51 protein-coding genes and 1 riboswitch (2 of these 52 only partly in view) are annotated in these 57,006 nt (G+C 71.3%); of the genes, 25 read left to right on the top strand and 26 right to left on the bottom strand.

Annotation, left to right across the window (positions count from 1 at the left end; genetic code table 11):
• Both Pph01_RS16960 and Pph01_RS16955 read right to left on the bottom strand, forming a co-directional pair.
• Positions 1–1,895, bottom strand: the 5' portion of a protein-coding gene (locus Pph01_RS16960) for a hydantoinase/oxoprolinase family protein (protein ID WP_204074038.1). Its footprint begins 148 nt before the window's first position; the window shows 1,895 of its 2,043 coding nt (coding positions 1–1,895); it begins with the start codon at positions 1,893–1,895; the stop codon falls past the left edge of the window.
• 96 nt (positions 1,896–1,991) lie between these two features.
• A complete protein-coding gene (locus Pph01_RS16955) occupies positions 1,992–2,645 on the bottom strand; it encodes an SRPBCC family protein (protein ID WP_204074037.1) in 654 nt (217 codons plus the stop codon).
• 348 nt (positions 2,646–2,993) lie between these two features.
• Here Pph01_RS16955 and Pph01_RS16950 point away from each other — a divergent pair, with 348 nt between their 5' ends.
• Both Pph01_RS16950 and cydB read left to right on the top strand, forming a co-directional pair.
• Positions 2,994–4,373, top strand: a complete 1,380-nt coding sequence (locus Pph01_RS16950) for a cytochrome ubiquinol oxidase subunit I (RefSeq protein WP_204074036.1) — start codon at positions 2,994–2,996, stop codon at positions 4,371–4,373.
• A gap of 11 nt (positions 4,374–4,384) precedes the next feature.
• Positions 4,385–5,329, top strand: a complete 945-nt coding sequence (cydB, locus tag Pph01_RS16945; protein WP_204074035.1) for a cytochrome d ubiquinol oxidase subunit II — start codon at positions 4,385–4,387, stop codon at positions 5,327–5,329.
• On the opposite strand, the gene cutA is transcribed toward cydB, so the two are convergent.
• The 7 genes from cutA to Pph01_RS16915 form a co-directional block, all read right to left on the bottom strand.
• Complete coding sequence (gene cutA, locus Pph01_RS16940) at positions 5,287–7,689, bottom strand: aerobic carbon-monoxide dehydrogenase large subunit (protein ID WP_204074034.1); 2,403 nt, start codon at positions 7,687–7,689, stop codon at positions 5,287–5,289. The two genes, cydB and cutA, sit on opposite strands and share 43 nt — an antisense overlap.
• Positions 7,686–8,189, bottom strand: a complete 504-nt coding sequence (locus tag Pph01_RS16935) for a (2Fe-2S)-binding protein (RefSeq protein WP_204074033.1) — start codon at positions 8,187–8,189, stop codon at positions 7,686–7,688. The genes cutA and Pph01_RS16935 overlap by 4 nt, the downstream gene beginning before the upstream one ends.
• Positions 8,186–9,070, bottom strand: a complete 885-nt coding sequence (locus Pph01_RS16930) for an FAD binding domain-containing protein (RefSeq protein ID WP_204074032.1) — start codon at positions 9,068–9,070, stop codon at positions 8,186–8,188. Before Pph01_RS16930 ends, Pph01_RS16935 begins: the two co-directional genes overlap by 4 nt.
• A gap of 18 nt (positions 9,071–9,088) precedes the next feature.
• Positions 9,089–10,459, bottom strand: coding sequence for a uracil-xanthine permease family protein (locus tag Pph01_RS16925; RefSeq protein WP_204074031.1), 1,371 nt, complete (start codon positions 10,457–10,459; stop codon positions 9,089–9,091).
• A 171-nt stretch (positions 10,460–10,630) separates the two neighbouring features.
• Positions 10,631–10,759, bottom strand: coding sequence for a hypothetical protein (locus tag Pph01_RS43345; protein WP_275412840.1), 129 nt, complete (start codon positions 10,757–10,759; stop codon positions 10,631–10,633).
• A 27-nt stretch (positions 10,760–10,786) separates the two neighbouring features.
• Entirely contained in the window at positions 10,787–11,005 is a 219-nt protein-coding gene (locus Pph01_RS16920; RefSeq protein ID WP_204074030.1) for an RNA-binding S4 domain-containing protein, read from the bottom strand.
• Between the two features lie 15 nt (positions 11,006–11,020).
• Complete coding sequence (locus tag Pph01_RS16915; RefSeq protein WP_239116760.1) at positions 11,021–12,634, bottom strand: PucR family transcriptional regulator; 1,614 nt, start codon at positions 12,632–12,634, stop codon at positions 11,021–11,023.
• 159 nt (positions 12,635–12,793) lie between these two features.
• Between Pph01_RS16915 and Pph01_RS16910 the strand changes: the two genes are divergently transcribed.
• From Pph01_RS16910 to Pph01_RS16895, 4 genes are all read left to right on the top strand, one after another.
• Entirely contained in the window at positions 12,794–13,714 is a 921-nt protein-coding gene (locus tag Pph01_RS16910) for an oxamate carbamoyltransferase subunit AllH family protein (protein ID WP_204074028.1), read from the top strand.
• Complete coding sequence (locus tag Pph01_RS16905; protein WP_239116759.1) at positions 13,711–15,075, top strand: AllF/FdrA family protein; 1,365 nt, start codon at positions 13,711–13,713, stop codon at positions 15,073–15,075. Before Pph01_RS16910 ends, Pph01_RS16905 begins: the two co-directional genes overlap by 4 nt.
• Positions 15,072–16,457 carry a YlbE family protein gene (locus tag Pph01_RS16900; protein ID WP_204074027.1) on the top strand — a complete coding sequence of 462 codons (1,386 nt, stop codon included), beginning with the start codon at positions 15,072–15,074 and terminating at the stop codon, positions 16,455–16,457. Before Pph01_RS16905 ends, Pph01_RS16900 begins: the two co-directional genes overlap by 4 nt.
• A 176-nt stretch (positions 16,458–16,633) precedes the next feature.
• Positions 16,634–18,649, top strand: a complete 2,016-nt coding sequence (locus Pph01_RS16895) for a serine/threonine-protein kinase (RefSeq protein ID WP_204074026.1) — start codon at positions 16,634–16,636, stop codon at positions 18,647–18,649.
• Between the two features lie 28 nt (positions 18,650–18,677).
• Here Pph01_RS16895 and Pph01_RS16890 read toward each other — a convergent pair whose 3' ends face one another.
• The 3 genes from Pph01_RS16890 to Pph01_RS16880 are packed head-to-tail and all read right to left on the bottom strand — an operon-like array spanning position 18,678 to position 23,425.
• Positions 18,678–20,285 carry a bifunctional 3'-5' exonuclease/DNA polymerase gene (locus tag Pph01_RS16890; protein ID WP_204074025.1) on the bottom strand — a complete coding sequence of 536 codons (1,608 nt, stop codon included), beginning with the start codon at positions 20,283–20,285 and terminating at the stop codon, positions 18,678–18,680.
• A 32-nt stretch (positions 20,286–20,317) separates the two neighbouring features.
• The gene (locus tag Pph01_RS16885) at positions 20,318–21,823 is read right to left on the bottom strand and encodes a metallophosphoesterase family protein (protein WP_204074024.1); all 1,506 of its coding nucleotides are present in this window, start codon (positions 21,821–21,823) and stop codon (positions 20,318–20,320) included.
• A 33-nt stretch (positions 21,824–21,856) separates the two neighbouring features.
• Positions 21,857–23,425 carry an FAD-binding oxidoreductase gene (locus Pph01_RS16880; RefSeq protein WP_204074124.1) on the bottom strand — a complete coding sequence of 523 codons (1,569 nt, stop codon included), beginning with the start codon at positions 23,423–23,425 and terminating at the stop codon, positions 21,857–21,859.
• Between the two features lie 95 nt (positions 23,426–23,520).
• Between Pph01_RS16880 and Pph01_RS16875 the strand changes: the two genes are divergently transcribed.
• The 3 genes from Pph01_RS16875 to Pph01_RS16865 all read left to right on the top strand — a co-directional run bounded on the left by Pph01_RS16875 (position 23,521) and on the right by Pph01_RS16865 (position 26,450).
• The gene (locus Pph01_RS16875) at positions 23,521–25,071 is read left to right on the top strand and encodes a glycerol-3-phosphate dehydrogenase/oxidase (RefSeq protein ID WP_204074023.1); all 1,551 of its coding nucleotides are present in this window, start codon (positions 23,521–23,523) and stop codon (positions 25,069–25,071) included.
• A 43-nt stretch (positions 25,072–25,114) separates the two neighbouring features.
• Complete coding sequence (locus Pph01_RS16870) at positions 25,115–26,020, top strand: ferredoxin family protein (RefSeq protein ID WP_204074022.1); 906 nt, start codon at positions 25,115–25,117, stop codon at positions 26,018–26,020.
• Positions 26,021–26,135: 115 nt separating this feature from the next.
• Complete coding sequence (locus Pph01_RS16865; RefSeq protein ID WP_076434697.1) at positions 26,136–26,450, top strand: WhiB family transcriptional regulator; 315 nt, start codon at positions 26,136–26,138, stop codon at positions 26,448–26,450.
• 86 nt (positions 26,451–26,536) lie between these two features.
• Here the strand turns inward: Pph01_RS16865 and Pph01_RS16860 are convergent, their stop codons facing one another.
• From Pph01_RS16860 to Pph01_RS16835, 6 genes are all read right to left on the bottom strand, one after another.
• Entirely contained in the window at positions 26,537–27,196 is a 660-nt protein-coding gene (locus tag Pph01_RS16860; protein WP_204074021.1) for a phosphoribosyltransferase, read from the bottom strand.
• Between the two features lie 36 nt (positions 27,197–27,232).
• Positions 27,233–28,330, bottom strand: coding sequence for a ribosome small subunit-dependent GTPase A (gene rsgA / locus Pph01_RS16855; protein WP_204074020.1), 1,098 nt, complete (start codon positions 28,328–28,330; stop codon positions 27,233–27,235).
• A 387-nt stretch (positions 28,331–28,717) separates the two neighbouring features.
• A complete protein-coding gene (gene glyA, locus Pph01_RS16850) occupies positions 28,718–29,977 on the bottom strand; it encodes a serine hydroxymethyltransferase (RefSeq protein WP_204074019.1) in 1,260 nt (419 codons plus the stop codon).
• Between the two features lie 27 nt (positions 29,978–30,004).
• A riboswitch (ZMP/ZTP riboswitch) is annotated at positions 30,005–30,109 on the bottom strand.
• Between the two features lie 26 nt (positions 30,110–30,135).
• Positions 30,136–31,593 carry a serine/threonine-protein kinase gene (locus tag Pph01_RS16845; protein ID WP_204074018.1) on the bottom strand — a complete coding sequence of 486 codons (1,458 nt, stop codon included), beginning with the start codon at positions 31,591–31,593 and terminating at the stop codon, positions 30,136–30,138.
• A gap of 68 nt (positions 31,594–31,661) precedes the next feature.
• Positions 31,662–32,612, bottom strand: a complete 951-nt coding sequence (locus tag Pph01_RS16840) for a YihY/virulence factor BrkB family protein (protein WP_239116758.1) — start codon at positions 32,610–32,612, stop codon at positions 31,662–31,664.
• Positions 32,613–32,772: 160 nt separating this feature from the next.
• A complete protein-coding gene (locus tag Pph01_RS16835; protein ID WP_239116757.1) occupies positions 32,773–33,597 on the bottom strand; it encodes a TIGR03084 family metal-binding protein in 825 nt (274 codons plus the stop codon).
• 300 nt (positions 33,598–33,897) lie between these two features.
• Between Pph01_RS16835 and Pph01_RS43705 the strand changes: the two genes are divergently transcribed.
• The 5 genes from Pph01_RS43705 (at position 33,898) to Pph01_RS16815 (ending at position 37,611) form a co-directional block, all read left to right on the top strand.
• Entirely contained in the window at positions 33,898–33,981 is an 84-nt protein-coding gene (locus Pph01_RS43705; protein ID WP_357054749.1) for a putative leader peptide, read from the top strand.
• 146 nt (positions 33,982–34,127) lie between these two features.
• Entirely contained in the window at positions 34,128–35,810 is a 1,683-nt protein-coding gene (locus tag Pph01_RS16830) for a nitrite/sulfite reductase (RefSeq protein ID WP_204074017.1), read from the top strand.
• Positions 35,807–35,959, top strand: a complete 153-nt coding sequence (locus tag Pph01_RS16825; RefSeq protein ID WP_203883160.1) for a DpnI domain-containing protein — start codon at positions 35,807–35,809, stop codon at positions 35,957–35,959. The genes Pph01_RS16830 and Pph01_RS16825 overlap by 4 nt, the downstream gene beginning before the upstream one ends.
• Before the next feature lie 45 nt (positions 35,960–36,004).
• Complete coding sequence (locus tag Pph01_RS16820) at positions 36,005–36,733, top strand: phosphoadenylyl-sulfate reductase (protein ID WP_204074016.1); 729 nt, start codon at positions 36,005–36,007, stop codon at positions 36,731–36,733.
• Positions 36,734–36,858: 125 nt separating this feature from the next.
• Positions 36,859–37,611: a sirohydrochlorin chelatase gene (locus Pph01_RS16815; RefSeq protein ID WP_204074015.1), complete on the top strand. Its 753-nt coding sequence runs from the start codon at positions 36,859–36,861 to the stop codon at positions 37,609–37,611.
• Positions 37,612–37,635: 24 nt separating this feature from the next.
• On the opposite strand, the gene Pph01_RS16810 is transcribed toward Pph01_RS16815, so the two are convergent.
• Positions 37,636–38,520, bottom strand: coding sequence for a DUF1707 SHOCT-like domain-containing protein (locus Pph01_RS16810; RefSeq protein WP_204074014.1), 885 nt, complete (start codon positions 38,518–38,520; stop codon positions 37,636–37,638).
• 211 nt (positions 38,521–38,731) lie between these two features.
• Between Pph01_RS16810 and Pph01_RS16805 the strand changes: the two genes are divergently transcribed.
• The 6 genes from Pph01_RS16805 (at position 38,732) to Pph01_RS16780 (ending at position 45,248) form a co-directional block, all read left to right on the top strand.
• The gene (locus Pph01_RS16805) at positions 38,732–40,336 is read left to right on the top strand and encodes an isovaleryl-CoA dehydrogenase (protein ID WP_204074013.1); all 1,605 of its coding nucleotides are present in this window, start codon (positions 38,732–38,734) and stop codon (positions 40,334–40,336) included.
• Positions 40,337–40,513: 177 nt separating this feature from the next.
• Positions 40,514–40,942, top strand: a complete 429-nt coding sequence (locus Pph01_RS16800; protein WP_204074012.1) for an OsmC family protein — start codon at positions 40,514–40,516, stop codon at positions 40,940–40,942.
• Between the two features lie 276 nt (positions 40,943–41,218).
• A complete protein-coding gene (gene glgX, locus Pph01_RS16795) occupies positions 41,219–43,333 on the top strand; it encodes a glycogen debranching protein GlgX (protein WP_204074011.1) in 2,115 nt (704 codons plus the stop codon).
• 9 nt (positions 43,334–43,342) lie between these two features.
• Entirely contained in the window at positions 43,343–44,206 is an 864-nt protein-coding gene (locus Pph01_RS16790) for an AraC family transcriptional regulator (protein WP_204074010.1), read from the top strand.
• Positions 44,203–44,946 carry an AzlC family ABC transporter permease gene (locus Pph01_RS16785; protein ID WP_239116756.1) on the top strand — a complete coding sequence of 248 codons (744 nt, stop codon included), beginning with the start codon at positions 44,203–44,205 and terminating at the stop codon, positions 44,944–44,946. The genes Pph01_RS16790 and Pph01_RS16785 overlap by 4 nt, the downstream gene beginning before the upstream one ends.
• Entirely contained in the window at positions 44,943–45,248 is a 306-nt protein-coding gene (locus Pph01_RS16780) for an AzlD domain-containing protein (protein ID WP_204074009.1), read from the top strand. Before Pph01_RS16785 ends, Pph01_RS16780 begins: the two co-directional genes overlap by 4 nt.
• A gap of 3 nt (positions 45,249–45,251) precedes the next feature.
• Here Pph01_RS16780 and Pph01_RS16775 read toward each other — a convergent pair whose 3' ends face one another.
• Both Pph01_RS16775 and Pph01_RS16770 read right to left on the bottom strand, forming a co-directional pair.
• Entirely contained in the window at positions 45,252–46,328 is a 1,077-nt protein-coding gene (locus tag Pph01_RS16775; RefSeq protein WP_204074008.1) for an ATP-dependent DNA ligase, read from the bottom strand.
• Positions 46,312–47,049: a pyrimidine reductase family protein gene (locus tag Pph01_RS16770; RefSeq protein WP_239116755.1), complete on the bottom strand. Its 738-nt coding sequence runs from the start codon at positions 47,047–47,049 to the stop codon at positions 46,312–46,314. The genes Pph01_RS16775 and Pph01_RS16770 overlap by 17 nt, the downstream gene beginning before the upstream one ends.
• Before the next feature lie 139 nt (positions 47,050–47,188).
• On the opposite strand from Pph01_RS16770, the gene Pph01_RS16765 reads away from it, so the two are divergent.
• The 3 genes from Pph01_RS16765 (at position 47,189) to Pph01_RS16755 (ending at position 50,080) form a co-directional block, all read left to right on the top strand.
• Positions 47,189–47,590: a hypothetical protein gene (locus Pph01_RS16765; RefSeq protein ID WP_204074007.1), complete on the top strand. Its 402-nt coding sequence runs from the start codon at positions 47,189–47,191 to the stop codon at positions 47,588–47,590.
• A gap of 55 nt (positions 47,591–47,645) precedes the next feature.
• Positions 47,646–49,709 carry an acyl-CoA dehydrogenase family protein gene (locus tag Pph01_RS16760; RefSeq protein ID WP_204074006.1) on the top strand — a complete coding sequence of 688 codons (2,064 nt, stop codon included), beginning with the start codon at positions 47,646–47,648 and terminating at the stop codon, positions 49,707–49,709.
• A gap of 134 nt (positions 49,710–49,843) precedes the next feature.
• The gene (locus Pph01_RS16755; RefSeq protein ID WP_204074005.1) at positions 49,844–50,080 is read left to right on the top strand and encodes a hypothetical protein; all 237 of its coding nucleotides are present in this window, start codon (positions 49,844–49,846) and stop codon (positions 50,078–50,080) included.
• Positions 50,081–50,119: 39 nt separating this feature from the next.
• Here Pph01_RS16755 and ligD read toward each other — a convergent pair whose 3' ends face one another.
• On the bottom strand, positions 50,120–51,133 hold the full coding sequence (gene ligD / locus Pph01_RS16750; protein WP_204074004.1) for a non-homologous end-joining DNA ligase: 1,014 nt from the start codon (positions 51,131–51,133) through the stop codon (positions 50,120–50,122).
• A gap of 430 nt (positions 51,134–51,563) precedes the next feature.
• On the opposite strand from ligD, the gene msrB reads away from it, so the two are divergent.
• Positions 51,564–51,965, top strand: a complete 402-nt coding sequence (gene msrB, locus Pph01_RS16745; RefSeq protein WP_204074003.1) for a peptide-methionine (R)-S-oxide reductase MsrB — start codon at positions 51,564–51,566, stop codon at positions 51,963–51,965.
• Positions 51,966–52,022: 57 nt separating this feature from the next.
• Here msrB and Pph01_RS16740 read toward each other — a convergent pair whose 3' ends face one another.
• The 3 genes from Pph01_RS16740 to hemG all read right to left on the bottom strand — a co-directional run bounded on the left by Pph01_RS16740 (position 52,023) and on the right by hemG (position 54,839).
• Positions 52,023–52,592, bottom strand: coding sequence for a hypothetical protein (locus Pph01_RS16740; RefSeq protein ID WP_204074002.1), 570 nt, complete (start codon positions 52,590–52,592; stop codon positions 52,023–52,025).
• 87 nt (positions 52,593–52,679) lie between these two features.
• The gene (gene hemQ / locus Pph01_RS16735; protein WP_204074001.1) at positions 52,680–53,381 is read right to left on the bottom strand and encodes a hydrogen peroxide-dependent heme synthase; all 702 of its coding nucleotides are present in this window, start codon (positions 53,379–53,381) and stop codon (positions 52,680–52,682) included.
• Between the two features lie 18 nt (positions 53,382–53,399).
• Positions 53,400–54,839, bottom strand: a complete 1,440-nt coding sequence (gene hemG / locus Pph01_RS16730; RefSeq protein WP_204074000.1) for a protoporphyrinogen oxidase — start codon at positions 54,837–54,839, stop codon at positions 53,400–53,402.
• Positions 54,840–54,992: 153 nt separating this feature from the next.
• Here hemG and Pph01_RS16725 point away from each other — a divergent pair, with 153 nt between their 5' ends.
• Positions 54,993–56,081, top strand: coding sequence for a DUF4349 domain-containing protein (locus tag Pph01_RS16725; protein WP_204073999.1), 1,089 nt, complete (start codon positions 54,993–54,995; stop codon positions 56,079–56,081).
• 3 nt (positions 56,082–56,084) lie between these two features.
• Here the strand turns inward: Pph01_RS16725 and hemE are convergent, their stop codons facing one another.
• Positions 56,085–57,006, bottom strand: the 3' portion of a protein-coding gene (gene hemE / locus Pph01_RS16720; protein WP_204073998.1) for a uroporphyrinogen decarboxylase. Its footprint extends 116 nt past the window's final position; 922 of the gene's 1,038 nt are visible here — the last part of the coding sequence; its start codon lies beyond the right edge, outside the window — the gene reads right to left on this strand; the stop codon is at positions 56,085–56,087.

Raw genomic sequence — 57,006 nt, 5'->3', positions numbered from 1 at the left:
ACCGTGCGGCCCCACCGTTCGTAGAAGACGTCCCGCGTCGCGATCGGGCTCGGCTCCTCGAGCTGGTACGGCACGCGCGCGATCGCCGGCCGGGTGATCGGGCCGACGCCGGAGACCCGCAGGTTCACCCATTCGACGGCGTGACGGGGGTCGTCGCGATAGCCGTACCCGTAGAGCCGCTGGTGCGCCTCGTGGAAGCGGTCCACGACGGCGGCCCGCCAGCCGTCGTCCAGCGGTCCGTCCGGGGCGGGCACCCTGACCTCATACGCCTGGCCGTAGTAACGCAGGTCGGCGCTGCGCGCGTACACGTGATCGGTGAAGCCTTCGCGGTCGAGCGCCGCGGCGGCCTGACCCTCCAGTTCGGCGAAGACGGCCCGCAGCGTCTCCCGCGACGGGTCACGGGAGACGTGGGTGCGGACGTAGTCGTTCTTCACGTCCACCGTGAGCAGGCCGAACGCCGACACGTTGCCCGGGTTCGGCGGGACGATGGCCGCGCGGAGACCGAGGATGTCGATCAGGCGGCAGGCGAGCAGCGGCCCCGATCCGCCGAACGCGACCATGGGGAAGTCCCGTACGTCGAGGCCGCGTTTGACGGTGATCTGCCGGATCGCGTTCGACTGGTTGAACGCGCTGATCTCGAGGATGCCGGTCGCGCAGCGCTCGGGCGACAGGCCGAGCTTGCCCGCCAGAGCCTCGATGCCCGCCCTGGCGGCGGACACGTCGAGCGGGATCTCCCCGCCGAGGAGGTGGGGAGGGACCCGGCCGAGGAAGACGTGGGCGTCGGTGACGGTGACCTCGGTGCCTCCCCTGCCGTAGCAGAGCGGTCCCGGGTCGGCGCCGGCCGACCGCGGCCCCACCTTCAGCGTGCCCTCCCGGGAGATCCACGCGATCGACCCGCCCCCCGCGCCCACGGTCACGATGTCGATCATTGGGATCTTGCAGGGGTACCTGCCGATGGTGCCCTCGGTCGTCAGGGACGGCTCGCCGTCGACCACCACCGCCACGTCGGTGGAGGTGCCTCCGCCGTCGAGCGTGATCACCCCCGGGTGCCCGGCCGTCCCGGCGATCAGGGCGGCGCCGAGCGCGCCCGCCGCGGGCCCGGACAGGACCGTCGTGATCGGCTGGTGGACCACCTCGGACGCCGACAACACGCCGCCGTTGCTCTTCATCACCGAGAACGGCCGCCCGAGCCGGTCCGACAGGTTGCCGATATAGCGCCGCATGATGGGCTTGACCGCGGCGTCGACGAGCGTGGTGACCGATCGTTCGTACTCCCGGTACTCGCGCAGGACGTCGCTCGACAACGAGACGACCGCGCCGGGGTGCTCCCGCTCAATCACCTCGCGCATGCGCCGTTCGTGCTCGGGGTTCGCGTAGGAGTGCAGGAAGCACACGCCGATAGCGGTGACGCCGTTCTCGGCGAACCAGCGGGCGGCCTGTACGGCTCCCGCCTCGTCGAACGGCCTGACCTCACGCCCCAGGTGGTCGAGCCGCCCGCCGACGGTCCGCACCCGGTGCACGGGGACGATCCGGGGCGGCTTGACCCAGAAGTAGGAGTTGCCGTAGCCGTCCGGGACGCTCTGCCTGGCGATCTCCAGGATGAACTCGAAGCCCTCGGTCGTGACGAAGCCCAGGTGCGCGGTGCCGCCGGGGCGGTCCTCGAGCAACTGGTTGGTGGCCACCGTCGTGCCGTGGACGATCGCGGACACGCCGCCGAGATCGTCCGAGCCGGTATGGAGCTCCAGGACCTTGTGAACACCTGCCATGAATCCGTCCGCCGGATTGGCAGGCGTCGAGGGGGTCTTGGTCGTGACGATCTCACCGGTCTCCTCGTCGACCAGGACGACGTCCGTGAACGTGCCTCCGGTGTCGACCCCGATGCGGACGCTACCCATGTTCAGTGTTTACCGACCGCGACCGGCCCCCGAACCGGCGCACTCTGCCGAAGAAAACTCAGCCCGTCGTCAGACCCTGCCACCGATGACGGAGAGCTAGCGCCGCCGGCCCGACCGGCCGAGGAGCCAGCCGATCACCGCGCTGCCCAGCGCGATCCCCGCGCCCATGCCGAACGCGGCCAGTACCGGCCACACCGGCGCGCCCGTCCGGGCCGCCGGCTCGACGGGCCGGGTGAAGACCTGGGCGCCGGGCGTCACCTCGGTGGCCACCTCGGCCGCCTTCACCGGGACGGCGGGCACCGCGACGGGTCCGGACACGAGGTGCCGTTCGACGGCGGTGAAGAACTCGCCGGCCGTCCTCTTGGCCACCGAGCCGAGCATGCGCTGGCCGACTCCGCCGATCATCCCGCCCACGACGGCCTCGGCGTCATAGTCGACGCGGGTGCCGCCCTCCTCCGCCTCGCTGAGCCGTACGCGAACGGTGGCCTCGACCGTGCCGGGGGCGCCCTGGCCGCGTGCCCTGAGCACGAACCGCTCGGGTTCGTGCTGATCGGCGAGGGTGACCTCACCCTGGTAGACGCCCTTGATCGACGCGACCCCCGCGGCGACCGTCATCTTGTAGGCGTCGCCGCCGATCTCCTCCAGCCGCTCGCAGCCGGGGATCGTCCGCACCAGGACGGCGGGGTCCTGAAGCGCGTCCCAGACCCGCTTGCGCTCGACTGCGAGCACTGCACTGCCAACGACCTTCATGGGCACCTCCGATGCCGAGCACACTAGACAATCTCCGGGACCGGCGAGTACGGCAACATCTGCCTCTCCGTCGCCGCGGAGTTACCCAGAAGTTCACACGTCGTCCGGTCGGCGCAGCCGTATTCATGCCCAATCGGTCGGTCGGCGTACAGGGGGATCACCCGTGTGGCGGATGCCCGCCGATCCGGGCGGGCCGACCATTGGTGGCGTACCTCCGGGGAGACGCACGACCTCTGTGACGAAGATCGCATCGGTTCCCGGCACCGCACACTCTCATTGCTCTACAGCTTGTAGTACTACTAGAGGTAGAACTACAAGCTGTAGAGCTCCGGCACCCGCGAGGGGGACATGGACGCGCTGGACCTGGCACGGTGGCAGTTCGGGGTCACCACCGTCTACCACTTTCTCTTCGTACCCCTGACGATCGGGCTCGGCGTCTTCGTCGCGGGCCTGCAGACGGCGTGGCTGCGCCGTACCCGACGGGGCGAGGACGGTGAGCACCTGCTCAGGCTCACCAAGTTCTTCGGCAAGCTGTTCCTGATCAACTTCGCGATGGGCGTGGTCACGGGGATCGTCCAGGAGTTCCAGTTCGGCATGAACTGGAGCCAGTACTCGATCTTCGTGGGGGACGTCTTCGGAGCGCCGCTGGCGATGGAGGCGCTGCTCGCGTTCTTCCTGGAGTCGACCTTCCTCGGCCTGTGGATCTTCGGCTGGGAGCGGCTTCCGCGCGCGGTCCACCTCGCCTGCCTGTGGGCCGCCGTCATCGGCTCCAACCTGTCCGCGTACTTCATCCTCGCCGCGAACGCCTGGATGAAGCACCCCGTCGGCTACGAGGTCGTCGGCGGCCGGGCCCGCATGACCGACCTGTGGGCCGTCCTGACCAACTCGACGGCGCTCGCCCAGGTGCCGCACGTGGTCGCCGGAGCGTTCGTCGTGGCCGGCGGTTTCGTGATCGCGGTCAGCGGCTACCGCATCCTGCGCGAGGGCTCGTACGGCGAGGCCGGCATGTGGCGGACGAGCCTGCGCGGCGCCCTCGTGATGACCGCGATCGCCGGGATCGTGGTGGCGGGCACGGGTGACCAGTCGGCGCGCCTGCTCAGGGAGCAGCAGCCGATGAAGCTCGCCGCGGCCGAGGGGCTGCGCCATGACACCGCGGGAGCGTCCTTCAGCATCGTGCCCGGGGTCGAGGTGCCGAGCCTGCTGAGCCTTCTGGCCGCCCACGACCCGCAGGCCGTGGTCCAGGGAACCGACGACATCGAGCGGCGCTACACGGCCGCCTTCGGCCCTGCCGACTACACGCCCAACCTGCCGGTGGTCTTCTGGTCGTTCCGCGTGATGATCGTGTTCGGCATGGCAACGGTCGGGTTGTCGTTCCTCGGCCTGTGGCTCACCCGGCGCCGGGCCGGGCCGCCCCGCTGGTTCTCCCGCCTGTGCGTGCTCGCGCTGCCCCTGCCGTCGGCGGCGATCGTCGCGGGCTGGCTGCTCAGCGAGATCGGCCGTCAGCCCTGGACGGTGCAGGGCGAACTCATGACCGCGGCCAGCGTGTCGCCCGGCGTCTCCCTGACGGAGGTCGCGGCCACTCTGGCGGGGTTCACCCTGCTGTACGGCGTGCTCGCCCTCGCGGAGGGCGTCCTGCTGGTGCGCCATATCAAGGCCGGTCCCGAACCCGTCCCCGTCGAGCCGGTCCCCTCCGGCGAGGCGCGGCTGACGCCGACCCTCATGTACTGAGGAGCATCCCCATGACGCTGACGACGTTCTGGTTCATCATGATCGCGTTCCTCTGGACGGGCTACTTCGTGCTGGAGGGATTCGACTTCGGCGTGGGCGCGCTGATGCCGCTGCTGTCCAGGTCCGACGCGGACCGCAGGCAGGTCCTCACGACGATCGGGCCGGTCTGGGACGGCAACGAGGTGTGGCTGATCACGGCCGTGGGCGCGATGTTCGCCGCCTTCCCCGTGTGGTACGCCCACATGCTCAGCGGCTTCTACCTCCCCCTCTTCCTGGTCATCGTGGGGCTCATCGTGCGCGGCGTCGGCCTGGAGTGGCGCGGCAAGGTGACCTCCCGCCGGGAGCTGGCGCTCTGCGACGCCGGGATCGTGGCGGGCAGCGTGCTCCCCGCGTTCCTCTGGGGCGCCGTCTTCGGGCACATGGTGTACGGCACGGCTCTCGCGACCGCGGCCGGCGGCGCGTTGTCGCTGACGATGGCGATGCTCCACGGCGCGGTGTTCGTCGCGCTCAGGACCACGGGCCCCGTCCGGGCCCGCGCCCGGCGGGCGGCACTGTTCGTGTCCGCGGCCGCCGTCCCCCTCGCGGCGGTGGCCCTGCCGTCCCTTCCCGGGTCCTCCGCCCTGACCGTTCCCGACTGGTCCGCGTCGCCGTTCCTGTGGGCCTCGGCGCTGGCCGCGATGGCCGCCCTGGCCTCGGGCGTGGCGCTGGTCTGGCGGCGCAGGGAGGGCTGGGCGTTCACGGCGACCGCGGCCGCGATCGTGCTCACGACGGCGACCCTGTTCGGAAGGCTGTGGCCGGCTCCGATGCCGGGCGTCACGGTCACCGCGGCGGCGTCCGCCCCCTACACCCTGACCGTGCTCACCTGGCTGGGCGTGCTCGCCCTCCCCGGGGTGATCGCCTACCAGGCGTGGACCTACTGGGTCTTCCGCAGGCGCGTGTCGGCCCGCAGCGAGTAGAGGTCGGAGGGGGAGATCGGCATCCGGTCGATCGTGATGCCCTCGGCGTCCTCGATCGCGGCGGCGATGACGGCGGAGACGGGGATCACCCCCGCCTCCCCCGCGCCCTTGACGCCCAGCGGGTTCAGCGGCGAGGGCGTCTCCAGGTGGGCGGTCTCGATCCGCGGCACCTCGGTGGCGTAGGGCATGAGGAAGTCCATGAACGAGGCGTTCAGCAGCTGCCCGTGCTCGTCGTAGACCATCTTCTCGTAGAGCGCGCCGCCCACGCCCTGGCCCACCCCGCCGTGGATCTGCCCTTCGACGATCATCGGGTTGATCAGCTTGCCGCAGTCGTGGACGACCACGTACCTGAGGATCTTGATCTCGGCCGTCAGCGGGTCGGTCTCGACGATCGCGGCGTGCATGCCGGACGCGAACGTCGACCGGACCGGCGAGTAGTAGTCCCTGCCCTCCATCCCGGGCTCCTCGCCGTCCTCCACCGGCGGGCGGTCGTCGGAGGACGGCCCGGCGAACTGCGTGGCCCGCTGAGCCTCCTGGTCGAAGGCGTACCGCAGCGGGTTGGACAACACCGCCACCGTCGCGAGGGGGATCGACGCGGACGGCGTGCCGGCCACGTGGACGACCCCGTCGGTGATCTCCAGGTCGCGGGGGTCGGCCTCGAGGGCGTCGGCGGCGACCTTCAGGGCCTTGTCCCGCACCTTCCTGCAGGCGAGGGCGATGGCGTTGCCGCTCATGACCGCGGCCCTGGAGGCGAACGTCCCCACGGCGTAGCCGAACCGCCGGGTGTCGCCCGTGACGACGGACACCTTCTCGATGGGCACGCCGAGCTCGGTCGCCGCGATCTGCGCGAACACGGTCTCGTGGCCCTGCCCCTGCGAGGTGAGCCCGGTCGAGACGTGCACCCGCCCGTCCGAGGTGATCTGCACGTGACCGCCTTCGTACGGCCCGACCCCGGTGCCCTCGACGTAGCAGCCGACGCCGATGCCGATCGTGCGCCCCTCGGCGGCGGCCTCGGCCTTCATCGCCGGGAACGAGTCCCAGCCGATGAGCTCCTTGAGCATCCGCAGCGACTCGGGGTAGTCGCCGCTGTCGTAGATGAGCGGGCGGCCGTCCTGGAAGGTCATGCCCTGGTCGTAGGGGAACTCGCCGGGCTGGATGAAGTTGGCCGCGCGCACCTCGGTGCGGTCCAGCCCGAGGTGGGCGGCGATCCGGTCCATCGTGCGCTCCATGCAGAACACGGCCTGGGGCCTGCCCGCGCCCCGGTACGGCGTGACCTGCACGGTGTTGGTGTAGATCGAGGTGAACTCGACCCGGTAGGCGCCGATCTTGTACGGCCCGACCAACTGGGTCGAGGTGATGATGGGCACGATGATGCCGTACGGCGTGTACGCGCCGTGGTCGTGCAGGATGTTGACGTCGAGGCCGAGGACGTGGCCGTCTTCGTCGAAGCCGACCCGCACGTGGTGCACCTGGGCGCGCTCGTGCGCCGAGGAGATGAAGTGCTCGCGCCGGTCCTCGGCCCACTTGACCTCGCGGCCGAGCAGGCGGGCCGCCCACGGCACGAGGATCTCCTCCGGCCACGGATGGACGATCTTGACGCCGAAGCCGCCGCCCACGTCCGGCGCGATGACCTCCACCTTGGGCAGCGGGAGCCCGAGCTTGGCCGCGACGGCCATCCGCACGCTGGTCGAGGTCTGCGTGGAGGTGTAGACCCGCAGCGACTCGTCGTCGGCGTCCCAGCGCGCGTAGACGCCCCTGCCCTCCAGTGGCATGGACGCGCTCCGCTCGATGTCGAGCCGGAACGCCAGCGTGTGGGGCGCGGCCTCGATGGCCTCCCGCGCGGACGTCCCCGCGGCCGAGGGCACCTCCTGCACCAGGTGCGCGCCGATGTTGCCGGGCACGTCGGCGTGGACGAGGTTGACGGCCTCCGCGGCCTCCTCGACGCCGACGACCGGCTTGAGCAGCTCGTAGTCGACCTCGATGAGCGCGCAGGCGTCCTCGGCCACGTAGCGGTCGGCCGCCACGACCATGACCACGGGTTCGCCGACGTGCCGCACGACGTCGCGCGCGAGGACGTGGCCCGTACGGCCGTGGGTGAGCGCGGGATGCGGGATCAGCAGCGGCAGCGGTTCGGCGATCAGGCCGGGCAGGTCCTCCCACGTGTAGATCGCGACCAGGCCCTCCACGTCCAGCGCGGCGGAGACGTCGACGTCCCGGATCCTCGCGTGCGCGTGCGGCGACCTGACGAACGCCGCGGCCAGCGCGTTCGCGCCGAGATCGTCGAGGAACCGCCCCTGACCGGTGATCAGGCGGGCGTCCTCCCGCCGCTGGACCGGCTCCCCGAACAGCTTCGTCGTCACCCGGACTCCTCCGCCTGGATCTCCGCGGCCCGGTGGACCGCCTTGATGATGTTCTGGTAGCCGGTGCACCGGCACAGGTTTCCCGAGACGGCCTCGAGGACCTCCTCCTCTGTCGGCGTCCGGTTGTCGCGCAGGAAGGCGGTGACCGTGCAGAGGAAGCCGGGGGTGCAGAAGCCGCACTGCAGCCCGTGGCACTCCGAGAACGCCCTCTGCACCGGGGACAGGGCGCCCTCCTCCGCCAGCCCCTCGACCGTGGTGATCTCGTGGCCGTCGACCGTCACCGCGAAGGTCAGGCACGACCGGACCGGCTCACCGTCCAGCAGCACCGTGCACGCGCCGCACACGCCGTGCTCGCATCCGACGTGGGTGCCGGTGAGCCCGAGGTCGTGGCGCAGGCAGTCGGACAACAACCGCCGGGCGGGCACCGTCACCTCGCGCAGCACGCCGTTGACGGTCAGCGTGATGGCGTGCGTCCTGTGCGCGCCGGTCGTCTCGCTCATGCCCGTCCCTCCCCGCCGTCGGCCGCTTCCCGAGCCGCGCCGCGCAGTGCCCTCGTGACGAGCACCCCGGTGAGGTGGCGCCGGTAGGCGGCCGTCGCGTGGATGTCGCCCTCGGGTTCGATCCGGTCCTGTACGGCTCTCGCGACCCCGTCCCAGTCGACGGACGCCGGGGGCCGCCGGCCGCAGACGCCGGTCACGTCGACGACCACGGGCACCGGGCCGACGCTGACGCACGCCACCCGGGCCGCGGAGATCCGGAAGTCCTCGTCCAGCGTGACGGAGGCGGCCACTCCGGCCACTGCGTAGTCGCCGTGGCGCCGGGCCACCTCGCAGAACGCGGTGCCCGACCGCTCGGGCAGGGCGGGGAAGAACGCCGACACCGCCAGCTCCCCCGGCAGGCAGGCCGACTCCAGCGGCCCGACGAAGAAGTCCGCGGCGGCGACGTCGCGCTCGCCGCCGATGCTCGCCAGCCGTACCGAGCCTCCGAGGAGGGCGAGGACGGCGGGCATCTCGGCCGACGGATCGGCGTGGACAAGGCTGCCGACGACGGTGCCCCGGTTGCGGATCACCGGATGGGCGACCAGCCTCAGCGCCTGGGCGAGCAGCGGCTGTGCGGCACGCGCGGAGCCGGATCGTTCCACCGCGGCGTGCCTGGCCAGGGCGCCCACCCGCACTCCCGACGTGTCGGCGGCGATCGTGTCGAGCCCGGTCAGGCCGTTGATGTCGACGAGGTGCCCGGGCGCGGCCAGCCGCATGTTGAGCAGCGGGATCAGGCTCTGGCCCCCCGCCAGGACCTTGCCGTGCGCGCCGGCCTCGGCGAGGGACCGAAGCGCCTCGCCGAGCCTGGCGGGCCGGTGGTAGTCGAAGGGGGGTGGCTTCACGACAGGGGGACCCGCCCCTCAGCCCGCCGCAGCGTCTCGCTCGAATCCGATCTCCCCACCGGAGACCTCCTTGTCGGGACGGCGCGCCATCGCGCGGAGCAGGTGATATCCACCAAGTACCACTATGGTGCCGAGCGTGATCCCGGCGAGTGAGAAATCGCCGGTGATCTGATGCGTCACGGGGCCGACCGCGAGGATGATCCCCGCTCCGATCGGGACCATGTTGACCGGATCGGAGAAATCGACCCGGTTCTCGATCCAGATCTTCGCGCCCAGCAGGCCGATCATGCCGTACAGGATGACCGTGACGCCGCCCAGCACGCCTCCGGGCGTGGCGGCGACGAGCGCGCCGAACTTGGGCGAGAATCCGAAGAGGATCGCCACGAGGGCGGCGATGTAGTACGCGGCCGTCGAGTAGACGCGGGTGGCCGCCATGACGCCGATGTTCTCCGCGTAGGTCGTGGTGGGCGAGCCGCCGACGGCGCTGGCGAGGGCGGTGCCGACGCCGTCGCCGATGATGGCCCGGCCCATCAGGGGATCGACGTCCGTGCCGGTCATCTCGCCGACCGCCTTCACGTGGCCGACGTTCTCCGCGATGAGCGCGATGACCGCGGGCAGCACCAGGATGGCGGCCGAGGCCTGGAAGCTCGGCGCGTGGAAGCTCGGCAGGCCGAACAGGTCCGCCGTCGAGACGGCGTCGAAGTTCACGCGAGGGTGCGTGTCGATCTGTCCGGTCCCGGCGTTGAGTGCGGTGATGTTCCCCCAGATCTTGTCGACCACCCAGGACGCCGCGAATCCGAAGATCAGGCCGAGGAGGATGCCGATCCGGCCGAGGAAGCCCTTGAAGATCACCAGGAACAGCCCGGTGGCGACCATCGTCACGAGCGCGATCCAGTGATCCTGCGGCCAGTAGATGTCCGCGACGACGTACGCCAGGCCGAACCCGATCAGCATGACCACCGCGCCCGTCACCACCGGCGGGAAGACCTTGTGGATGATCTGGACCCCGAGGAAGTGGACGGCGACGCCGACGGCGGCCAGCACCACACCCGCGATGAGGATGGCGCCGGTCACCCGGCCGTCGTCGCCACCGGCCGCGCGGATGGCCGCGACGGCGCCGACGAACGACGCCGACGTTCCGAGATAGCTCGGGATCCTGCCCTGGACGATGAGCAGGAACAGGATCGTCGCGACACCCGACATCATGATCGCGAGGTTGGGGTCGAGCCCCATGACCAGCGGGAAGACGAACGTCGCGCCGAACATCGCGATCACGTGCTGGGCGCCGAAGCCCACCATCCGCGGCCAGCTCAGCCGCTCGTCGGGCCTGACGACCTCGCCCGGCGCGAGTCCTCGTCCCTCACCGTGGACCGTCCATCGAAATGCCATGTGAGCCCCTTCAGCTAAACGGGCCGTGGGCCGGTGGCCACCCCGCCGGCGTCCCGCCGCGGCGCTTCGTGCGGTCGATCTCGACCGTTTGCCGGGACTGTAAGACGGCCGGGGCCGTTAGACATGGGCATGATCTGCCAAAGCCGAACCCGGTTGACGCCGAAACCTCGCTCACCGTTCGGAATCGGTCCCGGTGCGCCGTCCCCCGAGCTCCGCCAGGGTCGCGCGCAGCCAGTCGAGCTCGGCCTCGCCGGTGGCTCTGGCGATCGTCAGCAGGCCGCGCCGGAACGGATCGTCCATGCCGTGTCGGAGTCGCCGGCCGGCTGATCACGGGGCGGCGATCACCCGGATCTCGAACCCGTCCCCGCTGACGACCTGACCCGCGCGGATCTTGCACGCCTTGCGCAGCTCCACCTCGCCGTCCACCAGGACGTTGCCCTCGGCGATGAGATGTTTGGCCGCGCCGCCGCTCTCGGTGACGAAGCAGAATTTCAGCAGGTCGCACAGAGGGATGTAGTCGTCCCTGAGCTCGAAGGTCTCTTTCACGGCGTCAATATAGGGTCAGATGCCGCGCATGCGGAGCACGTGGAGCGCCAGGGTCAGGTTCAGCCTCAGGTGGGCGTCCTCGGTGAAGTTGCCCAGCAGCCGCTCCAGCTTGCCGATCCGGTAGCGGAGCGTGTTGTAGTGGAAGTGCAGCCGGCGGGCCGTCTCCGCGACGTTCAGGTTGGTGTCCAGCAGGACCTGCAGGGTCCTGCGCAGGTCGGCGTTCTCCACGTCGTCGTCCCCCGCGAGCGACCCGAGCGTCTCCCGGACGAACGCGTGCAGTTCGTCGGTGTCGTTCACCAGGGACAGGAGCCGGTAGACGCCGAGTTCGTCGAAGTGGGCGACGGCGCCGGACCCGTGAAGCTGGCGTCCCACCCTGGCGGCCTTGAGCGCCTGGCCGTAGGCCGCGGGAAGGGAGTCGGCCCCGTTCGAGACCCGGCTGAGCCCGGTCGAGAACGTGCCGTCGGCGATGGCGGCCAGCGCGTCCCTGGCGAGCCTGGGGGCGTCCACTTCGGCTCCGACGATGGCGACGACCTCGTGGGAGAAGCCGGCGACCGCGCCCCTCGGGTCGAACCTGCGCACCGCCGCCTGCCAGGCCGCGAGCATGCGGTCCTGGGCCGGGCGCTCGTCGGCGTCCGGGTCGATCTCCGCCACGAGCACGCTCACCGGGCGTTCCAGGTTCCAGCCGAACGCCTGGGCACGCTCGACGACCCGCGTCCCGCCCCGGCCGGTGAGCACGTCCCGAAGGAAGTCGGCGCGGTACTTGCTCTCGACGGCGGTGACGGCCTCCTGCCGGGTGATGACCAGGGCCGCGACCGTGGCCGCGCGCTCGAGGATCCCGATGTCGCTCGGGGTGAGCGTGCCCGCCGCGCTGAACGCGACGATCCTGCCGTGGTGGTGGCCCCCGGCGACGACGGGCACCGCCACGTAGTGCCCGTCGGCTCTCGTCACGGGCTCGACGGTCGGCGAGGGCGTCCCCGAACCGGCGCCGTGCGCCTCCCGCAACATCGTGACCTGCTCGGCGTCCCCCGCCGTGGCCAGGAGCCTGCCGGAGGCGTCCACCGCCGCGACGGCCGCGTGCAGCAGGCCGGCGACCTCGGCCGTCACCTCGCGCATCCCGCCGCCCGCGAGGACGATCTGCACGAGGGCCCGGTGCGCCTCCTCCGTCCGCGCGAGGATCGCCGCGTGCCGGTTGAGGATGTCGGTGAGGACCTGGTTGAGGATGTCGTCGAATCCGACGTCGTTGGGCAGCAGGATCAGCGGGAAGTTCAGCCTGTCGGCCTGCTCGACCATCTCCCCCGGCAACTCGTCCAGGTAGCGCCCGAGCTTGATGGCGAGGGCGGCGAGCCCCCGCTCGTCGAGGTCGGCCACGAGGCGGTCGAGCGACTGGGGCGTGTTGCGCAGCGGGTAGCCCGTCGTGAGCAGCAACTCGTGCGGCTTCACCCACGCGAGGATGTCGGGGACCTCCATGACGTTGAGCCGCTGGACGATGCGGTCGAGTCCGCTCTTTCCCGCGATCAGCCGGGCCTCCGCCAGGGTCGAAACCCCGAGCACCTCGCCCACCGAGACACCGTGGAGGATCGTTCCCGTGCTGGCCAGGCGCATCGCCGGGGGGGCCGGGTCCATCGTCATCATGCGCTCCGAGGTGTCAAGGTCTCACGCCGATTGTGCATGATCGACCCGACTGTCAGGAAGAGCCAAGCATTTGGCCGACTGTTGGCAGCTTTCTCCGTACGGACCGTGCCAACGTCGTTCTAGCGTCGGCAGGAACTTGGCTTGTCGGGAGGTCCGGTGACTGTAGGAACGCGCCCGAAAGCCCGGCGGACGGCGTCGCCCGCCATCCGGGGCGTCGGAGGCAACACATACCTGAGCGGGGCGGCCAGCGCCGCGCTGCGCCACGCCCTCGAGTCGCCGCGCCGCCCGGCACGCGTGCTCGCGGCCTTCCCCCTCGCCGTCTATCTCGAGGTCAGGAGCGAGACCGAGCCCCACGTCGTCACGCTCGTGACCGGAGAGGCCGTCCGCCTGCCCAACGCCGTCGTGGTCGCGGACCCGCTGGACGGCATCGCGGCGGGAGACGACGGCTGGGTCGGAGACGGGGCCGTCGAGATCGGCGGGCTGTCGATCCGGGTCCGCCGCTGGTGGGATCCCGCGCCGCCCCCCGGCCCCACCGACCTCGTACGGCTGTCGCGGTCGGCCGAGCGGCTCGGCGAGATCAGGCGGCGGACGCCGAGACGGCCGGGGCTGGATCCGGAGGGGGCTCCGAGCCTCCTGGAGGCCGGCTGCCGGGGCGGTTCCCTCGCCGACGCCATCATGGCGGCCGAGCGCCTGATCGGGCTGGGCCCCGGGCTGACGCCCAGTGGCGACGACATGCTCTCCGGCCTGCTGGTCGCCCTGCGGCATCTGGGGCAGGCGACCGGCACGCCGAGGGCCGTCTGGCTGGCCGACTGGCTGGCGGCGGCCGTCACCTACGACGCCCGCACCCGGACCACCCCGATCTCGGCGACGCTGCTCCACTGCGCCGCGAGGGGAGAGACGAGCCCCGAGGTCGTCGGGGTCCTGCGGGCCGTCGCGGGGCGGCAGCCGCTCGAACCAGCGGCTCACCGCCTGCTTCACCTGGGGCACACCTCGGGCGCCGACATCGCCTGGGGAATCCACATCGGCCTGTCCGCGGTCCTGTCCCACGCCGTCCGTTCCAACGGGGAGCCTTCTTGAGTGATCTGGTCGAAGTGCGTGCCGGGGTCTACCACGACTCAGTGAGCCTCATGCGCGTGAGTCAGGCCCTCACCGCTCGCACCGGCGTCGAGGTGGCCCTCGTGGCGATGGCGACCGAGCTCAACGTGGACCTGGCCCGCGACCTCGGCTTCGCCGTACCGGCGGCGACGGGAGGCGACCTGCTCGTCGCGATCAGGGCCTCCGGGGACGAGCAGCTCGAGAACGCGGCGGCCGAGCTCGACCGGCAGCTCGTGGCCGGGTCGCCGGGCGGCGGATCCCCGGCGCGCGACGCGCTGCCGCGCACCACCCGGTCGGCGAGCAGGGCCTGGGACGCGACGGTGGCCCTCGTGAGCGTCCCCGGCGAGCACGCCTTCGCGGAGGCCTGCGACGCCGTCGAGGCGGGACTGTCCGTCATGATCTTCAGCGACAACGTCCCGGTGGACCTGGAGATCCTCCTCAAGGACCGCGCCAGGGACAAGGGCGTGCTCGTCATGGGCCCCGACTGCGGCACCGCCGTGATCGGCGGGGCCGGTCTGGGTTTCGCCAACGTCCTGCGGCCCGGCCGGGTGGGTGTCGTGGCCGCGTCCGGCACCGGTGCGCAGCAGGTGACGAGCCTGCTCGACCTGGCCGGGGTCGGAGTCAGCCATCTCCTCGGGGTGGGCGGTCGCGACCTGTCCGCGCGGGTCGGCGGGCGCTCGACGACGCAGGCCCTGCTGGCCCTCGACGAGGACCCCGCGACCGAGCTGATCGTGCTGGTCTCCAAGCCTCCCGCCCCCGAGGTCGCGGCGGCCGTACAGGAGCTGAGCCTGTCCAAACCCGTCGTCCGCGCGCTCCTCGGGCCGGGGCAGGACGACCTGACGACGGCCGTGGAGAAGGTCCTGGGAGCCCTCGGTGTCCCGGTGCCCGAGTGGCCGTCGTGGGCGGCCGAGAGCCCGCCCGTCTCAGGAGGACCTCTGCGCGGCCTGTATTCCGGGGGCACGCTCTGCACCGAGGCCGCCCTCATCGCGGGCACCGGGGAGTTCACCGACTTCGGCGACGACGAGTACACACGGGGGCGCGCCCATCCCATGATCGACCCCGCTCTCCGTCTGGAGGCGCTCGCGGCGGTGGAGACGGGCGTCGTCCTGCTCGACGTGGTCCTCGGCCACGGCTCCGACCCCGATCCGTCGGCGTCGCTGGCGCCGGCCGTCGAGAAGGCCCGCGAGCGCGGCGTGGCCGTGGTGGTCGCGCTCGTCGGGACCGAGGGCGACCCACAGGGCCTGCGCTCCCAGGCCGCCCGCCTGAACGAGGCGGGAGCCGCCGTCTTCACGTCCAATGCGGCCGCCGCCCGCCACGCCCGCCTCCTGATCGGAGCCTCATGACCCTCTCGATGTTGCTCGGCGAGCCGCGCGTGATCACCGTCGGCGCGTCCGTGCTCGGCGAGGCCCTCGACCAGCAGGCGGTGCCGCGGACCCCGGTCGACTGGCGGCCGCCGCTGCCCGGCACGTCGGAGGCCCTGGCGCGCGTGCTGGCCGATCCGCGCCGGGAGCGCGCCAACGCGCTGGCCGTCGGCCGGCTGCTGTCGGCCCGTCCGCGACTCGTCGGCGTACGGCCGGCCCACGAGGTCCTCGGGCTGGAGCCCGGCACGTTCTTCCACGCCGGTCCGCCCGTCACCTGGGAGCGCGCCTCCGGCCCGATGCGCGGCGCCCTCATCGGGGCGATGTTGTTCGAGGGCCTGGCCTCCTCCCCCGAGGAGGCGGAGCGCAGGCTCGCCTCGGGCGACGGCATCACCCTCGACTCGTGTCACCATCACCGCACGGTCGGCCCGATGGCGGGGGTCGTCAGCCCGTCGATGTGGATGTTCGAGGTCGCCGACGCCGAGCACGGCGGCACCGCCTACTGCTCGCTCAACGAGGGCCTGGGCAAGGTGCTGCGGTACGGCGCCTACGGGACCGAGGTGGTCGAGCGGCTGCGCTGGATGGGCGAGGTGCTGGGGCCGGTCCTCCAGGCGACCCTCCGCCGCACCGGCCCGCTCGATCTGCGTTCGCTCATCGCCCAGGCCCTGCAGATGGGCGACGAGCTCCACAACCGGAACCGGGCGGCCACCTCGCTCCTGGTGCGCGAGCTCGCCCCGGCTGTCGTCGAGGCCGCGCCGGAACGGGCCGCGGAGGTCCTGCGTTTCGTCAATGGAAATGATCATTTCTTCTTGAACGCGGGAATGGCGGCGGCGAAAGTGAGCGCCGACGCGGCGCGGAACGTTCCGGGGTCGAGTCTCGTCGTCGCGATGGCACGAAATGGAACGGAATTCGGTATCCAGGTGTCCGGACTCGGCGATCGCTGGTTCACCGGCCCCGCCGGCGTTCCCGACGGCCTCTACCTCGGCGCGTACGGCCCCGAGGACGCCAATCCGGACATAGGTGACTCGACGATCACCGAGACGGCCGGGCTGGGAGGCTTCGCGATGGCGGCGGCGCCGGCCATCGTGCGGTTCGTCGGCGGCGACGTCGCGGACGCCGTGGCGGCCACGACCTCGATGTACGAGATCACACTGGCCGAGCACCCCGCCTACCAGATCCCGGGGCTGGGCTTCCGGGGGACGCCCGTGGGCATCGACGTCACCCTCGTCGCCAGGACCGGACTTCTGCCCGTGGTCAACACCGGCATCGCGGGCCGTGTGGCCGGAACCGGGCAGGTCGGAGCAGGTCTGGTGAGCCCGCCCGCCGAGGCCTTCACGGCGGCCCTGGAAGCCTTGACTCTTCCATGAATTCCCATTGGGGCGGGATTGACCCTAATATCGGTAGCCCAAACCTCACATATCCAGTGGAATTCGCTTGATCCAGTCGGGGGATCATGCGGATCGACCGATGAATTGGGGACCGTCCTATGTCGACCGATGGCCTGCTCGGTATGGTCCCCCCTTCACCCGAGGGTCAGGGGCCCATGGGAAACATCCCCACTGAGGCGACGCCGGACGGACAGGGACGGCTCGTCGGACGGCGCTACCGTCTGCTGTCCCCCGTCGGCCGCGGCGGCATGGGCATGGTCTGGCACGCCCACGACGTGCTCCTCGACCGCGACGTCGCCGTCAAGGAGCTGATCCTTCCGTACGGGCTCGACCAGTCGGCCACCCAGGTCGCCAACCGCCGGGTGCTTCGCGAGGCGCGCTCCGCCGCCCGGCTCAGCCACCCCGGGATCGTGACCGTTCACGACGTGGTCGAGGAGGACGGCCGGCCCTGGATCGTGATGGAGCTGGTCCGCGCGTGGTCCCTGGAGCAGGCCGTCCGCCAGAGCGGACCCCTCCCCGTGATCCAGGCGGCCGAGATCGGCATCCGGGTGCTCGACGCCATCCGGCACGCCCACGCCGCCGGGATCCTCCACCGCGACGTCAAGCCGGGCAACGTGCTCCTCACCGCCGACCGCGTCGTCCTGACCGACTTCGGGATCGCCGCCATCGAGGGCGACGTCACGATCACCCAGACCGGGCTGCTGATGGGCTCGCCGGCCTACATCCCGCCGGAGCGCCTGCAGGGCCGCCCCATCACCCACGCCGCCGACCTGTGGTCGTTCGGCGCCACCCTGTACGCGGCGGTCGAGGGCCGGCCGCCGTACGAGGGGGCCGACGCGGTCGCCGTCCTCGGCGCGGTGCTCACCCAGGAGCCGAACCGGCCGCAGCGGGCGGGCGCGCTGCTCCCCGTGATCGAGGGGCTGCTGCGCAAGAACCCGGCCGACCGCATCGCGGCCGCGCAGGTGGCCGAGATGCTGGAGCGGGTGCTGCACAGCAGCGGGGCCGGGCTGCCCGGCCGCGGCGTCTCCTCGCTGTCCATGCCGACGCCCCAGAACCCCACGCCCGCCGGGCTGCTGCCGCCCCTCGACCTCCCGTCGGGGCCGCTTCCCTCCCGCATCATCGAGACGCCGTCGGGCCCGGTCCGCGTGCCGTTCGCCCCCGAGGACATGCCCGGGTCCATGAGCGGCCCGCAGTCGTACGCCGCCTCGGGTCCCCACGCGACGCCGGCCTTCGACTCCCTGGCCTCGCCCTCGGGCTCGACACACGCGCCGGAGCGGTCGCGTGAGGCGATGTGGCCGACGCCCTCGCCCGACGACCTCCCGGGCGACCTCGCGGCCAGGCCGGGGCGCAACGGCACCGGCGAGCACCGGATGACCGGGCCCGCCCACCGCACGCCCGCCCCGGGACACTCCACCGGCCCGCACTCCACCGGCGGACATTCCACGGGCCCGCACTCAACCGGTCCGCACTCCACGGGTCCGCACTCGACCGGGGGACACTCCGTCACGGGCCCGCAGAGCGCCGGCCGCAGGCGCAGGGACGAGGACGGGCCGGGCGAGGAGCGCGAGTCCCGTCCGACCGTCCTGATCGCCGTGACGGCCGTGGCGGTGATCGGCCTGGTGGTCACCCTCCTGTTCGTCCTGCTGCCGGGCGGATCGGACGACTCCACGCCGGACGTCGCCCAGGGCGTGCCGTCCGTGAGCGGGCAGAAGGACCCGTCCGGCGGGTCCGACGTCCAGGTGCCCAAGGGCTTCACCCTGCACAGCGAGGACGGCGTGTCGGTCGCGGTGCCCAAGGAGTGGACGGTGGCCGATCAGGGCGGCACCGTGACCTACTCGGGCCCGCAGGACAGCGCCCAGCGGATCAGGATCCAGAAGATCAAGGACGGCAGCCTGACCGCGCTGCAGGCCGTCGAGCAGAACCTGAACGCCAAGGACTACCCCGACTACACGCAGGTCCAGCTCGGGAAGGTCGACTGGCGCTGGCCGGCGGCCGACTGGGAGTACACCTACACCAGCGCCGACCAGGTGACGGTCCACGCCGTCACCCGGTACGTGGACATCGAGGGCCAGGGTTACTCCATCACATTCTCCGCCCCCGACTACGACTGGGGAGAGTCGGCCGCGCCCGTCCGCCAGGCGCTCTGGAACACCTTCACCCCGGCCGCGTGACGGGCCCGGCCCGCCCGCGCGCCGGCCGTCACTTCGCGTCGGCGTAGCAGGCGACGGCGACCGCTTCCATCGGGAAGCGCACCGGGGTCCGCCCGAACAGGAGCCGGGTCGCCTCCTCCGCCGCCTGCCCGACCGCGGCGCGCACCTCGGACGCCAGGTCCTCCGGGCAGTGCACCATGACCTCGTCGTGCTGGAAGAAGACGAGCCTGGCCGGCTCGGGCAGCAGGCCGCGGAGCACGGCCATGAGCGTCAGTGCCCACTCCGCTGCCGTCGCCTGCACGACGAAGTTCCGGGTGAACCGGCCGCGGTCGCGCGCCGCCCTGGCGCCCTCAGGGCCGGAGACCAGCTCGCGCCACCGGGCGGAGGGCGGCGGGCTCGTGCGGCCGAGCCACGACCTGACCAGCCTCCCCTCCTCCCCCGCCCGCGCCGCGTCCTCCACGAACGCGTACGCCTGCGGGAAGCGCTGCCGCATGACGGCGAGGAGCTTGGGCGCGTCGCCGCTGGTGCCGCCGTACATCGCGGACAACATGGCGATCTTCGCGGAGTCGCGTTCGCCGCCGAACGCCTGGGCCAGGGCGGCGTACAGGTCGATCTCGCCGGCCGCCCGGGCGAGCCCGCCGTCGCCGGCCATGGCCGCCAGGACGCGCGGCTCCAGCTGGGCCGCGTCGGCCACCACCAGGGTCCAGCCGTCGTCGGCCACCACGACGCGGCGCATGACCTTGGGGATCTGCAGCGCTCCCCCGCCGCTCGTGGCCCATCGGCCGCTGACGACGCCGCCCACGACGTACTCCGAGTGGAACCGGTCGTCCCGCACCCACTGGTCGGCCCAGACCCAGCCGTGGAAGCTGTAGAGCCTGGCCAGCTCCTTGTAGGCGAGCAGCGGCCGCGTACCCGGATGCTCCACCTCCTTGATCACGCGTGACCGCGTGGAGGGGATCGCGATGCCCGCGCCCTTGTACGCCTTGACGATCTGCTGGGGGGAGTCGGGGTTCACCGGGTGGCCGAAGGCGGCCGAGACCTCGTCGGCGAGCGCCTGAAGCCTGGCGGGCCGCATCCCGTGCGCCGGGCGTGGCCCGAGCAGCTCCGTCAGCAGGGCGTCGTGGACGTCCCGCCGCCACGGCATGCCGTCGTGGGCCATCTCGGCGGCGATGAGCGCCCCCGCCGACTCGGCCGCCACGAGCAGGCGGAAGCGCCCGGGGTCGGGGGTCAGGGCGATGCGGCGCAGCTGGTCGTCGAGCACCTCGGCGACCATGTCGGCCTCCGCCACGTCGGGCCCGTCCTTCGCGGGTTCGAAGAGCGCGACCTGGGCCGCCTCCGCGAGCTCGTGGGTGTCCTGGGGTACTGGAAGGCCGTGGAGCCGCGCGTAGGCCGCAGCGGGCTGTCTGGGCTCGCCGTAGCGCCCGTCCGCCGCCAGCAGGAGGCCCTCGGTCAGCGTCACGTCGTGGCAGCGCGACAGCCGTACGCCTCCGGCCAGCAGAGCGGGGTAGACGCGGCGCGCGTCGGCCCACACCCAGCGCGGGCGAGCGGCCTCCAACTCCCGGACGGCCGGCGCCAGATCGGCGACCTTGGCGGTCTCCCGCCCGGCCTGGCGGATCGACCCGCCGCCGTCAGGGTCTGCCGCCACCACTACGTGCACGCCCCAAGACTGCCAGGCGGCACCGACATCGGTCAGAGAGGGATCTCGACCTCGTCCTCCAGCGGCGGGTCGATCTCCTGCGCCAGGCAGCCCGTCGCGGCGAAGCACCTGATCTTCAGCCGGTCGGCCGTGACCGACACGTGCAGGAAGCTCTTGAAGAACGGCGGGGTGTCCCAGTCGGACAACTCCGAGATCCACCGGTGGAAGACCCGCCCGACGGGCAGGCGGAAGGGCATCGGCCAGCCGCCGAGCAGGCGCGCGGCCCACCGCGTCCGCGCGGTGATCCGCGCGCCGGGGGTGGGCCGCGGCGGCGTGTTGCCCACCCGCCGCGACATGAGCTCGAGTCCCTGCTCGGGGGTGATGTAGAGCCAGCGCATCCGAAGGCGCCTGCTGTAGAGCAGGCTGTAGAACGACAACGAGTCGCCGCGGAGCGGATAGCACTTGAACTCGTCCTCGTGCACGCCTCCGACGTCGACCCGGGGGGTCGTGTGCGTCGCGTGCATGAACGCGCCCCCGCCTCCGGAGACGATGTACTGGATGGTCCGGCCGCCCACGTGGACGGGATAACGCTCGTAGTTGTGGACGTCCCCGCCGATCGCGGCCACGTAGTTGTTCGCCGGATCGCGCACGATGTCGTCGACCGTTCCCCCGCCCTCGATCGCGCAGGGGTGGTACTCGTTGCGCACGTAGATCGGCTTGCCGGTGATGAGGATCTTGGGCCGGGGGTCGGCGGAGACGCGGCGCAGCCACTCCCCCTGCTCGCGGTCGATGTCGCCCTTGATGCCCGTGTCGATCCCGACGACGACCAGCCTGCCGAGGTCCAGCATCCAGTACGGCGCGGGCAGCGTGGCCTGCTGCTCCGGGAGCGAGCGCATCTTCCGCACCTGCTCCAGGGCCGCCTCGTCGATGGCGTCCGGCTTCTTCCAGAACAGTCCGCGGACGCCCGAGGGCGACAGCCGGAAGCCCTGCTGCTGGACCTCGAGCGGCCGCGCGTCGCAGAAGACCCGCATGAAACCGCCGAGCCCGTCGTACCAGTCGTGGTTGCCGGGAACCGCGTAGATCGGGGCCGCGTAGTCCTGGTAGGGGCGGAAGAACTTGTCGCCGTACTCGTTGCCCGAGCCGGTGGGATAGATCACGTCGCTGGCCACCACGGCGAACGACGTGTCCTCCCCCAGCTTCAGCATCCCGGGGACCACCGCGTACTGGGAGGCGTCGCCCTCGCCGGTGTCACCCAGGACCAGGAACGAGAACTCCTCCCCCACCTCCTGCTTGATCCGGAGGTCGGGGTCGGCTCCGCGCTCCCGCTGCGCGGCCACCCACCGGCGCCTCACCTCGGGCGAGGGATCGCCGAAGAGCTGGGCGAGGATCTCGTTGCGGGACCGCCACAGGGTCGCGGGGCTCAGCCAGGTGAAGGTGTTCCTGCTCGGCCGCAACTTGTCGAAGGTGCCGATCCGCTGACAGTTCCACCCGGCCCCCTCCTCCGAGACCCGTGACGAGACCTGCTTGCCGCGCGCCGCCGCGGTACCGACATCCACCATGGGACAATCTTGACGCTTTCCCACCGAAGGGATCTACGGAATCATCACCCCCGGATTGAGCACGCCCGCCGGATCGAGCCTTTCCTTGACCGCGCGCAGGATCTCCGCGCCCAGTTCCCCGATCTCCGCCCCGAACGCCTCCCGGTGGTCGCGCCCGACGCCGTGGTGGTGGGTGATGGTCCCTCCGGCGCGCAGGATCGCCTCGCTCGCCGCCCCCTTGGCCGCCGCCCACTGGCCGATCGGATCCTCCGTCTGGGCGGTGACCACGGTGAAGTACAAGGAGGCGCCCGTGCCGTACACGTGCGAGACGTGGCACATCACCAGCGGCGAGCCGAGCGCGCCCGTGAGGGCCTGCCGTACGGACTCGTAGAGGCGCGGCACCGCGGACCAGAAGCAGGCCGTCTCCAGCGTCTCCACGGTCGCGCCCGCGGCGAGCAGCGAGTCCCGCAGGTACGGCGCGTCGAACCGGCCGTGCGCCCATTTCTCCCCGGGCTCGGGACCCAGGTGGACACCGCCCATGGCGGCCAGGACCGCCGCCGCGCGCTCCGCTCGGTACGACACGTCGTCGGGGGCGCCCTCGTACCCGGCGACGACGAGGCAGCCGGAGCCGCTCGGCGACGAGCCGAGCTCGCCGGGCTGGGCCAGGCCCACGAGGGTCTCGGTCTCGTCGGACAGCCGCAGGACCGTCGGCGTCGGACCGTCCTGCGCGAGCCTCCGGACGGCCGCCAGCCCGTCGGCGAACGTCGCGAACCGCCAGCCCTCGTAGACCCGCCGCTCGGGAGCCCGGCGGACGCGCAGCCTGAGCGAGGTGATCACCCCGAAGGCGCCTTCGGAACCGAGGATCACCTGCCGCAGGTCGGGCCCCGCCGCCGACCTGGGGGCGCGGCCGGTCTCCAGGGTGCCGCGCGGCGTCGCGACGGTCATCCCGACGACCATGTCGTCGAACCGGCCGTACCCGGCGGACGCCTGCCCGCTCGACCGGGCCGCGGCGAATCCGCCGAGCGTCGCGTACTCGTAGGACTGCGGGAAGTGGCCGAGCGTCAGTCCGTGGCCGGCGAGCAGTTCCTCCGCCTGCGGCGCCCGGAGGCCGGGCTCCATCTCGGCGACCATCGACTCGGCGTCCACCGAGACGAGCCTGTTCAGCCGGGACAGGTCGAGGGCCGCCACCCCGGCGAACCCCTCGCGGGAGGCGACCAGGCCGCCCACCACCGACGTCCCCCCGCCGAACGGCACCACGGCCACCCGGTGGTCGGCGCACACGCGCAACACGGCGGCCACCTCGTCGTGCGAGCCGGGCAGGACGACGGCGTCGGGGGCGTCGGAGCCGTCTCCCGCCCGCATCCTCAGCAGGTCGGGCGTGGACCTTCCGCGCGTGTGGCGGATGCGGGCGTCGTCGTCGGTGCGCACATGCTCGGCCCCCGTGATCGCCGCGAGCGCGGCCAGAGCGGGTGGCGGGAGGACCGGGGCCGCCAGTCGCACCTCGCCGAAGGTCGCGGCCGGTACGGCCGGCCCGCGTACGCCGAGGAAGTCGGCGAGCAGCCTGCGGACGGGTTCCGGCAACTCCGTCGCCTTGGCGGGGTCGCCCCAGCCGGACCACAGCATCGGTTCCGAGGGGATCGAAGGGGTCGAAGGGGTCTCCACGTCGTGCACGCCTCCAGATAGGTTACTCAAGGGTAATGCGCGGCCCAAGGAGCGGTATGGACACTTCGCTGAACGCCACCCGGCGGGCTCGCGAGCTCGCCGAACTCCGGGACGCCGTCGTCGACGTCCTCGTCGTCGGCCTCGGCGCCACAGGCGCGGGAGCGGCCCTCGACGCCGCGTCGCGCGGCCTGACGGTCGCCGCGATCGACGCGCACGACATCGCCTTCGGCACGTCCCGATGGAGCTCGAAACTCATCCACGGCGGGCTGCGCTACCTCGCGAAGGGCCAGGTGGGCGTCGCACACGAGAGCGCGGCCGAGCGCGGCGTGCTGCTGCGCCACACCGCCCCCCACCTGGTCCGCGCCCAGCCGTACCTGCTGCCGCTCACACCGGCGGTGCCGCCGGGGCAGGCGGCCGTCGTCATGGCCGGCTACCGGCTGGGCGACGCCCTGCGCGCCGCCGCCCGCACACCGCGCGCCGTCCTGCCCGGACCGTCGCGCGTACCCGCGGAGCGGGCGCTGGCCCTGGCGCCGCCGCTCAGCCCGCGCGGCCTGCGCGGCGCGCTGCTGTCTTGGGACGGGCGCGTCGTGGACGACGCGAGGCTCGTCCTCGCCGTCGCGCGTACCGCCGCGGGCCACGGCGCGCGGATCCTCACCAGGTGCCGCGCGCTCTCCCTCACCGGAGACGGAGCCCAGGTCCGCGACGAGCTGACCGGCGCCGAGTTCGGGATCAGGGCCCGCGCGGTGATCAACGCCTCTGGAGTGTGGGCCGGGGAGCTCGTGCCCTCGGTACGGCTCCGCCCCTCCCGCGGCACCCACCTCGTGCTCGGGCCTGACGTGCTCCCCGGGCTGCGCGCCGGGATGCACGTGCCGATCCCCGGCGAGCGGAACCGCTTCGTGCTCGTCCTCCCGCAGGCCGACGGGCGGGTCCACGTCGGCCTCACGGACGAGCCCGTCGACGGTCCCCTCCCCGACGTCCCGGAGGCGCCCGAGAGCGACGTGGCCTTCCTCCTGGACGTCCTGGGCTCCGTCCTGGCCGAGCCGGTCAGACGCGAGCAGGTGGCGGGCGCCTACGCGGGACTGCGCCCCCTGGTCGACTCGGGAGACGGCAGGACGGCCGACGTGTCCCGCAGGCACGCGGTGCTGCGGTCGCCCGACGGCGTGGTGACCGTGGTGGGCGGCAAGCTCACCACCTACCGCCGCATGGCCGAGGACGCCGTCGACGCCGCCTGCCCCGGCGCACCGGCGAGCCGTACAGCGCGGATGCCGCTGGTCGGCGCCCCCCGGCCGGGCGCATGGGTCTCCGGGCCCTCGTCCGACGGTGTTCCGGCCCGGCTGGCCGAGCGATACGGCACGGAGGCGGCCGCCGTTCAGGCGCTGGCGCGGGAGGATCGGTCGATGGCCGAGCCCGTCGCACTGGGCGTGACCCGGGCGGAGCTGGTGTGGGCGGTCAGGCACGAGGGCGCGCTCGACCCGGGCGACCTGCTCGACCGGCGTACTCGGATCGGACTGGTGGCCGCCGACCGCCAGGCGGCGCTTCCGGCGGCCGAGGCGGCACTCGCGGATTCATGGGACCCACCCGTCACACCGTTTGACTCGATTAGCTAAGGTAAGACTTACCTAATCGAGCGCGAGGGAGGCGGGCGACCCGATGGCCAACGGCTGCGAGCATTCCGCCGTATGCCACACCGATACGGCCCCCGTCCTCGCGAGCGCGACCGTCGGCGCGCGGTTCTGGCTGCTGATCGAGCACTCCGGGCCCTGGGCGGCCTATCTCGACGAGTCCACGCTGCCCGATCCGGTGCACGCGCTGATCGACCGGGCCATGTCGCTCGGCGTCCGGCCGCAGCTGATCCGGCGCCCCGGCCGCCGCACCGCCCGCACCGGCCCCGTGCACGTCTTCGTGGCCTCGTCCGCCGGCGCCGAACCGTGGCTCGCGGAGGGCTTCTTCGAGAACCCCGACGATCTTGACCTGGGCTCGCTCGTGCACGGAGTGGTTCCAGAGTCCTGCATACTGGTGAACGAGCCGATGTTCCTGGTCTGCACGCACGGCAAACGCAACGCCTGCTGCGCCCGACTCGGCCTTCCGCTGGCCCGGTTCCTGGATGAGAACCTGCCCGGAGGGGCCTGGGAGACCAGTCATGTTGGCGGCGATCGATACGCCGCTAACCTCGTATGCTTGCCACACGGGCTTTACTACGGCAGCATGTCTCAAGCTGCTGCGATCGCGGCGGCAAACGCGTACCGGCACGGCGAGGTCGTCCTCGACCGTTTCCGGGGGCGCGCGGGTATCCCTGAGCCATTGCAAGCCGCCGAGCATTTCGTCCGGTCCCACACGGGTGAGGTCTCGGTCGGCGGAGTGGCCGTGGAATCCTCCCGGTCGGAAAGCGACACCACGGTGTGCGTCGTGCGAAGCACGTCACAGCGGGGATCGTCGCGATTTCGGGTTGTGGTCGAACGTACGGTGTTCTCGGCGCCGTGCGGGATGACTTGCGCCGACGAGATCTCGACCTACAGGTTGGCCGAATTGAGGCAGCTCACTGCGGCTCTGACCTGAGGCCACCGCCCGGAACGGGAACATCACGGCCAGTCCTCGCGTTGGATACAGGGACGCCACAAGCGTCCAATGCGGCACGAACCCTTGAAATACCTCTCACCAAAGGTGGTTTCTCATGTCTCAGGTACGTCGGCAGCTCGCCCGCCCGCGCCCCAGTTGGGGATGGCAGGATGATGCCGCGTGCCGGGGAGAGGACCTTGTGCTGTTCTTCGGTCCTGACGGTGAGCGTCAGCCGGAGCGCGACATCCGTGAGCGCAAGGCCAAGGCCATCTGCGCTCAGTGTCCCGTGCGCGCCGAGTGCCTCGACTACGCCCTGTCCCGTCCCGAGAAGTACGGGACCTGGGGCGGACTGAACGAGGACGAGCGCGCCTCCGAGCGTCGTCGCCGTATGCGCCGCGCGGCGAGCGCCGGCATCAGCGCTGTCGCCTGAGCCGTCTTCCCCCTCCCCCGACACGCTTCAGCAGGCCTCCGGGTGTTCCGCCGACCCCTCCCCAGGGAACGCGGGACACCCTCAGGTCACAGCCGTTCCCTGAGCAGGTCGAGAACATCGTCGTCGGTCAGTTGGTCGAATGATTCGTACCACTGCCCGACCGCGCGGAAACCCCACGGAACCGCGAGAATCACGACATTGTCGGCTTCTTTCCGCATTCGCTCCACGGTATCCCCTGCCGCGACCGGAACCGCCAGTGTCGACGTGCCCCGCCCCTCCTGCCGCGTCCGTACGGCCCGCAGCGCCGCCGTCGCGGTTCCCCCGGTCGCCATCCCGTCGTCGACGACGATCACGTCCTTGCCGCGGAGATCGGGCGCGGGCCGCTCACCCCGGTAGACCTTCACCCGCCTGGCCAGCTCGAGCCGCTCCCGGTCCACGACCGGTGAGACGTCCTCCGGCTCGAGTCCGAGCTTCTCCAGCAGATCCTGATGGAACACCGGCTCTCCACCCTCGGCGATCGCACCGACGCCGAGCTCCGGCTGGCCGGGGCACCCGATCTTCCGGGTCACCAGCACGTCGAGGGGCGCGTCGAGCATGTCCGACACGGGCGCGGCCACCGCCACCCCGCCGCGCGGCAGGGCGAGCACCACCGGATCCCCCCGGCGCATGCCGTACAGAGCTTGGGCGAGAAGCGCTCCCGCCTGGGCCCTGTCCGTGAACGGCAGCCGCACCCGTATCGGGTTCATAATTTCCTCATACCCGACAAATCACGCCAGGCACATTTAGGGACGGGCCCGCCCTGACCGGCGCATCTCCTTGTGGAGGATCTTCCACTTGCGGGTCTCCTCACTCTGGAGACGGGCGTCGGACCGACGGGCCATCCAGGCGGCCTCACGCTGGAGCTTGTGCCAGCTCTCCAGCCGCCTCAGGGCCAGCTCCCCCGACTCGACCGCCTCCTGTACGGCACAGCCGGGCTCGTCGCCGTGGGCGCAGTCGGAGAAGCGGCACTGCTCGGCCAGCTCCTCGATGTCGGAGAAGACGAGGTCCACCCCGTCGCTCATCTCGTACAGGCCGACCCGGCGGATGCCGGGAGTGTCGATGATGAGCCCGCCGCCGGGCAGCGGGATGAGCTCCCGATGGACGGTCGTATGCCTGCCCCGGCCGTCGGCCGCCCTGACCTGCTGGGTCTCCATCACATCGCCATGGGCGAGCGCGTTGACCAGGGTGGACTTGCCCGCCCCCGAGGGACCGAGCACCACCGCCGTCCTGGAGCCGGCGAGGTGGGCGCGGACGAGGTCCACGCCGTCGCCCGTCAGCGAGCTGACCGGGTGGACGTCCACCCCCGGTGCCGAGGCGGCGACGTCGGCGAGCAGGTCGTCGAGTCCCATCTCGAACAGGTCGGTCTTGGTGATCAGGACGACGGGCGTGCCGCCGCTCTCCCAGGCCAGCGCCACGAGGCGCTCGATCCTGCCGAGATCGGCGAAATCGGTGGAGTGCATCGACGGCTCGGCGACGAACACGACGTCCACGTTGGCCGCCAGGACCTGGCCCTGGCCGTCACCGGAAAGGCCGCCTCTGGACGTACGGCTCACGCCGCCCCGCACGAAGGCCGAAGTACGGGGAAGCACCTCGTCGAGCTCGTAGCGGCCCTCAGGAAGCCGCCGGAGGGCCACCCAGTCGCCCACACAGGGAAGGGCGATCGGATCGGCCGCGGAGGCCCTGCGGACGTGTGAGCCGTACCGGGCGTGATGCGTGCCGTCGGCGGCGATGACCTCGGCGGCGCCACGATCCACCCGGGCCACCCGGGCGGGAACGGTGCCCGCGGGAAGCTCGGAGTAACGGTCGTCCTGCCAGCCGAGAAGTGAAAGATCGGACAACATCGGTGAAGACACCCTTCGGAGACGGGTGCCTCAGCGAGAACTAGGCGGGCACCCGGAGGTTGATGGACGGCATGCTCGTCAGAAAGACCCGCATGATCCTCACCTCCCAAAAGCTCCGCGGCCGCGTCCGAAGCGGCGTTGCCCAAACCCTACGGAGGCCCACACCCCCTCCGCAACCCACTTTTCCCCGCACCCCCTTGCGCGTGATCATGCACAAGTTCGGGGAAATGCGCTCCCCCTGCAGCGGTTCCCGCCGTGATCATGCACGAGTTCGGCGAGAGCATGATCACGGCGGGAAGGGGCGCAGGTCCGAGGGTCCTTCCTCGAACCTGCGCATGATCACACCAGAGCTCCGGTCGACCCAAGCCGGGGTCGGCCCGAGTGCTGTCAGGAGAGGCCGGGGGCGGGGAACTGGGCCGTGAGGTCGCTGACCTCCTGGTGGACCCGAGCGATCACGTCCTCGGCATCCCCCTTGGCCACGGCCGTGACGACCTCGTCGATCCAGGCGCCGATCTGGCGCATCTCCGCCTCGCCCATGCCCCGCGACGTCACCGACGGCGTTCCGATCCGGATGCCGGACGGGTCGAACGGCTTACGCGGGTCGAAGGGCACCGTGTTGTAGTTCGTCTCCAGCCCGGCCCGGTCGAGAGCCTTGGCGGCGGGCTTGCCGCCGATCCCCTTGGGCGTGAGGTCCATCAGGATCAGGTGGTTGTCGGTGCCGCCGGAGACGAGGTCGAATCCCCTGCCCGCCAGCTCGTCGGCGAGCGCCTGGGCGTTCTTCACGACCTGTGCGGCGTAGGCCTTGAAGTCCGGCTGGGCGGCCTCGTGCAGGGCCACCGCGATGGCGGCCGTCGTGTGGTTGTGCGGCCCGCCCTGCAGGCCCGGGAAGACGGCCTTGTTGAGCGCTGTCGCGTGCTCGTCCGAGGTCGCCATCAGCATGGCGCCGCGCGGGCCGCGAAGGGTCTTGTGCGTCGTCGTGGAGATCACGTCGGCGTGGCCGACCGGCGAGGGGTGGGCGCCGCCCGCGACGAGGCCGGCGATGTGCGCGATGTCGGCCGCGAGGACCGCCCCGACCTCACGTGCGATCTCGGCGAACGCCGGGAAGTCGATCGTGCGCGGGATCGCGGTGCCGCCGCAGAAGATCAGCTTGGGCCGGTGCTCCAGAGCCAGCTCGCGGACCTCGTCCATGTCGATGCGGCCGGTGTCCTTGCGCACGCCGTACCGGGCGGCGTTGAACCACTTGCCGGTGGCCGAGACCGACCAGCCGTGGGTGAGGTGGCCGCCGAACGGGAGGCCCATGCCCAGCACGGTGTCGCCGGGGTTCAGGAACGCCAGGTAGATCGCCAGGTTCGCGGGCGACCCCGAGTACGGCTGGACGTTGGCGTGGTTCACCCCGAACAGCGACTTGGCCCGTTCCACGGCGAGGGTCTCGATCTGGTCGATGACCTGCTGGCCCTCGTAGTAGCGCTTGCCCGCGTAGCCCTCGGAGTACTTGTTCGTGAGAACCGTGCCCGTGGCCTCGAGAACGGCCTTGGAGACGTAGTTCTCGGACGCGATGAGCTTGACCGTGTCGGCCTGCCGCCGCTCCTCTGCCGCGATGAGTCGGGCGAGCTCGGGATCGACGGAGTTCAGCGAGTTCCCAGCCATGGCGCTTCCTTGTCCGTAGTCGGCGGTGACGGCGGCCCAGGCGCACGGCCTCCGCGAGAATGCTCCCCGGTGGTAACCCCACCTTCGACGCGGCCCATCAGGGACACGTCAGCGCCAGTCGCGACTTCCCTACTTTATCGGGACCGGTCCGGTACGGCTCACCCTTCCGAGATGGGGACGCCGGGGATGAGGCCGAATCCGGGGATGTCGACGCCGACCGTCTCCACGCTCTCAGGCACGTCGGAATAGCTCGCGTAGACGGGCAGGGTGTCCCCGGACTTCAGCCACTGCTTGGGCATCGAGGTGCACAGGCAGTCGCCGTCCTTGCTCGCCGGGGAGAACTTCGATCCGCTGGGCGAGTCGATGAGGCTGACTCCGGAGGCCGTGTCGCCGAACAGGTCCGACGGCCACCACTGCTTGGCGCCGCTCACCTTGACCGAGAACCGGATGCTCACGGAGGTCCCCTGCCGCGTCGCCGCGTCGACGGTGGCCGTGAGGGGGATGCCGCTGATCTGCAGGTCACGGGTCGCCAGTGGACCACTGGGCTTCTCCTTCTCGCCCAAGCCGAACGGGCGGAACACGATGACGGCCACGACCACCGCCGCGACGGCGACCGCTCCCGCGACGACGGCCTGCAGCCGGCGGCGTGACACGGTCGCGGTCCGTGACGTCTGCCCGGCCACGTCCCCGGCGGGAGCGCTCACCGTGCCGGTCCCGTCCGAATCCGGGCCGGTCCCGTCCGAACCCGGGCTGGTCCACGCCTCGCTCACGATCCGGGTGGCGGCCTCGACGGCCACCTCCTCCCGGCCGAGAAGGCGGTCGAGGAGTTCCTGAGCCGTCGGCCTCCGCTCGGGGTCCTTGTCGAGGGCCCCCTCGACGAGTGGCCGCAGGCGCTCGTCCAGCCCTCGGAGGTCGGGCACGTGGTGTGCGACCCGGAAGAGCACCTCGGGTGTGGTCCCGCGCCCGAACGGCGACCGCCCGGTGCCCGCGTACCCGACCACGCATCCCCACGCGAAGACGTCGGCCGCGGCGGTGACCAACTCGCCCCGCGCCTGCTCTGGGGACATGTAGCTCGGTGTTCCGATCACCGTTCCGGTCTGCTCGGCCAGCGTGTCCGCGAGCTGGGCGATGCCGAAGTCGATCACCCGGGGGCCGACCGGCGCCAGCAGGATGTTGGACGGCTTGAGATCGCGGTGGACCACCCCCGCCCGGTGGATGGCCGTCAGCGCCGTCGCCACGCCCACCGCGAGGGCGTCGAGGTTCGAGCCGCTCATGGGCCCCTGGGCCTCCACCACCGACGACAGGTCGGGCCCTTCGACGTACTCCGTGACCAGGTAGGCCTGATCGTCCTCCAGGCCGGCGTCCAGGAGCGGTGCCGTACAGAACCGGGCGACCCGCTTGGCCGCCTCGGCCTCCTTGCGGAACCTGCGACGGAACTCTTCCTGCGCGGCCAACTCGGGGCGCATCACCTTGACGGCGACCGGCCGTCCCGCGGCGTCATGAGCGAGGTAGACGATCCCCATTCCGCCTTCGCCGAGCCGACGGACCGGGACGTACGGACCGATCGTCCTGCGGGCGACCGGCGTCGTGTCCTCTGCGGATGGCTGCGCGTTCATCGCAGCCATCATTACGGATCACCCGTTGTTTCGCGACAAATCAGGCCACGTCGTGATCGGCCGAACGTTCAGCCGGCCTGCTCGTGACGGGCCGTGCCGTTCAGGGGCCACAGCCGGTCCACTTCGGCGTTCAGCGTGGCGCCGATCAGTACGGCCAGAGCGGTGATGTACAGCCACAACAGCACCGCGATCGGGGCGGCCAGCGATCCGTAGATCGACAGCGGCGTGAACCAGGCGGCCAGCACCTCGCGGAGGACGGTCGCGCAGAGGATCCAGATGATCAGAGCGAGGACGGCCCCCGGCGTCTCACGCCACCAGCGGGTCCGCCGCGGAATGCTCACGTGGTAGAGCAACGTGAGCATCAGGACCGATCCGAGGATCACCACCGGCCAGTAGAAGAGCGAGACCAGCACGCCGTACCGGCTCAGGGCGTTGGACAGCAGCGTGGGCCCGATCACCAGGGTGGGCATGATGACGAGGCCGATCAGGAGCGCGGCCACGTACAGGCCGAACGACATGACCCGGGTGCGGATGATCCCGCGCGTCTCCCCCAGGCCGTACGCGATGGAGATCAGGTCGACGTACACGAACAGCGCGCGGGACCCCGACCACAGCGAGAGCAGGAAGCCGACGGAGATGAGCGACACCTGCCCGCCGGTCAGCACGTCGTTGAGCAGGGGCGTGACGACCCGGTCCACGGTGTTGCTGGTGAACAGCAGTTCGGCCTGCTCCACGACCCACTGCTTGATCTCCAGGACGGTGGACTCCCCGAGCATCCCGCTCAGGTGGCCCATGACGCCGAGCAGCCCCAGGACGAACGGCGGCAGCGACAGCAGCGCGAAGAAGGCCGCCTCGCCCGCGAGGCCGGTCACGCGGTAGTTGACCCCCGCCATGGTGGTCGCCTTCACCAGCGCCCAGCCGCTGGTGTCGCGGACCCAGCTCATGCGGGCACGCGCCCGCGCCATCGCGAGGCGTGAGACATGCCTGGGCCTGCGCGTCGAAGCGTCCGTGGACGTCATGGCACCCAACCGTATACACACAGTGATGGTGTCCGCGGCTCAGCGTGATCTTTCATACGAACACCGGCTGTTAGATCTGACCACTACCCGCATTCGGCGCGAATACCGCCACCCGGCTCGGCCCGGACCGCGACGCCGTCGTCAGGCCAAGGATAGGGGGTCATACCGGGCGTCTCGCCAGTGCCGGGCTCTTCCCGGGGCTCCGGCCCCCGCCGGGCGGCCCGGCGAACGCCTGCGCGATCTTCAGCCACGCCGTCGCCGTCGCACCCGCGGCCTCGAGAGCGGTGTCGTCGAGATGACAGCGCTGAGTGACCAGCAGGCAGAAGTCGAGGGCGGGTCCGCGTAGGACGTCATGGGCGCCCTCCGGCCCCGCGGTCCACGGGCTGCCGTCGGGCAGGGTCAGCTCGACGCGCACCGGGTCCGCGGGCAGCGGGAGGCCGCGCACCGCGAAGCCGTACGGCAGGGCGCGCACGCCCAGGCTCGCCACATGCCGCAGCCGGACGCTCGGCACACGGACGATCCCGAGCGCGTCGGCCACGTCCTGGCCGTGCGCCCACGTCTCCATGAGGCGCGCCGTGGCGGACGACGCCGCCGACATGTCGGGCCCGTACCAGGGCACCCGCAGCCGGGGGTCGGTCCGCTCGAGCTCCCCGATCATGCGGGCGCGGGCCGTGACGAACCCGTCCATCAGCTCGCGGGGGCTCCGGCGGTCGGCGTGGGCCAGTTCGTCGACGAAACTCTCCCCTTTGGCGACCAGGCGGTCCCTGGCGGCGCGGAACCCGTCGGGGTCGGTCAGTGCGCTGGTCGCCGCTTCGTCGAACCACGCCAGATGGCTGATCTGGTCCCGTACGGCCCAGCCGGCCGCCGGGGTCGGCAGGTCCCAGCCTGCGGCGTCGAGGTTCTCGACCATCTCGGTGAGGTCGGCCGTCTCGGCTCGGAGGTCGGCGACGAGTTCGGCCATGAGCCCGGATCCTGTGACACCCATCACATCTCCCGTGACGCACCCGCCGGCGACAGGCGGCTCACGCCAGCGTAACCGGCGGAGAACAATGAAGACATGATCTGCGAAGCGTGCAAGGACCGCAGGCATGACGACTGCCGGGGCGGGTCGTGGTGCGACTGCCAGCATCAGCTGCCGCCCGACGGCCGGCGGACCGAGCCACCGGAGAACTGGGTCAGTCAGGGGTGACGACCCGTCTCGCCTGGAGAAATGAACGAAAGATTACAGTCCCGCATCGTGGACACGAACTTGGACATCTGGGATCTCCGAGGTATCGTCTAGGACATGCCAGCGGACCCATTGCTCGTCGTGCGACGTCACGTCGACCTTCTGCGTGTCCGTAGTGCCATCTGTATCGACGCCGGCTGACCGCTCCCACTGTTGACCCGGGGCGCATGGCAGGCGTCTTTTTCATGCCCTCACACTCGATGACGAGGTGAGAGGCCGCCTGTCCCCGCGCGTCCCCGGACCGTAGTCCGATCCTTCAGACCGATCACTCGGAAAAGGACGTGCCCATGAGCACCCCGGCCCGCCCGGCGAACCGCCACCACAAACGCCCACGCGGCGAGGGACAGTGGGCTCTCGGTTACCGAGAGCCGCTGAACAAGAACGAGGAGAACAAGAAGAACGACGACGGGCTCAACGTCCGTCAGCGGATCATCGACGTCTACTCGAAGCGTGGTTTCGACTCGATCGACCCGGCCGACCTCCGGGGGCGGTTCCGCTGGTTCGGCCTGTACACGCAGCGCCGGCCCGGGATCGACGGCGGCAAGACGGCCATCCTCGAGCCTGAGGAGCTCGACGACCGCTACTTCATGCTCCGCGTCCGGATCGACGGCGGCCAGCTCAGCCTGGAGCAGCTTCGGGTGATCGCCGACATCTCCAACGAGTACGGCAGGGGCACGGCCGACATCACCGACCGGCAGAACATCCAGCTCCACTGGATCGAGGTCGAGGCCGTCCCCGACATCTGGGAGCGGCTGGAGGCCGTCGGCCTGTCCACGATGGAGGCCTGCGGCGACACGCCCCGAGTCATCCTGGGCTGCCCGCTCGCCGGGATCGACGCCGACGAGGTCATCGACGGCACCGCCCAGATCCACGAGATCAACGAGCGCTACATCGGCAGCCCGGAGTTCTCCAACCTCCCCCGGAAGTTCAAGTCGGCGATCAGCGGCTGCTCGGCGCACTGCACCGTCCACGAGATCAACGACATCGCCTTCGTCGGCGTCGTGAACGATCAGGGCGAGCAGGGCTTCGACGTCTGGGTGGGCGGCGGCCTGTCGACCAACCCGATGTTCGCCAAGCGTCTCGGCGCGTTCGTCCGGCCCGAGCAGGTCCACGAGGTCTGGGCGGGGATCTGCGGCATCTTCCGCGACTACGGCTACCGCCGCCTGCGGCACAGGGCGCGGATCAAGTTCCTCGTCAGCGACTGGGGCGCGGAGAAGTTCCGCAAGGTCCTCGAGACCGAGTACCTCTCCTACGAGCTGCCCGACGGCCCCGCGCCCGAGGTGCCTCGGGGCGGCCGCCGCGACCACGTCGGCGTTCACCCGCAGCGCGACGGCAACTTCTACGTCGGGTTCGCCCCCAAGGTGGGCCGGGTCGACGGCGACAAGCTGCACCAGATCGCCGACATCGCCGAGCGCCACGGCTCGACCCGGGTGCGCACGACGGTCGAGCAGAAGATGGTCATCCTCGACGTCGCGCCCGACCAGGTGGAGTCGATCGTCAAGGAGCTCGAGGCGGCCGACCTCCAGGTCAACCCCTCGACCTTCCGCCGCCAGACCATGGCGTGCACGGGGATCGAGTTCTGCAAGCTGGCGATCGTCGAGACCAAGGCCACGGCCTCCGACCTGATCGACGAGCTGGAGAGGCGGCTCCCGGACTTCGCCGAGCCGCTGACCATCAACGTCAACGGCTGCCCGAACTCCTGCGCCCGCATCCAGGTCGCCGACATCGGGCTCAAGGGCCAGCTGGTCACCAACGACAAGGGCGAGCAGGTCGAGGGCTTCCAGGTGCACCTGGGCGGCTCGGTGGGCCTCAACCCCAACTTCGGGCGGAAGGTCCGCGGGCTCAAGGCGACGGCCGAGGAGCTGCCCGACTACGTCGAGCGCGTCGTCCGGAACTTCGAGAAGCAGAAGAACGAGGGCGAGACCTTCAGCGAGTGGGTCCAGCGCGCGGACGAGGCCGACCTCAAATGAGCGAGAGAGCGGCGCCGTTCTACTGCCCGTACTGCGGCGAGGAGGACCTCGAGCCGTATGTCACCGAGGAGGAGAGCTACGGGTGGTACTGCCGCTCCTGTGCCCGGGCCTTCCGGGTGAAGTTCCTCGGGCTGGGCGTCCGTTCGTGACGAGCCCAAAAACGATCTTAGAGAAATGACGTGTGAGGAGTAGCGATGACCGTCGTGGAGATAGAGGCCAACCTACAGCGCCAGCGGGTGACGCTCGACCTGCAGAGCATCGTCGAGTCCGCGGCCGAGTTCCTTGAGGACGCGCCCGCGCGCGAGATCATCCGCTGGGCCGCTGCCACCTTCGGCGACCGCCTCTGTCTCACGTCCTCGATGAGCGACGCGTTGCTGATCGACCTGGTCAGCCGGGTCAAGCCTGGTGTGGACGTGTTGTTCATCGACACCGGCTACCACTTCGCGGAGACCATCGGCACGCGTGACGCCGTGCGGCAGGTCTACGACGTCAATCTGATCGACATTCAGCCTTCGCGGACGGTGGCCGAGCAGGATCGCGACCTCGGCCCCCGGTTGTTCGGCCGCAACCCGGACCTGTGCTGCTACCTCCGCAAGGTGGAGCCGCTCAACCGGGCGCTCGAGCCGTACCTGGCCTGGATCTCGGGCATCCGCCGCGACGAGTCCCCGACGCGGACGGGCACCAAGGTCGTCGAGTGGGACGCCAAGCGGCAGATGGTCAAGGTCAACCCGATCGCCCGTTGGACGCAGGAGGAGGTCGACAACTACATCGCGGACAACGGCGTGCTGATCAATCCGCTGCACTACGACAACTACCCCTCGATCGGCTGCGCGCCCTGCACCCGGCAGGTCGCGCCCGGCGAGGACCCGCGGAGCGGCCGCTGGGCCGGCCTCGGCAAGGTCGAGTGCGGCATCCACCTCTGACCCACCCCTGGGCGTGATCATGCACAGGTTCGGAGAAACGGCCACTGACCTGCCCCTCAACCAACCGTGATCATGCACGAATTCGTGAAGACACCCGACGACCAGGCGGAACCCAACTCGTGATCATGCGCAGCCGTCCAGCCGACCGAGCACCGCTGGTCGCGGTGGCGCACGGGTCTCGCGACCCGCGCGCCGCCGTGACGGTGGAGGAGCTCCTGCATGCCGTACGGCTGCGGGAGCCCGGTCTCGAGGTCAGGACGGCGTACCTCGATCACGCCCCGCCGACCCTGGCGTCGGCTCTGTCGGGCCTGGACGAGGCCGTCGTCCTCCCCCTGCTTCTCACCGCGGCCTACCACAGCCGCGTGGACATCCCCGCGGCGCTCCGTGAGGTGTCCGCACGTCACCCGATGCTCCAGGTCGCGTACGGGGACACCCTCGGACCCCATCCGCTCCTCGTCGGCGCGCTCGAGCGCCGGCTCGCCGAGGCCGGGGTGACGCCGGGCGACCCCGGCACCGCCGTGGTCCTCGTGTCCGCCGGTTCCAGCGACCGCCGGGCCAACCTCGTGATCGCCCGGATGGCCCGTGACTGGGCGCGGGCGCGGCCCTGGTGGTCGGTCACCGCGGCCTTCGCCTCAGCGGCCGCCCCCTCCCCGGAGCAGGAGGTGGCGCGGCTCAGGCGCGCCGGGGCGCCCCGGGTCGTCGTGGCCCCGTACCTGCTGGCTCCGGGCCACTTCGCCGACAAGGTCACGCGGGACACCAGGCAGGCCGGTGCCGACGTGGTGGCCGGCGTCCTCGGGCCCGCCCCCGAAATCGTGAGCGTCGTGCTCGAAAGGTACGGCCAGGCCGTACGGCGCCCGGTGGCCGTCGCGACGGCCTGAAAGGTCTGGACGGCCCGAACCGGTCTAGTAGGGCGAGGAGGGCGGGGGGTCGCCGCGGCGGCTGTCACGCCAGGCGTCGCGCTCCTCGCGGCGGGCCTGTCTGCGGGCCTCCCGGCCGTCGCGCATCATCTCCCGCCGGATCTCCTGCTCGCCTCGCATGGCATCGCGGAATCCGTGGCGGAACTCCCTTTGGGCGTCCCTGTGGGCCTGCATCATCTCGCGATGAGCCTGGCGGCCCATCTCGATCGACTGGCGTATGTCCTGGTGGATCTGCTGGCGCACGTCCTTGCGGCGGTCCCACCACCACTCACTCCAGGCGAACCATCCGCGCTTGATCGGAGTGGCCAGCGAGTCGCCGATGATCTTTACGTCGCCCATGAGGACGAAGGCCTTGACCTTGACGACGGGCGCGTTCTGGCCCGCCGGCGCCTCCACGACCTGGACCTTCTTGTCGCCCATGATGGTCACGCCGGAGAGCTGGACGTCGACGCCGTCCGGAACGATGATCTTCAGGTCTCCCATGATGCAGGTGGCCGAGATCTCCACCTCGGGCGTGCGCACCTCGGCCTCACGGAGGTCGATCGTCACGTCGCCCATCACGCTGACGGCGCCGATCTCCTGGTCGATGCGCCAGGTGCCGTTGCGCTTGGCGTCACCCATGACCGCGACGACCCAGGTCCGGACCTTGCCCATGGGCTTGACGGGCCGGGGACCGGGGGCCGGGGCGCCGCCGGGCAGATCAGCGGTGATCTGGGCGAGCTCCGCGTGCGTCCGGGCCAGGTAGGCCGCCTCTGTCCGCTCGGTCAGTTCGGCGAGGGTCAGCCGGCCCTCGACCGAGGCCTCACGCAGTCTTTCGACCACTTGCTCCCGTTCCGCGTCGGAAGCACGCATCTCACCCGGATCGCTCACGCCGTCCACGCTATCCCGAGAGACGCGATCGACCTATCCTCCCTGGGAAGGAATCCGCTTCTCCTGGGGGACGAACTTCGGGCACGCTCCATCGCCGGCGACGCCGTACGCCCTCCGCGTGTGATTGTGGAGTTATCCCCTTAGACCCCCGCATTTCATCATCAACTTGGAATGTTGAGATGGATGACGAGGACCCGGACAGGAGGCCCAAGTGACCCACGACGTGATCAACCAGGCACCGCCGCTGATCGGGCACGACGTGTCGAACGACCGCGCGCTGCTCGACGGGCTGGACCGGGAGGGCGCGGACTGGGCTACCGGGGAGCTCCGACAGCTCGGCCTGCTGGCCGGTTCCGCGAAGGCCCAGGAGTGGGGCCGGCTGGCCAACGAGAACCCCCCGATCCTGCGGACGCACGACCGGTACGGCCACCGCGTCGACGAGGTGGAGTTCCACCCCGCGTGGCACGAGCTGATGGCCGTCGCGGTCGAGAACGGCATGCACGCCTCCCCGTGGACCTCCGCCCGGCCCGGCGCCCACGTGGCCAGGGCGGCGAAGTTCTTCACCTGGTCACAGGTCGAGGCGGGGCACGGCTGCCCGATCTCCATGACGTACGCCGCGGTGGCGGCGCTCAGGCACTCCCCCGACCTCAGGTCCGAGTGGGAGCCCCTGCTCGCCTCCCGGAGTTACGACTTCGGGCTACGGCCCGCACACGACAAACGCGGCGTGCTGGCCGGCATGGCCATGACCGAGAAGCAGGGCGGCTCCGACGTCCGCGCCAACACCACCAGGGCCGAGCGGCTCGCCGACGGCACGTTCGCCCTGACCGGCCACAAGTGGTTCAACTCCGCGCCCATGTGCGACGTCTTCCTCGTCCTGGCCCAGGCCCCCGGCGGGCTGTCGTGCTTCCTGCTGCCCCGTGTGCTCCCGGACGGCTCCCGCAACGCGATGCGGCTCATGCGGCTGAAGGACAAGCTGGGCAACAGGTCGAACGCCTCGGCCGAGGTGGAGTACGACGGCGCGATCGCCTACCTCGTCGGAGAGGAGGGACGGGGCGTCCGCACGATCATCGAGATGGTCAACATGACGCGGCTCGACTGCGTGATCGGTTCGGCTGCCGGCATGCGGTACGGCCTGGCCCAGGCGATCCATCACACCACTCACCGCAAGGCCTTCGGCAAGGCCCTCATCGACCAACCGCTGATGCGGAACGTGCTCGCCGACCTGGCCCTGGAGTCCGAGGCGGCCACCACGCTGATGATGCGCCTGGCCGGCGCCACCGACCGCGCGGTGCGGGGCGACTCCGCCGAAGGGCTCTTCCGCCGTACGGCACTCGCCGCGTCGAAGTACTGGATCTGCAAGCGGGCTCCCGTCCACGCCGCCGAGGCGCTCGAGTGCCTGGGCGGCAACGGGTACGTCGAGGAGTCGCAGATGCCGCGGCTGTTCCGCGACTCGCCGCTCAACGGCATCTGGGAGGGCTCGGGCAACGTCGCGGCGCTCGATCTCATCCGGGCCCTCACCCGGGAACCGGAGGGGCTGGAGGCGTTCTTCGCCGAGGTGGCGCTGGCCGGCGACCGCCGGGTGACCGAGGCCGCCGAACGGACCCGCAAGACGCTCGCGTCGGCCGGGGAGGGCGACGCCAGGCGCCTCGCCGAGGAGCTCACGCTGCTGCTTCAGGCGTCCCTGCTCGTACGGCACGCTCCCGCGGCGGTGTCGGACGCGTTCTGCGCCTCCCGCCTCGGCGGGGAGTGGGGGCGGGCCTTCGGGACGCTGCCTGCCGGCCTCGACCTGGGGGCGATCGTCGAACGGGCCTCCTGAGCGCGCCTCCGCCCCGCGTGATCATGCACAGGTTCGGTGATCAGAGAGCAGGTTGTGCATGATCACGGCCAGGAGGCGGCGGGGTGGGGGGCTTGGGCGAACCTGAGCATGATCACCACCTGGGGAGGCTCTAAGCTCGCTCCTGGATGTGACTTAACCGATGAAGGGACAATCGCCATGGCGACCACTCGTACCGCGACCACGCAGTGGAAGGGCGCTCTCCTCGACGGCTCGGGCGTCGTCTCGCTGGACACCTCCGGCGTCGGCAGCTTCGACGTCACCTGGGCTTCGCGTTCTGAGACGGCCAACGGCAAGACCAGCCCCGAAGAGCTGATCGCCGCCGCCCACTCCTCCTGCTTCTCGATGGCCCTGTCCCACGGTCTGGCCGGCGCGGGCACCCCGCCGCAGTCCCTGGAGACCAAGGCCGACGTCACCTTCCAGCCCGGTGAGGGCATCACCGGCATCGTGCTGTCGGTCCGCGGCCAGGTCCCCGGCCTGTCCGCCGAGGACTTCCAGCAGGCCGCCGAGACGGCCAAGGCCAACTGCCCGGTGAGCAAGGCCCTCGCCGGCACGACCATCACGCTGAACGCCGAGCTCGTCGGCTGAACCACCCCGCCAGCCGTGCTGAGCCCCCTCCGGACGCGCTCCGGAGGGGGCTCTCGCGTATGCATGTAATGTCCCTCCGGCCGACGCCACGGCGCCGCTCAGCCGGCGACATTCCCGAACGACGTTCCATCGGCGGTTTCCAGGAAAGCTTTCCGGTGATGATCTACCGAGGACGTTCCCGGCGATGGGCCTGGCGAGGGTTTCCTGACGGGGTTGCCGACCGCGTCTTACCTCTCCAGGTGCGCGATCGACCGCGGGAGTGGAGAATGAGGTTACATGCGTGAAGTTTGGCCTGGAGAGCCGTACCCGCTCGGGGCCACCTGGGATGGAGTGGGCACCAGTTTCTCGGTGTTCTCCGAGGTGGCCGAGCGGGTCGAGCTGTGCCTGTTCGACGACGACGGCGCGGAGACCCGCGTCGACCTCCCCGAGGTCGACGGGTTCGTGTGGCACGGCTACCTGCCGGGGATCATGCCCGGTCAGAGGTACGGCTTCCGCGTGCACGGGCCGTACCGGCCGGGGCACGGCCATCGCAACAACCCCGCCAAGCTCCTGCTCGACCCGTACGGCAAGGCCGTCGAAGGCTCGGTCCGATGGAACGAGTCCCTGTTCTCCTACCACTTCACCGATCCCGCCAGGCTCAACGTCGACGACTCGGCCCCCCACATGCCGAAGAACGTGGTCGTCAACCCGTTCTTCGAGTGGGGGAACGACCGACCGCCCCGCACCCCGTACCACGAGACGGTCATCTACGAGGCCCACGTGCGCGGCCTGACCATCCGGCATCCGAAGGTGCCCGAGGAGCAGCGCGGGACCTACGCCGGCCTCGCCCATCCCTCCGTGATCGAGCACCTGCAGTCGATCGGGGTCACCGCCGTCGAGTTGATGCCGGTCCACCAGTTCGTGCCCGAGCACGCGATGGTGGCCCGCGGCCTCACGAACTACTGGGGCTACAACACGATCGCCTACCTCGCCCCGCACAACGCCTACTCGAGCGCCGGGCAGCGCGGCGAGCAGGTCCAGGAGTTCAAGGCGATGGTCCGCGCGCTGCACGAGGCGGGCATCGAGGTCATCCTCGACGTCGTCTACAACCACACCGCCGAGGGCGACCACATGGGCCCGACGCTCGGCTTCCGCGGGATCGACAACGTCGCCTACTACCGGCTGCGCGACGAGGACCGCCGCTACTACCTCGACTACACCGGCTGCGGCAACTCGCTGAACGTGCGCTCGCCCCACGCGCTGCAGCTCATCATGGACTCGCTGCGCTACTGGGTGCTCGAGATGCACGTGGACGGCTTCCGCTTCGACCTCGCCGCCGCGCTCGCCCGCGAGTTGCACGACGTCGACCGACTGAGCGCGTTCTTCGACCTCATCCAGCAGGACCCGGTGATCTCGCAGGTCAAGCTGATCGCCGAGCCGTGGGACGTCGGTCCCGGCGGCTACCAGGTGGGAAATTTCCCGCCCTTATGGACCGAGTGGAACGGCAAGTACCGGGATTCCGTCCGGGACTTCTGGCGCGGCGGCGCCCGCACCATGCCCGAGTTCGCCTCGCGGCTGACCGGGTCGAGCGACCTGTACGCCACCAGCGGCCGCCGCCCGGTGGCCTCGATCAACTTCGTGACCTGCCACGACGGTTTCACCCTGACCGACCTGGTCTCCTACAACCGCAAGCACAACGACGCCAACGGCGAGGCCAACCGCGACGGCACCGACGACAACCGCTCGTGGAACTGCGGCGCCGAGGGTCCCGTCGAGGACCCCGGAATCGTTCGGCTGCGCGGGCGGCAGCGGCGCAACTTCCTGGCCACGCTGTTCGTCTCCCAGGGCGTCCCGATGATGCTGGCGGGCGACGAGTTCGGCCGGACCCAGGGCGGCAACAACAACGCCTACTGCCAGGACAACGAGACGTCCTGGATCGACTGGTCGCTGGTCAAGCAGGAGGAGGACCTGCTGGAGTTCGTCCGCGCGCTGGCGGTGCTGCGGCGGGAGCATCCGGTGTTCCGCCGGCGCAGGTTCTTCCGCGGCCGGGTGCAGGACGGCACGCGCGACATCGTGTGGCTGACGCCTTCGGGCAAGGAGATGGCCGACGCCGACTGGAACGCGGGCTACGCCAAGTCGCTCGCGGTGTTCCTGAACGGAGAGGCGATCAGCGAGCCGGGTCAGCGCGGGGAGCGGATCAGGGACGACTCGTTCCTGATGCTGATCAACGCTCATCACGACGAGCTCATGTTCAACCTCCCCGACGCCGAGTTCGGTCAGGCGTGGCACCTCGTTCTCGACACCGCGGACGAGAGCGTCCGGGAGGAGACGGAGGAGAACTGCCCGGCGGGCGCCAAGGTGCCCGTCACGGCCCGATCGCTCCAGCTGCTGCGGCGCGTCGGCGAAGGCTGACGAGCGGCATTGGGCGCGCGGGAGCGAGCGCGGCACTGGCGACATCCCGGGCTCCCGGGCGTCGACCTGCTCGACGCCCGCTACGTGAGCAAGACCTTCTCCCGGCACACGCACGAGTCGTTCGTCATCGCCGCGATCACCTCGGGCGTCGAGGAGTTCCACCACCGCGACTCCCTCGAGCGCGCGGGGCCGGGCCACCTCGCGCTGGTCAACCCCGACACGGTGCACACGGGCCAGGCGGGCGTGCCGGAGGGCTGGACGTACAACGTGATCTATCCGTCGGCGGCCGTCGTGGGCGAGATCGCCGCGGAGACGACCTCGATCCGCGGAAATCCGGGCTTCTCCGTCGCCGTGGCCCACGACCCGCACGCCGTCCGCCTGATCACCCAGGTGCTCCGGGCCGCGGACGGCGAGAACGCGCTGGCCGCCGACACGATGCTCCGCCTGGTCGTGGCCCGGTTGCTCCGCTCCAGCGGGACGGCGCTCCCCTCCCGTTCTCTCCGCGCCGTGGCACCGCGCGACGTGGCGCGGGCCCGGGAGCTCCTCGAGTCCCGGATGGCCGCGCCTCCGTCCTTGCGGGAACTCGCCGCCGAGCTCGGCACCGGCCCGTTCGCGTTGTTGCGGGCCTTCCGCGGCGCGTACGGCATGCCGCCCCACGTCTGGCTCACCGACGCGAGGGTGCGGCGGGCCCGGCGCCTCCTCGACGCCGGCGTCGCGCCGGCGGACGCCGCCGTGGCCGTGGGTTTCACCGACCAGCCGCACCTGAACCGGCACTTCACCCGCATCATCGGTGTGCCGCCGGGCGCCTACCGCCGAGAGCGCAAGAACGTACAAGACACCCGAAAGGCCGCGGACCTAGCCTCGGCCGGGTGACCGCATCCCCCACCACGACCGCCCTTCACGCCAAGCCGCGAGCCGCGGTCGTCCGCGACGCCCTCGGCGTCGGGATCGCGGTCGGCCTGTCGGGCTTCGCCTTCGGCGTCACCTCGGCGGGAGCCGGCATGAGCACGGCGCAGACCTGCGTCCTGTCACTGCTGGTCTTCACCGGCGCGTCCCAGTTCGCCCTGGTCACGGCCATCGGTGCGGGCGCCGCCCCGTTCGCCGCCGCCATGGGCGCCCTCTTCCTCGGGGCGCGCAACGCCTTCTACGGGTTGCGGCTGTCGCACCTACTCGACCTGTCCCCGAAGGTCCGCCCCCTGGCCGCGCAATGGGTGATCGACGAGACCTCGGCCGTGGCCCTCGCCCAGCCGGACCGTGCCGCCGCGCGCCTCGGCTTCACCATCACCGGTGTGAGCCTCTACCTGGGCTGGAACATCACGACCCTGCTCGGCGCCCTGGGCGCGGCGGCGCTCGGAGATCCGTCGGCCTGGGGCATCGACGCGGCCGGTCCCGCGGCCTTCCTGGCCCTCCTGGTGTCGATGGCGCGCGGCACGGGCTCGAGCGGATCGTGGCGACGGGTCCGTGAGCGGCCCGAACCGGTGACCGCCGCCGTCGCCGCCGCGCTCGCGCTGGCCTGCCTGCCTGTCGTGCCCGCCGGAGTTCCCGTGCTGGTGGCCGCGCTCGCGGCGCCGGCCGTCCTCATCGTGACCCGCCGCCGAGGAGACCACTCATGATCTGGGCCGCCATCGCCGTCGTCGCCGTGGGCTGCTACGCCGTGAAGCTGCTCGGCCTGTCCGTCCCGGCCTCCGTCCTGGAACGGCCCCTGATCCGCAGGCTGGCGACGCTCGTGCCGATCGCGACGCTCGCCGCGCTCATCGCCCTGCAGACGTTCGGAGAGGGGCGCTCGCTGGTCGTGGACGCCCGAGCGGCGGGTCTCGCCGGCGCGGGGGTGGCCCTGCTCCTGCGGGCGCCGTTCCTCGTGGTGGTGACGGCCGCCGTTGTCGTCACCGCCGCCGTCCGGGCCCTCACCGGCTGAGGGCTACCGGGCCAGGATCTCGCCGAGGTCGTACCGGACCGGCCTGTCCAGCTGCTCGTAGGTGCAGGAGGACGGATCGCGGTCCGGGCGCCAGCGGCGGAACTGGGCCGTGTGCCGGAACCGGTCACCCTCCATGTGGTCGTAGGCCACCTCGATCACCAGCTCGGGCCGGAGCGGGATGAACGACAGGTCCTTCTTCGCGTTCCACCGCGAGACCGCCCCCGGCAGGCGCTGCCCGTCGGAGCCGCCCTGCGCGAACTCGGCCCACGCGCCCCAGGGATGTTCGCTGAGATCGTCCAGCCGGTACGGCCCGAGCTCCGCCACGAGCTCCTCCCGTCGCTTCATGGGGAACGACGCCGACACGCCCACATGGTGCAGGCGCCCGTCCGGCGAGTACAGCCCCAGCAGCAGAGAGCCGACGATCGGACCGGACTTGTGCTCCCGGTAGCCCGCGACGACGCAGTCGGCCGTGCGCTCGTGCTTCACCTTGAACATGACCCGCTTGTCCGGCGCGTACGGCAGGTCTCCCGGCTTGACCACGATGCCGTCGAGCCCCGCGCCCTCGAACATGTCGAACCACTCGGCGGCCACCTTGTCGTCCTGCGTGGCGGGCGTGAGCCGGACGGAGTCGCCCGCCGTGGCGAGGATCTCCTCCAGCCGTGCCCTGCGCACCGAGAACGGCTCTTCCATCAGGTTCTCGGACCCGAGGGCGAGCAGGTCGAAGGCCACGAAGGACGCGGGCACCTGCTCCGACAACAGCTTCACCCGCGAGGCCGCCGGGTGGATGCGCTGCTGGAGGGTGTCGAAGTCGAGCGACTCGCCGCTGACGATCACGATCTCGCCGTCCACGACGCAGCGCGGCGGCAGCTCCTTCTTCACCGCCTCCACCAGCTCGGGGAAGTAGCGCGTGAACGGCCGCTCGTTGCGGCTGCCGAGATAGACCTCGTCGCCGTCGCGGAAGACGATGCAGCGGAAGCCGTCCCACTTCGGCTCGTAGTAGAGCGAGCCGTCCTGGGGCGGCATGCCCTTGACCGCCTTCGCGAGCATCGGCGAGACCGGCGGTTCAACCGGCAGTGCCATCCTGGACCTCCCTGACGTATCGGCAGAAGAGGAAGCCGTCCTCTTCCAGGACCTGGGCGAGCACGAGGGGAGTCTGCGACGCCACGCCGTTGAGGATCCGGGCGGCGTCCCCGCCGAGGAGCACGGGGCTGAACGACAGGCACAGCTCGTCGACCAGTCCGGCGGCGGCGAGCTGGGCGTTCAGGCGTGGACCGCCCTCGCACAGAATCTTGCCGAGCCCCCTGCCGCGCAGCTCGCGGACGGCGAGCGGCAGGTCGACCCGCTCGTCTCCGGCGACGACGACGTCGGCCTTCTCCGCCGCCTCCTCGCGGCGGTCCCGCGGCGCCGCCTCCGTCGTGATGACGATGGGCCGCGCGTACGGCTCGGCCTCGGTGAACAGCGGACTCCCGAGGTCGAGGTCGAGCCGCCCGGTGACGACGGCGATCGGCGGGGCGGGCGGGCGGCCCTCCCTGATGGCCGACCACGATTCACGGGGCCTGGCCGGGCCGTACCCCTCGGTGCGGACGGTGGCCGCTCCGGCGAGCACCACGTCGGCGAGACCGCGCAGGACGCCGAAGATCCTCCGGTCGCCCTGGCCGGACAGCCCGGCGGACAGACCCTTCGCCCAGGCCGCGCCGTCGGCGCTGGTCACCATGTTGAGCCTCAGCCACTCGTCACGGGGACAGGCGTAGGAGGCGACCAGATCGGGATCGTCCTCGACGTCGGGATGGATACGGCGCACGGTCTCTACAGTGGCACACGCGGCCGACAGACCGTCACACCGGAGACGAGCCGATAACGGTTCGATGTCACAGCGTGTGAGATCGCGGCGAATTGACGAAAGACCTCACAGGCAAGTTCGGAAACCTGTCGGAGGGCCCGTGCAACTCGCCGCACTCACCGTATGGCTGGTGTCGACCCTGGCCGGGCTGTACCTCATGATCCGGTGGCTGGCGGACGGCGGTCTGCGTCCTCAGGGCACCAAGGTCACCCGCTATCCCCGCACTCTGATCGTCGGCCACCCGGCCCTCGCCGTCGCGGGGCTCGCCCTGTGGGTGGCCTTCCTCGTCACCCACGACGAGACCTACGCCTGGGCCGCCCTGGTCGTGATCACAGCGGTCGCGCTGCTCGGATTCACGATGCTGACGCGCTGGCTGGGCGGCGGGCGTCACGCGCGGGACGCCGGGAGACGCCGCCCGATGGCCGCCATCCTCCTCCACGGGGTCACGGGCCTGTCCACCTTCGTGCTCGTCATGCTCATCACGACGACGATCCGCTGGTAACGCCGATACCGACGGCGATCTGGCGCCGGGCCGGTCGGCGATCTACAGTGCGCGCATGGGCATCGGGCTGACCACCGACCACCGAGACCTCGCGGCGTCCGCGCGGCGTTTCGCCGAACGGCGGATCTCCCCCAGGACCGCCGACCACCGGGAGTTCTGGGACGACCTGGCCGCGCAGGGGGTGCTCGGCCTGCACGTTCCCGAAGAACACGGAGGCCAGGGGTTCGGGACGCCGGAGCTCGCCGTCGTCCTCGAGGTCCTGGGCGAACGGTGCGCTCCCGGCCCGTTCCTGCCCACGGTGATCGCGTCCGCCCTCATCGCCGGCTCGGGGACGGAGGCGCTCCGGGCCGAACTGCTCCCCCGGCTGGCCGACGGCTCGCTCACCGCCGCCGTGGCGCTCCCGGAGACCTCCCAGGAGGGCCTCGCCCTCGGCGAGCCCGACGCAGGCGTCGTCATCGTGCCCGTGGACGGCCGCTGGGCGGTCCTGCGCTCCGCGGACGTCGCAATCCAGGCCGCAACCGGCCTCGACCTCACCCGGGGGCTCGTCCACGTGTCCGCTGGCGGCGCCGCGGGCGAGGACCGCGTGCTGCCGGACGTGACCTCCGCGACGGTCCGCGACGTGATCGCCGTGCTCGCGGGAGCGGAGGCCTGCGGGGTCGCGGCGTGGGCCGTCTCGACGGCGGCCGAGTACGCCAGGACCCGTGTCCAGTTCGGGCGGCCCATCGGGCAGTTCCAGGGCGTCAAGCACAGGTGCGCCGCGATGCTGGTCGCCCTGGAGCAGGCCAGGGCGGCCGTGTGGGACGCGGCCCGCGCCATCGAGGACGGCCACGGAACCCGGATCGCGGCGGCGGGGGCGGCCGTCGTCGCTCCGGACGCGGCGGTGCGCTGCGCGGCCGACGCGATCCAGGTGCTCGGCGGCATCGGCTACACCTTCGAGCACGACGCCCACCTGTACTACCGGCGGGCCCTCTCGCTCCGCGCGCTGGTCGGCGATCCCGGGGTGTGGGCCGGGCAGGTGACGCGGCTCGCGATGGCGGGCGTCCGCCGGGAGCTCGAGCCCGACCTGCCCGACGAGGCCCTGCCGCTGCGGGAGCGGATCCACGCGGAGGCGGCCCGGCTCGGCGCGCTGGATCCCGCGGAGCGGCGTGCCGGGTTCGCGAGCGGAGGCTGGATGATGCCGCACCTGCCCGAGCCGTGGGGCAGGGCCGCCTCACCGCTGGAACAGGTGATCATCCAGCAGGAGTTCCGGCACCTCGGCCGCCCCAACCTCGGCATCGCGGCGTGGGCCGTCCCCTCCATCGTCCGGTACGGCACACGCGAGCAGCAGGAGCAGTTCCTTCCCGGGACGCTCAGAGGCGAGTTCGTCTGGTGCCAGCTGTTCAGCGAGCCGGGAGCGGGCTCCGACCTGGCGTCGTTGTCGACGAAGGCGGTGCGGGCGGAGGGCGGCTGGCTCATCAGCGGCCAGAAGATCTGGACGTCCCTCGCCCAGTACGCCCATTGGGCGATCTGCCTGGCCAGGACCGACCCGGACGCGCCCAAGCACGAGGGCATCACCTACTTCCTGGTGGACATGTCGTCCCCGGGCGTGGAGGTCCGCCCGCTCAAGGAGATCAACGGCGACGAGATCTTCAACCAGGTCTTCCTCGACGACGTCTTCGTGCCGGACTCGCTGGTGGTGGGAGAGCCCGGACAGGGATGGCGGGTCGCGAGGGACACCCTGTCGCACGAGCGGGTGTCTCTCGGCGACTCCTGGGGCCCCGGCTCTCAGCACGGCGACATGGCCGGCCATCTCGCCAAGGCCGGGCCGTTACGGGAGTCACAGCTCGAGGAGGCGGGCCGGCTCTACGCCGAGGGTCACGCCATCTCGGCCCTCGGCCTGCGGGTCACCCTGGCGCGGCTCGAGGGGACGGACTCCGGCGCCGCCTCCAGCGTGCGCAAACTGCTCGGCATGGGGCAGGCGCAGCGGGTCTCGGAGTTCTGCTGGTCGCTGGACCCCGCCGACCCCCACTGGAGCCGGATGATCCTCACCACGAGGGCCTTCACGATCGGCGGCGGCACGACCGAGGTGCAGTTGAACATCATCGGAGAGCGCGCCCTCGGTCTCCCCCGCGATCCCTGACCGCGGCAGCCCATCGAGCCGGCCCACCCGGCCGGAGGCACCGGCGGCGTCTCGACTCCGAATACCCGATGGCCACGCGAGCTGCGGCGGCGTACGGTGAGTGAGGACGTGATCGCCCCCCGTAAGGAGTGCCGATGGAGCCTTCATCGGACGGCCGGATCCTGCTCTTCATCGCCATCGGCATCGCCCTGTTCGTCGCCGGGCGCAAGTTCCAGCTGATGCTCAACGCGTGGCGGGACTGGCGGAAGGCGGTGGAGGGCCTCCCCAAACTCCGCTCCACGGCCTGGGGAGGCGTCGGGACGATGGTCAGGGTCGGGATGGTCGCGGCCCTGGTGCTCGTGGTCGCGACCATGGTGAACCGCCACGTCTGACCGGCGGTGAAGGCGCTTCCGGGGGCGCCGGACGCGAGCTCAGGCGGTCGCCTCGTCGGCGGACGGCCGCGCCTTCGACGGCTGGACCCGCTTGGGCTCGCCCGGCATCTTGGGGTAGTTCGGCGGGTACGGCATGTCCCCCCTCTCGTCGGCGGCGTACCACTCCAGCAGCGTGTCGAGGGCGAACGCCTGGTCGCCGATCGTCCGATGGACGTCGCCCAGCTTCGCGAACCGCTCAGGCATGGTCCTGATGTCGAAGTCGCCGGGGTCGCAGCCCTCCAGCTCCTCCCAGGTCACCGGGGCGGAGACGCGGGCGTCGGGCCGGGCGCGGACCGAGTAGGCGCCGACCACCGTGCGGTCCAGGGCGTTCTGGTTGAAGTCGATGAAGACCCGCTCGCCGCGTTCCTCCTTCCACCAGGCGGTCGTCGCGAGGTCCGGACGGCGGCGCTCCACCTCGCGGGCGAGGGCGATGCCGGCGTGGCGGACGTCGACGAACGACCAGCGGGGCTCGACGCGGACGGTGATGTGGATGCCGCGGTTCCCCGACGTCTTCGGGAAGCCTTCGACGCCCAACTCCTCGAGGACCTCCCTGGTGGTGAACGCGACCTTCCGCGCCTCCTCGAACCCCGTCCCCGGCTGCGGGTCGATGTCGATGCGCAGTTCGTCGGGGTGTTCCAGGTCGGGGCGGCGCGCGGCCCAGGGATGGAAGTCGATCGTGCCGAGGTTGGCGCACCACGCGAAGGCGGCGACCTCGGTCGGGCAGAAGGCGTCGGCCGTGCGGCCGCTGGGGAATCGCACGGTGGCGGTCTCGATCCAGTCGGGATGCTTGGGCATCCGCTTCTGGTAGATCGCCTCCGACTCGACGCCGTCGGGATGCCGTTTCAGATACGTGGGCCGGTCCCCGAGGGCGCGGAGCACCCCGTCGCCGACGCTGATGTAGTACTCCACCAGGTCGCGCTTGGTGGCCCCGGCGGCGGGAAAGTAGACCTTGTCCGGGTTCGTGACCTTGACGGTCCGTCCACCGGCGTCGATTTCGATGTACGGCGATGCCATGGCTCGGACACTACCCCGGAACAGCCGGGAGAGAGGGTCCGTCCCGGGCTGCCAACGGCGGCCGGACCGGGAGCACCCACGGGCCACCCCGCCCACCCGGCGTGGGGCCCGTGGCCGCGGCGTGGACGGCGCTCACGTGACGAGCGCCGTCTCCGCGACGGGACGGACACAACGGGCCGCCCTCACGGGCGGCATCCTCTTGCCGCCCGACGGCGCCCAGCACGGGTAGGGCGCTTCGCCGCCAGGACGGCGGGACGGGCCGACCCCCTCCCGGAACGGGTGGACGATCAGCCTCCTCATCAGTGAAGACGCAAAAAGAGTGGCGAAAGGATGCTTCGCCGGAAAGAACTCTTGCGGGAAGATCCCCCGGGTGCGCGTGGTTCTTAGTACGTAATCCCCTCAGGGGGCGGCCGCGCTTAGGCTGGTGAACATGGACAAGGTGGTCAAGAGCGACGCCGAGTGGCGCGTGCAGTTGTCGCCCGAGGAGTTCCGCGTCCTCCGGCAGGCGGGGACGGAGCGTCCCTTCATCGGCGAGTACGTGGACACCAAGACGGCAGGCGTCTACTCGTGCCGCGCGTGCGGCGCCGAGTTGTTCCGCTCGGACACGAAGTTCGAGTCCCACTGCGGATGGCCGTCGTTCTTCGAGCCGTCGAAGTCGGAGGCCGTGACCCTCATCGAGGACAACACCCTCGGCATGAGCAGGGTGGAGGTCCGCTGCGCCCGCTGCGACTCCCACCTCGGTCACGTCTTCCACGGTGAGGGCTATCCCACTCCCACCGACGACCGCTACTGCATCAACTCGGTGTCGCTGACTCTGCTGCCCGCAGAGTGACCCGAGGAGTCACCCCTTCCGTACGGCGTGCACGCCCGGGCGCCACGCCGTACGGCGTCACCGGGGCTCGGGGCTGGTGACCCGGCAGTCGGGATCGCCGGGGCCGAGGACGTTGGCGAGGACCGGGTTCCCGTTCTCCCCGAGATCGGCCTGGACGAAGACGACCCGCGAGGTGTCGCCCGCCGCAGCCAGGTATTCCAGCCCCCGCTCGCACAACGTGATCGCCGCGTCGGAGTCGTCGTCGGCCTCCGGGAGGTCGGTGTAGATCCGCAGGTATCCCCCGGTCGTCCGGATATCGCGGACCAGGGCCGACGTGCGGTCCCGCCACCGGGTCCGGAAGTAGGCGACGGCCTTGTCGTCGGTGTAGTCCGACCGTGTCGGCGCCGCCATCCCCACCGCCTCGTCCGGCTCACGCGCGCTGTCGTCTCTCGCACGGACGTCGAGCCGGGTGGCCGGCCACCCGTCCGGTCCCGGGGACTCGGGAGCCGTACGGGACCCGGACGGCCACAGCTGGACCGGCCCGATCGTCACGAGGACGGCCGTCGCCGTCACCGCCGCGCCCACGCACCCCTCGACGACCCAACTCCGGGTCCGGGTCTTGCGACGGCGCCCTCTGGAACGTGCCACGTGCCTCGACACGGCGGCCTCACCTGCGTAGGGGATTTCCACCGAGTATGACAAAGATCACAATGTCTCACCGGCGGTTTTCCCTCATCAGGGCAGCGCGGCGACGAGCTCGCTGACGGGCTTGCGGGTGCCCGTGTAGAAGGGGATCTCGACCCGGGTGTGCCGCCGGGCCTCGGCTCCGCGCAGATGACGCATCAGGTCGACGATCCGGTGGAGCTCGTCGGCCTCGAAGGCGAGCATCCACTCGAAGTCGTTGAGCGCGAAGCAGGCGACGGTGTTGGCCCGCACGTCGGGGTAGTCGCGCGCCATCTTGCCGTGCTCGGCGAGCATCCGCCTGCGGTCGGCGTCGTCCAGCAGGTACCACTCCAGCGACCTGACGAACGGGTAGACGCAGACGAAGCCCTTCGGCTCCTCGTCGGCCAGGAAGGCCGGGATGTGCGACTTGTTGAACTCGGCGGGCCGGTGCAGGGCCATCGCCGACCAGACGGGCTCGCTGGCCCGGCCGAGCTCCGTGCGGCGCAGACGCGTGTAGACCTCCTGGAGGTCCTCCGCGGAGGGCGCGTGCCACCAGAACATGTAGTCGGCGTCCGCCCGGAAGCCGGAGACGTCATAGCACCCGCGGGTCACCACGTCCTTGCCCGCCGACTGCTCCAGGAGCTCGCTCACCTCGCCGGCGACGGCCTCGCGGCCGGGCGGGAGCTGGTCACGGAGCCGGAAGACCGACCACATCGTGTAGCGGATTACCTGGTTGAGATCACGCGCCTTGGGCCGCGCGGTGCCGTCCGTCATAGGCCCCATTCTGCCGCCTCAGGTGTCCGGCTCCTCCCGCGCCCCGGCCGTGGGCCGGGCGTTCAGGTGATCGAGGACGCGGGCGGCGGCCGTGCGGCCCGTGGCGATGCAGGCGGGGATGCCGACCCCGTCGTAGGCGGCTCCGCACACGGCCAGGCCGGGGTGGGCCGCCACCGCGGCGCGGACGCGAGCCACCCGGTCGAGATGACCCACGTCGTACTGCGGAAGCGCGCCGCCCCACCGGGTGACCCGGGTGTCGATCGGCAGCCCGCGCACGCCCATGGTCTCGGTCATCTCGTTCATCGCGAAGGCCACGAGCTCGGCGTCGTCCCGCTGGAGCAGGGCCTCCTCCCCCAGCCGCCCGATCGAGCAGCGCACGAGGACCAGGTTCGGGTCGGCCTCTCCGAGGTGCGGCCACTTGGTGGTGCTGAACGTCACGGCCTTGACCGGCCTGCCCTCGACCGGCGGCACGAGGTATCCGCTGCCGGACGGCGGTTCGGGGAAGGCGGCCCTGGGATACGCGAGCGTGACGATCGCCATGCTGGCGTACTCGATCCCGGCCAGTTCCGCCGCGGCCCTCGGCACCTCCCGCTCCAGCAGCCGCGCGGCGGCGGTGGCGGGCACGGCCAGGATGACGGCGTCGGCCTCGACGGCCTCCTCGTCCCGGGTGGGGCCGGTGATCAGCCGCCAGCCGTCCGGGGTGCGCACGAGGTCGCGGACCATCACCCCGGTGCGGACCTCGGCGCCGGACGCCGCGGCCACGGCGGCGGGCAGGCCGCCCAGGCCGGCCTTGAGGGTGGTGAAGACCGGGCCTGCGTCCTTCGGCGTCTTGGCCGCCAGGTCCCTGGCCGCCTTGAGCAGGGACCGCTCCGTGCGGGCCGCCGCGGCGACGCCGGGCATCGTGGCCTCGAGGGAGAGCGTCTCGGCCCGGCCCGCGTAGACCCCGCCGAGCAGCGGCTCGATCATCCGGTCCACGACCTCGCCTCCGACGCGCGCCCTGATGTACGCGGCGACCGAGACGTCGGTCGTGACCAGCGTCGGAGGAAGGACCTGGTCCAGCGGCACCCGGGCCAGGCCGCCAGGCGTCAGGATGCCCGAGCGGGCGAGCGCCGCCACGTCGGACGGCACGCCCATCACGTGTCCCTTGGGCAGGAGGCGCAGGGCCCCTCTGGACAGGATGGCCGACGTGGTCGTGCCCGGGTTCACGAGCATGTCGCCGAGACCGAGGTGCCGCGCCAGTTCCTTGCCCTCGGGTCGCCGCGCCAGCATGGCCTCGGCCCCGGCGTCGATCTCCACGCCGCCGACCTCGGAGGAGAACAGCTTGCCTCCCGTACGCGTGGCGCCGTCGAGCACGGTGATCCGCAACGTCGGGTCGCCGCGGTGAAGATGCCACGCGGCGGCCAGGCCGGCGATGCCCGCCCCCACGACGACCACGTGCCGGTCAGAGGTCCCGTCCATATCGACAGAAGTTACCGTCCCGTATCTGCGGCCCCGGCACCGCGGTACAAGGTCACGGGCCGGACTCCGGACGATCACCCAGCGAGATCGACACGTGACGGCATCGTGACACCGGTACCGAAACCCGCCCGTGCGGGGATCCGTCTCTAGGGCATGAAACGAATCCGGTACGGCGTCGCCCTCGTCGCGGCGACCGTTTTCCTGATCTCGGGATGTGGCTCCGGCTCGGAATCGGGCATGTCGAGCACGGCCGACGGCGCGGCCGCCCCAGCGGCCCCTGAGACGGTCACCGGCCAGGCCGCCGCCGGCGGCTCCGGGGGGTCCGTGGGGTCCTCCGCCGGCCCCGGCGCGCCCAGGGCGGACAACGCCAAGATCGTGACCTCGGACAGGTCCGTCGTGCAGACGGCGGAACTCACCGTGCAGGCCAAGAACGTGATGGGCGCGGCCGACAACGCGCGCCAGATCGTGACCTCGGCCGGCGGCTACGCCTCCGACGAGAAGAGCACCTCCCAACCGGGCAACGACATCGCGGTCGTCACCTTCAAGGTCCCCCCGGCCCAGTACACGGACGTGCTGGCGCGGCTCGGCCGCGACCTGGGCAAACGGATCTCGCAGCGGCAGGGGACCGAGGACGTCACCGGGGAGGTCGCCGACGTCGCCAGCCGGGTGAAGTCCGCCGAGTCCTCACTCGCCCAGTTCCGCCGGCTGCTGTCGAAGGCCACGGCGATCGGCGAGATCATGGACATCGAGCGGGAGATCTCCAGCAGGGAGGCCGATCTCGAGTCACTGCAGGCCCGGCAGCGGGCGCTCTCGGAGCGGACCGGCATGGCGACCATCACCCTCACTGTGGTCCTGCCGCCGACGCCGACTCAGGCGGCGAGGGCCGCCGAGCCGGAGGGGCCGAGCTTCCTCTCGGGTCTGGAGAAGGGCTGGGAGACGCTGGTGGCGTCGACCGGGGTCGCGCTCGCCGTGCTGGGCGCGCTGCTCCCGTGGCTCGTCGTCGCCGCCGTCATCTGGGTGGCCGTCGTCGCCGTGATGCGCCTCGTCAGGCCAAACCGTAAGGCGGCCGGCGCACCGGCGAAGGGACCCGGCGGCCAGCCGCCGGTGCCGGTGATGGCGGGCAGTCCGCCGACTGGAACAGCCGCGGGGGCTCCCTCCGGGCCTCCCACCGGCCCTCCTGCCGGCCCGCCGCACGGTGGCCAGCCAGGTGGTCCGCAGCAAGGGCCTCCGGCCGGGCGGTGAGACTCAGCGCGCGGACACCTCGTGAACGAGGTCGGTGAGCCGCGCCAGCTGGCCGGGGTCGGTGGACGGGAGCACGCCGTGCCCGAGGTTGAACACGTGCCCCTCCGCCACCCGGCCACGCTCCACCACCTCGCGGGCGCGCTCGTCGACCACCTTCCAGGGGGCGAGCAGGATCGCGGGGTCGAGGTTGCCCTGGAGCGCCTTGCCCGCGCCGACCCGCAGTGCCGCCTCGTCCAGCGGCACCCGCCAGTCGACGCCGACCACGTCGGCCCCGGCCTCGCCCATGAGGCCCAGCAGCTCACCCGTGCCGACGCCGAAGTGGATCCGCGGCACCCCGAGGTCGGCCAGCTCCGTGAAGATCCGGCTGGTGTGGGGAAGCACGTAGGTCCGGTAGTCCTGCGGGGCGACCGCGCCGACCCAGGAGTCGAACAGCTGCACCGCCGACGCGCCCGCGGCGGCCTGGACGCGGAGGAATGCCAGGGTGATGGTGGTGAGCCGGTCCATCAGCTCGTGCCACAGCTCGGGCTCGCCGTACATCATGGCCTTGGTGCGGTCGTGGTTCTTGGAGGGGCCGCCCTCGATCAGGTACGACGCGAGCGTGAAGGGCCCGCCCGCGAAGCCGATCAGCGGAGTCGAGTCGAGCTCCTTGACGAGCGCCTCCACCGCCTCCGTGATGTACGGGACGTCGTCCGGCTCCAGCGGCCGCAGGCGGGCGACCCCGGCGTGGTCCCCGATCGGCGACTCCACGACCGGGCCGACGCCGGGCTTGATGTCCAGGTCCACCCCGATGGCCTTCAACGGCACCACGATGTCGCTGAAGAAGATCGCCGCGTCCACGCCGTACCGGCGGACGGGCTGCATGGTGATCTCCACGACGAGATCCGGGGTGGCGCACGCGGTGAGCATCGCGACCCCCTCCCTGACG

Source organism: Planotetraspora phitsanulokensis (assembly GCF_016863295.1).
In the GTDB taxonomy this organism is placed as follows: Bacteria; Actinomycetota; Actinomycetes; order Streptosporangiales; family Streptosporangiaceae; genus Planotetraspora; species Planotetraspora phitsanulokensis.
The sequence above is the reverse complement of the archived record's forward strand: the minus strand, read 5'-3'. Positions and strand labels throughout refer to the sequence as shown.

Coding starts and splice junctions, on each gene's coding strand:
- Pph01_RS16955 (WP_204074037.1), bottom strand. CDS start 2,645: ATGAAGGTCGTTGGCAGTGCAGTGCTCGCAGTCGAGCGCAAGCGGGTC.
- Pph01_RS16950 (WP_204074036.1), top strand. CDS start 2,994: ATGGACGCGCTGGACCTGGCACGGTGGCAGTTCGGGGTCACCACCGTC.
- cydB (WP_204074035.1), top strand. CDS start 4,385: ATGACGCTGACGACGTTCTGGTTCATCATGATCGCGTTCCTCTGGACG.
- Pph01_RS16935 (WP_204074033.1), bottom strand. CDS start 8,189: ATGAGCGAGACGACCGGCGCGCACAGGACGCACGCCATCACGCTGACC.
- Pph01_RS16925 (WP_204074031.1), bottom strand. CDS start 10,459: ATGGCATTTCGATGGACGGTCCACGGTGAGGGACGAGGACTCGCGCCG.
- Pph01_RS43345 (WP_275412840.1), bottom strand. CDS start 10,759: ATGGACGATCCGTTCCGGCGCGGCCTGCTGACGATCGCCAGAGCCACC.
- Pph01_RS16915 (WP_239116760.1), bottom strand. CDS start 12,634: ATGACGATGGACCCGGCCCCCCCGGCGATGCGCCTGGCCAGCACGGGA.
- Pph01_RS16900 (WP_204074027.1), top strand. CDS start 15,072: ATGACCCTCTCGATGTTGCTCGGCGAGCCGCGCGTGATCACCGTCGGC.
- Pph01_RS16895 (WP_204074026.1), top strand. CDS start 16,634: ATGGGAAACATCCCCACTGAGGCGACGCCGGACGGACAGGGACGGCTC.
- Pph01_RS16885 (WP_204074024.1), bottom strand. CDS start 21,823: ATGGTGGATGTCGGTACCGCGGCGGCGCGCGGCAAGCAGGTCTCGTCA.
- Pph01_RS16880 (WP_204074124.1), bottom strand. CDS start 23,425: ATGCTGTGGTCCGGCTGGGGCGACCCCGCCAAGGCGACGGAGTTGCCG.
- Pph01_RS16875 (WP_204074023.1), top strand. CDS start 23,521: ATGGACACTTCGCTGAACGCCACCCGGCGGGCTCGCGAGCTCGCCGAA.
- Pph01_RS16870 (WP_204074022.1), top strand. CDS start 25,115: ATGGCCAACGGCTGCGAGCATTCCGCCGTATGCCACACCGATACGGCC.
- Pph01_RS16865 (WP_076434697.1), top strand. CDS start 26,136: ATGTCTCAGGTACGTCGGCAGCTCGCCCGCCCGCGCCCCAGTTGGGGA.
- Pph01_RS16860 (WP_204074021.1), bottom strand. CDS start 27,196: ATGAACCCGATACGGGTGCGGCTGCCGTTCACGGACAGGGCCCAGGCG.
- rsgA (WP_204074020.1), bottom strand. CDS start 28,330: ATGTTGTCCGATCTTTCACTTCTCGGCTGGCAGGACGACCGTTACTCC.
- glyA (WP_204074019.1), bottom strand. CDS start 29,977: ATGGCTGGGAACTCGCTGAACTCCGTCGATCCCGAGCTCGCCCGACTC.
- Pph01_RS16845 (WP_204074018.1), bottom strand. CDS start 31,593: ATGAACGCGCAGCCATCCGCAGAGGACACGACGCCGGTCGCCCGCAGG.
- Pph01_RS16840 (WP_239116758.1), bottom strand. CDS start 32,612: ATGACGTCCACGGACGCTTCGACGCGCAGGCCCAGGCATGTCTCACGC.
- Pph01_RS16835 (WP_239116757.1), bottom strand. CDS start 33,597: ATGGGTGTCACAGGATCCGGGCTCATGGCCGAACTCGTCGCCGACCTC.
- Pph01_RS43705 (WP_357054749.1), top strand. CDS start 33,898: ATGCCAGCGGACCCATTGCTCGTCGTGCGACGTCACGTCGACCTTCTG.
- Pph01_RS16830 (WP_204074017.1), top strand. CDS start 34,128: ATGAGCACCCCGGCCCGCCCGGCGAACCGCCACCACAAACGCCCACGC.
- Pph01_RS16825 (WP_203883160.1), top strand. CDS start 35,807: ATGAGCGAGAGAGCGGCGCCGTTCTACTGCCCGTACTGCGGCGAGGAG.
- Pph01_RS16820 (WP_204074016.1), top strand. CDS start 36,005: ATGACCGTCGTGGAGATAGAGGCCAACCTACAGCGCCAGCGGGTGACG.
- Pph01_RS16815 (WP_204074015.1), top strand. CDS start 36,859: ATGCGCAGCCGTCCAGCCGACCGAGCACCGCTGGTCGCGGTGGCGCAC.
- Pph01_RS16800 (WP_204074012.1), top strand. CDS start 40,514: ATGGCGACCACTCGTACCGCGACCACGCAGTGGAAGGGCGCTCTCCTC.
- glgX (WP_204074011.1), top strand. CDS start 41,219: ATGCGTGAAGTTTGGCCTGGAGAGCCGTACCCGCTCGGGGCCACCTGG.
- Pph01_RS16780 (WP_204074009.1), top strand. CDS start 44,943: ATGATCTGGGCCGCCATCGCCGTCGTCGCCGTGGGCTGCTACGCCGTG.
- Pph01_RS16775 (WP_204074008.1), bottom strand. CDS start 46,328: ATGGCACTGCCGGTTGAACCGCCGGTCTCGCCGATGCTCGCGAAGGCG.
- Pph01_RS16760 (WP_204074006.1), top strand. CDS start 47,646: ATGGGCATCGGGCTGACCACCGACCACCGAGACCTCGCGGCGTCCGCG.
- Pph01_RS16755 (WP_204074005.1), top strand. CDS start 49,844: ATGGAGCCTTCATCGGACGGCCGGATCCTGCTCTTCATCGCCATCGGC.
- ligD (WP_204074004.1), bottom strand. CDS start 51,133: ATGGCATCGCCGTACATCGAAATCGACGCCGGTGGACGGACCGTCAAG.
- msrB (WP_204074003.1), top strand. CDS start 51,564: ATGGACAAGGTGGTCAAGAGCGACGCCGAGTGGCGCGTGCAGTTGTCG.
- hemQ (WP_204074001.1), bottom strand. CDS start 53,381: ATGACGGACGGCACCGCGCGGCCCAAGGCGCGTGATCTCAACCAGGTA.
- hemG (WP_204074000.1), bottom strand. CDS start 54,839: ATGGACGGGACCTCTGACCGGCACGTGGTCGTCGTGGGGGCGGGCATC.
- Pph01_RS16725 (WP_204073999.1), top strand. CDS start 54,993: ATGAAACGAATCCGGTACGGCGTCGCCCTCGTCGCGGCGACCGTTTTC.